The organism is Streptomyces sp. NPDC015144, from assembly GCF_043079735.1.
Classification (GTDB): domain Bacteria; phylum Actinomycetota; class Actinomycetes; order Streptomycetales; family Streptomycetaceae; genus Streptomyces.
Window position 1 is genome coordinate 1 of sequence record NZ_JBIBUU010000007.1, and the last position, 57,671, is coordinate 57,671.

At 72.4% G+C, this 57,671-nt stretch carries 44 protein-coding genes and 1 other RNA gene; 28 read left to right on the forward strand and 17 right to left on the reverse strand.

Annotated elements, in window-relative coordinates; all coding sequences use genetic code 11:
• Positions 1-202: 202 nt before the first annotated feature.
• A complete protein-coding gene (locus tag ACF08W_RS14180; RefSeq protein WP_392279370.1) occupies positions 203-1,393 on the reverse strand; it encodes a hypothetical protein in 1,191 nt (396 codons plus the stop codon).
• Positions 1,394-1,535: 142 nt separating this feature from the next.
• On the opposite strand from ACF08W_RS14180, the gene mtnA reads away from it, so the two are divergent.
• The 7 genes from mtnA (at position 1,536) to ACF08W_RS14215 (ending at position 10,033) form a co-directional block, all read left to right on the forward strand.
• The gene (mtnA, locus tag ACF08W_RS14185; protein WP_392279371.1) at positions 1,536-2,684 is read left to right on the forward strand and encodes an S-methyl-5-thioribose-1-phosphate isomerase; all 1,149 of its coding nucleotides are present in this window, start codon (positions 1,536-1,538) and stop codon (positions 2,682-2,684) included.
• 4 nt (positions 2,685-2,688) lie between these two features.
• On the forward strand, positions 2,689-3,378 hold the full coding sequence (mtrA, locus tag ACF08W_RS14190) for a two-component system response regulator MtrA (protein WP_007448372.1): 690 nt from the start codon (positions 2,689-2,691) through the stop codon (positions 3,376-3,378).
• A gap of 1 nt (position 3,379) precedes the next feature.
• A complete protein-coding gene (mtrB, locus tag ACF08W_RS14195; protein WP_392279372.1) occupies positions 3,380-5,383 on the forward strand; it encodes an MtrAB system histidine kinase MtrB in 2,004 nt (667 codons plus the stop codon).
• An 85-nt stretch (positions 5,384-5,468) separates the two neighbouring features.
• Positions 5,469-7,238 (forward strand): LpqB family beta-propeller domain-containing protein, encoded by a 1,770-nt coding sequence (locus tag ACF08W_RS14200; protein ID WP_392279530.1) that lies wholly within the window; start codon positions 5,469-5,471, stop codon positions 7,236-7,238.
• A gap of 104 nt (positions 7,239-7,342) precedes the next feature.
• Entirely contained in the window at positions 7,343-8,095 is a 753-nt protein-coding gene (locus ACF08W_RS14205) for a ComF family protein (protein WP_392279373.1), read from the forward strand.
• Positions 8,096-8,413: 318 nt separating this feature from the next.
• Complete coding sequence (gene hpf / locus ACF08W_RS14210) at positions 8,414-9,103, forward strand: ribosome hibernation-promoting factor, HPF/YfiA family (RefSeq protein WP_352273636.1); 690 nt, start codon at positions 8,414-8,416, stop codon at positions 9,101-9,103.
• A 186-nt stretch (positions 9,104-9,289) separates the two neighbouring features.
• Positions 9,290-10,033 carry a response regulator transcription factor gene (locus ACF08W_RS14215; RefSeq protein WP_352273637.1) on the forward strand — a complete coding sequence of 248 codons (744 nt, stop codon included), beginning with the start codon at positions 9,290-9,292 and terminating at the stop codon, positions 10,031-10,033.
• Between the two features lie 28 nt (positions 10,034-10,061).
• Here the strand turns inward: ACF08W_RS14215 and ACF08W_RS14220 are convergent, their stop codons facing one another.
• Positions 10,062-11,237 carry a winged helix-turn-helix domain-containing protein gene (locus ACF08W_RS14220; RefSeq protein ID WP_392279374.1) on the reverse strand — a complete coding sequence of 392 codons (1,176 nt, stop codon included), beginning with the start codon at positions 11,235-11,237 and terminating at the stop codon, positions 10,062-10,064.
• Between the two features lie 282 nt (positions 11,238-11,519).
• Between ACF08W_RS14220 and secA the strand changes: the two genes are divergently transcribed.
• Together secA and ACF08W_RS14230 are read left to right on the forward strand one after the other, a co-directional pair.
• Complete coding sequence (gene secA, locus ACF08W_RS14225) at positions 11,520-14,333, forward strand: preprotein translocase subunit SecA (protein WP_392279375.1); 2,814 nt, start codon at positions 11,520-11,522, stop codon at positions 14,331-14,333.
• A gap of 4 nt (positions 14,334-14,337) precedes the next feature.
• Entirely contained in the window at positions 14,338-14,532 is a 195-nt protein-coding gene (locus ACF08W_RS14230) for a hypothetical protein (protein ID WP_392279376.1), read from the forward strand.
• A gap of 260 nt (positions 14,533-14,792) precedes the next feature.
• On the opposite strand, the gene ACF08W_RS14235 is transcribed toward ACF08W_RS14230, so the two are convergent.
• Entirely contained in the window at positions 14,793-15,221 is a 429-nt protein-coding gene (locus tag ACF08W_RS14235) for an Rv3235 family protein (RefSeq protein ID WP_352273640.1), read from the reverse strand.
• 288 nt (positions 15,222-15,509) lie between these two features.
• On the opposite strand from ACF08W_RS14235, the gene ACF08W_RS14240 reads away from it, so the two are divergent.
• On the forward strand, positions 15,510-16,016 hold the full coding sequence (locus ACF08W_RS14240; protein WP_385209653.1) for a DUF6912 family protein: 507 nt from the start codon (positions 15,510-15,512) through the stop codon (positions 16,014-16,016).
• A 160-nt stretch (positions 16,017-16,176) separates the two neighbouring features.
• The gene (locus ACF08W_RS14245) at positions 16,177-16,848 is read left to right on the forward strand and encodes an HAD family hydrolase (protein ID WP_352273642.1); all 672 of its coding nucleotides are present in this window, start codon (positions 16,177-16,179) and stop codon (positions 16,846-16,848) included.
• A 38-nt stretch (positions 16,849-16,886) separates the two neighbouring features.
• Here ACF08W_RS14245 and ACF08W_RS14250 read toward each other — a convergent pair whose 3' ends face one another.
• Positions 16,887-17,456 (reverse strand): DJ-1/PfpI family protein, encoded by a 570-nt coding sequence (locus tag ACF08W_RS14250; RefSeq protein WP_352273643.1) that lies wholly within the window; start codon positions 17,454-17,456, stop codon positions 16,887-16,889.
• 421 nt (positions 17,457-17,877) lie between these two features.
• Here ACF08W_RS14250 and ACF08W_RS14255 point away from each other — a divergent pair, with 421 nt between their 5' ends.
• Positions 17,878-22,872, forward strand: a complete 4,995-nt coding sequence (locus ACF08W_RS14255; protein WP_392279377.1) for an NAD-glutamate dehydrogenase — start codon at positions 17,878-17,880, stop codon at positions 22,870-22,872.
• Positions 22,873-22,990: 118 nt separating this feature from the next.
• On the opposite strand, the gene ACF08W_RS14260 is transcribed toward ACF08W_RS14255, so the two are convergent.
• From ACF08W_RS14260 to ACF08W_RS14270, 3 genes are all read right to left on the reverse strand, one after another.
• Positions 22,991-23,941, reverse strand: coding sequence for a serine/threonine-protein kinase (locus tag ACF08W_RS14260; protein ID WP_392279378.1), 951 nt, complete (start codon positions 23,939-23,941; stop codon positions 22,991-22,993).
• A gap of 101 nt (positions 23,942-24,042) precedes the next feature.
• Positions 24,043-24,846, reverse strand: a complete 804-nt coding sequence (locus tag ACF08W_RS14265; protein WP_352273646.1) for an ABC transporter ATP-binding protein — start codon at positions 24,844-24,846, stop codon at positions 24,043-24,045.
• On the reverse strand, positions 24,839-25,783 hold the full coding sequence (locus tag ACF08W_RS14270) for an ABC transporter permease (RefSeq protein WP_392279379.1): 945 nt from the start codon (positions 25,781-25,783) through the stop codon (positions 24,839-24,841). The genes ACF08W_RS14265 and ACF08W_RS14270 overlap by 8 nt, the downstream gene beginning before the upstream one ends.
• Before the next feature lie 138 nt (positions 25,784-25,921).
• Here ACF08W_RS14270 and ACF08W_RS14275 point away from each other — a divergent pair, with 138 nt between their 5' ends.
• Both ACF08W_RS14275 and ACF08W_RS14280 read left to right on the forward strand, forming a co-directional pair.
• A complete protein-coding gene (locus ACF08W_RS14275) occupies positions 25,922-26,527 on the forward strand; it encodes a TetR/AcrR family transcriptional regulator (RefSeq protein ID WP_392279380.1) in 606 nt (201 codons plus the stop codon).
• A gap of 125 nt (positions 26,528-26,652) precedes the next feature.
• Positions 26,653-27,912: a prealbumin-like fold domain-containing protein gene (locus ACF08W_RS14280; protein WP_392279381.1), complete on the forward strand. Its 1,260-nt coding sequence runs from the start codon at positions 26,653-26,655 to the stop codon at positions 27,910-27,912.
• A gap of 50 nt (positions 27,913-27,962) precedes the next feature.
• Here ACF08W_RS14280 and ACF08W_RS14285 read toward each other — a convergent pair whose 3' ends face one another.
• The gene (locus ACF08W_RS14285; protein ID WP_392279382.1) at positions 27,963-31,460 is read right to left on the reverse strand and encodes a CDP-glycerol glycerophosphotransferase family protein; all 3,498 of its coding nucleotides are present in this window, start codon (positions 31,458-31,460) and stop codon (positions 27,963-27,965) included.
• A gap of 298 nt (positions 31,461-31,758) precedes the next feature.
• On the opposite strand from ACF08W_RS14285, the gene ACF08W_RS14290 reads away from it, so the two are divergent.
• The 4 genes from ACF08W_RS14290 to ACF08W_RS14305 all read left to right on the forward strand — a co-directional run bounded on the left by ACF08W_RS14290 (position 31,759) and on the right by ACF08W_RS14305 (position 37,261).
• The gene (locus ACF08W_RS14290; RefSeq protein WP_392279531.1) at positions 31,759-33,801 is read left to right on the forward strand and encodes a glycosyltransferase family 2 protein; all 2,043 of its coding nucleotides are present in this window, start codon (positions 31,759-31,761) and stop codon (positions 33,799-33,801) included.
• A gap of 190 nt (positions 33,802-33,991) precedes the next feature.
• Positions 33,992-35,233: a glycosyltransferase family 39 protein gene (locus ACF08W_RS14295; RefSeq protein ID WP_392279383.1), complete on the forward strand. Its 1,242-nt coding sequence runs from the start codon at positions 33,992-33,994 to the stop codon at positions 35,231-35,233.
• A gap of 50 nt (positions 35,234-35,283) precedes the next feature.
• The gene (locus ACF08W_RS14300; protein WP_392279384.1) at positions 35,284-36,801 is read left to right on the forward strand and encodes a methyltransferase domain-containing protein; all 1,518 of its coding nucleotides are present in this window, start codon (positions 35,284-35,286) and stop codon (positions 36,799-36,801) included.
• An 85-nt stretch (positions 36,802-36,886) separates the two neighbouring features.
• On the forward strand, positions 36,887-37,261 hold the full coding sequence (locus tag ACF08W_RS14305) for a hypothetical protein (protein WP_352273653.1): 375 nt from the start codon (positions 36,887-36,889) through the stop codon (positions 37,259-37,261).
• A gap of 105 nt (positions 37,262-37,366) precedes the next feature.
• Here ACF08W_RS14305 and ACF08W_RS14310 read toward each other — a convergent pair whose 3' ends face one another.
• From ACF08W_RS14310 to ACF08W_RS14325, 4 genes are all read right to left on the reverse strand, one after another.
• Entirely contained in the window at positions 37,367-38,290 is a 924-nt protein-coding gene (locus tag ACF08W_RS14310) for a carbohydrate ABC transporter permease (protein ID WP_392279385.1), read from the reverse strand.
• Positions 38,287-39,684: a carbohydrate ABC transporter permease gene (locus ACF08W_RS14315; protein WP_392279386.1), complete on the reverse strand. Its 1,398-nt coding sequence runs from the start codon at positions 39,682-39,684 to the stop codon at positions 38,287-38,289. The genes ACF08W_RS14310 and ACF08W_RS14315 overlap by 4 nt, the downstream gene beginning before the upstream one ends.
• Positions 39,685-39,688: 4 nt before the next feature.
• A complete protein-coding gene (locus ACF08W_RS14320) occupies positions 39,689-41,044 on the reverse strand; it encodes an ABC transporter substrate-binding protein (RefSeq protein WP_385209684.1) in 1,356 nt (451 codons plus the stop codon).
• A gap of 187 nt (positions 41,045-41,231) precedes the next feature.
• Complete coding sequence (locus ACF08W_RS14325; RefSeq protein ID WP_392279387.1) at positions 41,232-44,591, reverse strand: FHA domain-containing protein; 3,360 nt, start codon at positions 44,589-44,591, stop codon at positions 41,232-41,234.
• A gap of 553 nt (positions 44,592-45,144) precedes the next feature.
• Between ACF08W_RS14325 and ACF08W_RS14330 the strand changes: the two genes are divergently transcribed.
• The 4 genes from ACF08W_RS14330 to ACF08W_RS14345 all read left to right on the forward strand — a co-directional run bounded on the left by ACF08W_RS14330 (position 45,145) and on the right by ACF08W_RS14345 (position 50,700).
• Positions 45,145-46,794 (forward strand): serine/threonine-protein kinase, encoded by a 1,650-nt coding sequence (locus ACF08W_RS14330; protein ID WP_392279388.1) that lies wholly within the window; start codon positions 45,145-45,147, stop codon positions 46,792-46,794.
• A 231-nt stretch (positions 46,795-47,025) separates the two neighbouring features.
• Positions 47,026-48,264, forward strand: a complete 1,239-nt coding sequence (locus tag ACF08W_RS14335; RefSeq protein WP_385209693.1) for a serine/threonine-protein kinase — start codon at positions 47,026-47,028, stop codon at positions 48,262-48,264.
• Positions 48,265-48,365: 101 nt separating this feature from the next.
• The gene (prfB, locus tag ACF08W_RS14340; RefSeq protein ID WP_352273660.1) at positions 48,366-49,472 is read left to right on the forward strand and encodes a peptide chain release factor 2; all 1,107 of its coding nucleotides are present in this window, start codon (positions 48,366-48,368) and stop codon (positions 49,470-49,472) included.
• 364 nt (positions 49,473-49,836) lie between these two features.
• Positions 49,837-50,700: a hypothetical protein gene (locus tag ACF08W_RS14345; RefSeq protein ID WP_392279389.1), complete on the forward strand. Its 864-nt coding sequence runs from the start codon at positions 49,837-49,839 to the stop codon at positions 50,698-50,700.
• 113 nt (positions 50,701-50,813) lie between these two features.
• On the opposite strand, the gene ACF08W_RS14350 is transcribed toward ACF08W_RS14345, so the two are convergent.
• Positions 50,814-51,014 (reverse strand): hypothetical protein, encoded by a 201-nt coding sequence (locus tag ACF08W_RS14350; protein ID WP_352273662.1) that lies wholly within the window; start codon positions 51,012-51,014, stop codon positions 50,814-50,816.
• A gap of 270 nt (positions 51,015-51,284) precedes the next feature.
• On the opposite strand from ACF08W_RS14350, the gene ftsE reads away from it, so the two are divergent.
• From ftsE to ACF08W_RS14380, 6 genes are all read left to right on the forward strand, one after another.
• Positions 51,285-51,974 (forward strand): cell division ATP-binding protein FtsE, encoded by a 690-nt coding sequence (gene ftsE, locus ACF08W_RS14355; protein WP_148838248.1) that lies wholly within the window; start codon positions 51,285-51,287, stop codon positions 51,972-51,974.
• A 23-nt stretch (positions 51,975-51,997) separates the two neighbouring features.
• Positions 51,998-52,915: a permease-like cell division protein FtsX gene (gene ftsX, locus ACF08W_RS14360; RefSeq protein ID WP_352273663.1), complete on the forward strand. Its 918-nt coding sequence runs from the start codon at positions 51,998-52,000 to the stop codon at positions 52,913-52,915.
• 68 nt (positions 52,916-52,983) lie between these two features.
• Positions 52,984-54,168, forward strand: coding sequence for a S41 family peptidase (locus ACF08W_RS14365; RefSeq protein WP_385209701.1), 1,185 nt, complete (start codon positions 52,984-52,986; stop codon positions 54,166-54,168).
• Positions 54,169-54,186: 18 nt separating this feature from the next.
• Positions 54,187-54,675, forward strand: a complete 489-nt coding sequence (gene smpB, locus ACF08W_RS14370; RefSeq protein ID WP_352273665.1) for an SsrA-binding protein SmpB — start codon at positions 54,187-54,189, stop codon at positions 54,673-54,675.
• A gap of 132 nt (positions 54,676-54,807) precedes the next feature.
• Positions 54,808-55,177, forward strand: a transfer-messenger RNA (tmRNA) gene (gene ssrA / locus ACF08W_RS14375).
• A 182-nt stretch (positions 55,178-55,359) separates the two neighbouring features.
• Positions 55,360-56,133 (forward strand): glycosyltransferase family 2 protein, encoded by a 774-nt coding sequence (locus ACF08W_RS14380; RefSeq protein ID WP_366296410.1) that lies wholly within the window; start codon positions 55,360-55,362, stop codon positions 56,131-56,133.
• 80 nt (positions 56,134-56,213) lie between these two features.
• On the opposite strand, the gene ACF08W_RS14385 is transcribed toward ACF08W_RS14380, so the two are convergent.
• The 4 genes from ACF08W_RS14385 to ACF08W_RS14400 all read right to left on the reverse strand — a co-directional run bounded on the left by ACF08W_RS14385 (position 56,214) and on the right by ACF08W_RS14400 (position 57,501).
• On the reverse strand, positions 56,214-56,576 hold the full coding sequence (locus tag ACF08W_RS14385; protein WP_392279532.1) for a GNAT family N-acetyltransferase: 363 nt from the start codon (positions 56,574-56,576) through the stop codon (positions 56,214-56,216).
• A 3-nt stretch (positions 56,577-56,579) separates the two neighbouring features.
• Positions 56,580-56,846: a hypothetical protein gene (locus tag ACF08W_RS14390; RefSeq protein ID WP_392279390.1), complete on the reverse strand. Its 267-nt coding sequence runs from the start codon at positions 56,844-56,846 to the stop codon at positions 56,580-56,582.
• Between the two features lie 116 nt (positions 56,847-56,962).
• Positions 56,963-57,307, reverse strand: a complete 345-nt coding sequence (locus ACF08W_RS14395) for a DUF6415 family natural product biosynthesis protein (RefSeq protein WP_392279391.1) — start codon at positions 57,305-57,307, stop codon at positions 56,963-56,965.
• Positions 57,304-57,501, reverse strand: coding sequence for a hypothetical protein (locus ACF08W_RS14400; protein WP_392279392.1), 198 nt, complete (start codon positions 57,499-57,501; stop codon positions 57,304-57,306). Before ACF08W_RS14400 ends, ACF08W_RS14395 begins: the two co-directional genes overlap by 4 nt.
• Between the last annotated feature and the right edge of the window lie 170 nt (positions 57,502-57,671).

The window sequence follows — 57,671 nt, forward strand, 5'->3', positions numbered from 1 at the left end:
GCCTTTCAGCGCCGATGGTACTGCAGGGGGGACCCTGTGGGAGAGTAGGACGCCGCCGAACTTCTTTTACGGGAAAGCCCCGTGTCCTTTGTGGATACGGGGCTTTTCTGCGTTTACCCCCATTTTCCCCCGGGTGGTTCACGGAGCCTTCGTCCGCTGCCGCTGGGAACAGCGGCAGCGGACGAAGAGAATCGGCTGGCGATCAGTCGTCGGTGCCGTATCCGGGGAGGCCCGCGGCCCGGCCGAGTTCGAGGTCGAGCGCTTCGCGGCGGATGCGCTGATCGACGTAGAGCAGGACCACGACGCCGGCGAGGAGGGCGTATGTGACCGTCGAGATGATCACGCCGCCGATGCCGGAGACGATCAGGAAGGGCCAACCGAGGTCCGAGGCGCCGCTCGTGAGGGCGGGGTCGGTGGCGCCGCCCTCCGAGATGACGGTGATGACACCGAGCGGAACGCTGATGAACAGCGCCACGACCAGGGCCACGAGGAGCGTCACCAGCACGGTCAGCGCCAGGGCGCCGAACGTCCGCCACCAGGCGTCCTTGACGAGCTTCGCGGACCGGCGCATCGCGGCGGCGATCGACTGCCGCTCCAGGATCAGGGCCGGGAAGGCGAGCGAGAAGCGGACCAGCAGCCAGATGGAGGCGGCGTACCCGGCCAGGACGCCGAGGAGGGCCAGCCCCGCACCGGCGGCGTTCCCGACGAGCAGGCCCGGCAGCAGACCCACGGCCAGAGCGGCGGTGCTGAGCAGGAGCAGCAGCAGGGCCAAACCCAGCAGCCGGGGAAGCCTGCCCCGGGCCTCGGCCCACGCTTCGGAGAGCGTCACGGGACGGCCCAGGACCGAGCGGCTGACCACCACGGCCAGCATGGCGGTGCTGATCAGGACGGCGACCAGGCTGATGGCCAGGGACGGCAGGTAGCCGAAGGCCTGCGCCTGGGCGGAGTCGGCGGCCTGCCGCAGGATCTCCATCCCGGAGGCGTCCGGGTCGATCGGCTCGGGGGCCGGCAGCAGAAAGCGTTCGACCAGGATCGTCGCGACCTGGGCGGGCACGGCCACCGTGAGGCCGATGCCGACAACGGTGCGCCACCGCGTACGCATCGCGGCGAACGCCCCGCCGAGGATCTCACCGACGCCGAGCGGGCGCAGCGGGATCGTGCCCGGTTTGGCCGCGGCGGGCGGTTGCCCCCAGCCAGGTCCCTGCTGCCCGCCCCACCCCGCGGAAGGCGGGGGCGCGGTCGGGGGGAACCACTGTCCGGCGGGTGGCTGCGCGGAGGGTCCGTTGCTCGTCGGGACGTTGCCGTCGACGGGTTCCGAGGGGCGGGGGACGTCGGCGCCCTGGCCCTCGGAGGGGGCGGATCCGGGCGAGGCCCGGCCCGGAGTGTCGTTCATGCTCGCTCCTTCACGGTCCCGCCCGTAGATCGGGGCGGCAAGGTGGCAGCCATGGTGTCATGCGGGGTTTCGGCGAGGTCGGGGCGCTTGTTTGTCTCTCCATTCCTTCAGATGCGGGCGGCTCAGCGGGCAGACTGGGCGGATGGCTGATCAGAACGTGCGACCGTCGGCGGGTGGAGTACCTCCCGCGCTTTCCGTGCTCCGCTGGGCCGAACCTCCGGAGGGGCCCGCGGTGGTACTCCTCGACCAGACGCGGCTGCCCGCCGAGGAGGTCGAACTGGTGTGTGCCGATGTGCCCGCCCTCGTCCGGGCGATCCGGACGCTGGCGGTGCGGGGCGCTCCGCTGCTGGGCATCGCCGGGGCCTACGGGGTCGCCCTCGCGGCCGCCCGGGGCGACGACGTGGCAATGGCCGCGGAGCTGCTGGACCGGGCGCGGCCCACTGCGGTGAACCTGGGGTACGGGGTACGGCGCGCCGTACGGGCGTACCAGGAGGCCGTCGGGAAGGGAGCGGACGCGGGGCCGGCAGCGGCGGCGGTGCTGGCCGAGGCCAGGGCCCTGCACCGGGAGGACGCCGAGGCCAGCGGGCGGATGGCGCGCCACGGCCTCGCCCTGCTGGAGGAGCTGCTGCCCGGCGGGGACGGCCACCGGCTGCTGACCCACTGCAACACGGGGGCGCTCGTCTCCGGCGGCGAGGGCACCGCCTTCGCCGTGGCGCTGGGGGCGCACCGGGAGGGGCGGCTGCGACGGCTGTGGGTGGACGAGACCCGTCCGCTGCTTCAGGGCGCCCGGCTGACGGCGTACGAGGCGACGCGCAACGGGATGCCGTACAGCCTGCTCACGGACAACGCGGCCGGCTCGCTGTTCGCGGCGGGGGAGGTGGATGCCGTGCTCATCGGGGCGGACCGCATCGCCGCCGACGGATCGGTGGCGAACAAGGTGGGGAGCTACCCGCTGGCGGTGCTCGCGAAGTACCACCACGTACCGTTCATCGTGGTCGCGCCGACCACGACCGTGGACCCGGGCACTTTGGACGGGGCGTCGATCGTTGTGGAACAGCGACCGGCCGCCGAGGTGACGGAGTTCATGTCGCCGGGGGCCGGGGCGGTGGGTCAGGAAGGCGGGGGACTGCCCGTGGCGCCGGAAGGGACGGCCGCGTACAACCCCGCGTTCGACGTCACACCGCCGGAGCTGGTCACGGCGATCGTCACGGAGGAAGGGGCGGTTTCACCGGTCACGGGGGCCGGACTGGCAGCACTGTGTGCCAGGTCATCGCAGGTAACGATTAGCTAATGGGATGATGTCGATTATGAAGGGACGCGTCCTTGTCGTCGACGACGACACCGCACTGGCCGAGATGCTCGGGATTGTGCTGCGTGGTGAAGGGTTCGAGCCGTCGTTCGTTGCGGACGGCGACAAGGCACTAGCTGCATTTCGTGAGGCCAAGCCGGACCTGGTTCTGCTTGATCTCATGCTGCCCGGAAGGGACGGAATCGAGGTCTGCAGGCTGATCAGGGCCGAGTCGGGTGTGCCGATCGTCATGCTCACCGCCAAGAGCGACACGGTCGATGTGGTGGTGGGCCTGGAATCCGGGGCCGACGACTACATCGTCAAGCCGTTCAAGCCGAAGGAACTGGTCGCCCGCATCCGGGCTCGCCTGCGCAGGTCCGAGGAGCCGGCGCCCGAGCAGCTGACCATCGGTGACCTGGTCATCGACGTGGCCGGGCACTCGGTGAAGCGGGAGGGGCAGTCGATCGCCCTCACCCCGCTGGAGTTCGACCTGCTGGTCGCGCTCGCCCGTAAGCCGTGGCAGGTGTTCACCCGGGAGGTACTGCTCGAACAGGTGTGGGGTTATCGGCATGCTGCCGACACCCGGCTGGTGAACGTGCATGTCCAGCGGCTGCGCTCCAAGGTCGAGAAGGACCCGGAGCGTCCGGAGATCGTGGTGACCGTCCGAGGCGTCGGTTACAAGGCCGGACCGAGCTGACATGCCCCCGAGTAGCGCTGCTCCGCAGCCCGGGGAGCCGGGAGCCCGTGCGGAGCGGGCTGCCGGCCCAGGAGGCAGGGCGCCCAGGATCGGGCGCCTTCTGCAGGGCGGCCGGTTGTTCCACGACCGGGCGCCCGGCGGCCCCGTGCCGCGCCTGCTGATGCGCTGGGTGCGGCGGCCGCTGCTGCCCGCCGTACGGCTCTGGCGGCGCAACCTCCAGCTCCGGGTCGTCGCGGGCACGCTGCTCATGTCGCTCGGGGTGGTGCTGCTCCTCGGACTGGTCGTGATCGGGCAGGTACGCAACGGCCTGCTCGACGCCAAGGGCAAGGCCGCCCAGACCCAGGCGGCGGGCGGTTTCGCCGCCGCCCAGGAGAAGGCGAACGCCCCGCTCACCCCCGGCGGGCAGCGCGGTGACCCGGCGGACGGCGCCACCGCCAACAACTCCTGGCGTACCGAGCTGGTCGACCAGCTCGCCAGTGGCGGGAAGAACGCCTTCAACGTGGTGGCGCTCAGCGCCGACGAGGGCACGCGCGCACCGCGCGGCTCGGGCAGCGTGGAGGCGGTGAGCATCCCGCAGAGCCTGCGGGACGCGGTCAACAAGGGGCCGGGGGCGTACCAGACGTACTCCGAGATCCAGTACGCCAACGGGCAGCCGCCGCAGCCCGGACTGGTGGTCGGCAAGCGGCTCTACGACATCGACCACAATCCGTACCAGCTCTACTACCTCTTCCCGCTGACGCAGGAGGAGAAGTCGCTGACTCTGGTCAGGACCACGCTGGCGACGGCGGGGCTCTTCCTGGTCGTGCTCCTCGGGGCCATCGCCTGGTTCGTGGTGCGGCAAGTCGTCACGCCCGTGCGGATGGCGGCGGGCATCGCCGAGCGGCTCTCCGCCGGCCGGCTCCAGGAGCGGATGAAGGTCACCGGCGAGGACGACATCGCCCGCCTCGGCGAGGCGTTCAACAAGATGGCGCAGAACCTCCAGCTGAAGATCCAGCAGCTGGAGGAGCTCTCCCGGATGCAGCGGCGTTTCGTCTCCGACGTCTCGCACGAGCTGCGGACGCCGCTGACGACCGTACGGATGGCCGCCGACGTCATCCACGAGGCGCGCGGCGACTTCGACCCCGTGACGGCGCGCTCCGCCGAGCTGCTCGGGGACCAGCTGGACCGGTTCGAGTCGCTCCTCGCCGACCTGCTGGAGATCAGCCGGTTCGACGCGGGCGCCGCGGCGCTGGAGGCGGAGCCGATAGATCTGCGGCAGGTCGTACGGCGGGTCATCGGCGGGGCCGAGCCGCTGGCCGAGCGCAAGGGCACCCGGATCCGGGTGGTCGGCGACGAGCAGCCGGTGATAGCCGAGGCCGACGCCCGGCGCGTCGAGCGTGTCCTGCGCAACCTCGTGGTCAACGCGGTCGAGCACGGCGAGGGCCGCGATGTCGTGGTGCGGATGGGGGCGGCCGGCGGCGCGGTCGCCGTGGCCGTCCGGGACTACGGCGTGGGGCTCAAGCCGGGCGAGGCCACGCGGGTGTTCAACCGCTTCTGGCGGGCGGACCCGGCCCGCGCCCGGACGACCGGGGGCACCGGCCTCGGGCTCTCCATCGCCGTGGAGGACGCCCGGCTGCACGGCGGGTGGCTGCAGGCCTGGGGCGAGCCCGGCGGCGGTTCGCAGTTCCGCCTGACCCTGCCGCGTACGGCGGACGAGCCGCTGCGCGGTTCGCCGATACCGCTGGAGCCCGAGGACTCGCGGGGCAACCGGGATCGCCGCGAGCGGCCCGCCCTGCCGAGGACCGGGAGCGAGCACCGGCTGGCGTCGGTGCCGAGCCAGCCCGGCGGCCAGGACAGGTCCGCCCTGCCCGTGCCGCCCCGGACGGCGCCCGCCTCGGTGCATCCGGCGGCCCTGCCCGGGAGCGGGGCCCGGGTGGTCGCACGGCCCGCGGAGGACCGGCCGGGCGACGAGTCGGACACGGTGGAGCGGGATCCGGAGCGGGGAGGGACGAATCGTGGGCGCTGACCTTCGCGAGGGCGGCCGGGGGCGGGTGCTGGGGCTGTCCGCCCTGATCGGGTGCGGTGCGGTGCTGCTGTCCGCCTGCGGCTCGATGCCGGTCACCGGGGACGTGAAGGCGGTCGACGCCTCCCAGCCCGGCGACTCCCAGGTGCAGGTGTACGCCGTCGCCCCGCGTGCCAACGCCATGCCCAACGAGATCGTCGACGGCTTCCTGGAATCCATGACCAGCGACGACCCGCGCTTCCGGACGACCCGCCAGTACCTGACGAAGGAGGCCGCGGCCTCCTGGCGGCCGAACGCCCTCACCACGGTGCTCACCAAGGCACCGACCAGGAAGGACCGCCCGCTGCGCGACGGCGCCCGCAACGTCACCGAGATCGCCTACACGCTGACCGGCGAGAAGGTGGCGACGGTCGACGACCAGAACGCCTACCAGCCGCTGGCGCCCACCGAGTACGAACAGACCCTGCACCTGGTCAAGGAGGCCGGGCCGGACGGCAAGGAGTGGCGGATCGACCACGTGCCGGACGGCCTGCTGCTCGGGCAGTCGGACTTCCGGCGCCTGTACCGGTCCGTGAACAAGTACTACTTCGCGGCGGGGCAGCCCGAGGGGCAGCCGACGCTGGTCGCCGATCCCGTGTACCTCCGCAGCCGGGTGGACCCGGTCACCGGGATGGACACCGTGACGCAGTCCGTCCGCAGCCTGCTCGCCGGGCCGACCGACTGGCTGCGGCCCGCGGTGACGTCCCGGTTCCCGGCCGGTACGGCGCTGCGGAAGGGTGTGACGTCGCTGGCGCCCGACGACCGCAACGTGCTGAAGGTGCCGCTCGACAAGAAGGCGGACGGCGTCGGGCAGCGCTCCTGCCGCATGATGGCCTCGCAGGTCCTCTACACGCTGAAGGACCTGACGTCCGCCCGGGTCGAGCAGGTCGAGCTCCAGCGCTCCGACGGTTCCCCGCTCTGCGTGCTCGGTACCGACCAGGCCGAGGAGTTCGCCCCCGACGGATCGTCGAGCGGGCCGGACAGCCAGTACTTCGTCGACGAGAAGGGGCACGTGGAGCGAATACCCGGCAGCACCAGGGGCAGCGGGACACCGGAACCGGTGTCCGGCCCGTTCGGTGACGGGCCGGTGCGGATGAGCGCGGTCGGCGTGGCCCGGGACGAGCAGTCCGCGGCGGCGGTCTCGCACGACGGAACGTCTCTCTACGTGTCGTCCATCGTCTCGGACGACGGCCTCCCCGAGGCGTCGGTGATCAGCCACGCCCGCAGGGCCAAGGACCGGCTCTCGGCTCCGAGCTGGGACGCCCGCGGTGATCTGTGGGTGGCCGACCGGGACCCCGGCAACCCGAGGCTGCTGCGGCTGCCCGGAGGGACCGGTGAGCCGCAGGAGGTCGAGGTGCCCGAGCTGGGCACCGGCCGGATAGAGGCGGTACGGATGTCCGCCGACGGGGTGCGGGTCGCGCTGCTGGTGAACGAGGACAAGCGCAACACGCTGAAGATCGGCCGGATCGAGCGGCGCGGACCGGCGTCGGCGCAGAAGATCTCGGTGGTGGACCTGCGCCAGGCGGCGCCCCAGCTCACGGACGTGACGGCGATGTCCTGGTCGGGCCGGAGCCGGCTGGTGGTGGTCGGCAAGGAGCAGGACGGCGTGCAGCAGGTGCGCTACGTGCAGGTGGACGGCTCGACGTCGGCGTCGGGGGTGCTGCCGGGGGTGAACCAGGCGCTGTCGGTGGCGGCGGCGGACGACGAACAGCTTCCGCTGATGGCGGCCACGTCCGGTGACGGGATCGTCAAGCTGTCGCCCGGTGACAACTGGCAGACCGTGGTCAAGGGCGGTTTCTCGCTGGTCTACCCGGGCTGAGGCCTGGTCCACCCGGGCTGAGGGCGGTCCCGGGGCGCCACCGCGTCCGTTCCCCGTTTTCCACAGGGGTGGCCGGTTTGCCGCGGGAGGCGCACAGTGGGTTCATGCGGGGGTGGTGGCGGGAGATCTCCGGTCTGGTGCTGCCGGTGTCCTGCGGCGGTTGCGGCGAGCCGCGCGTGGAGCTGTGCACGGAGTGCCGCGCGGAGCTGTACGGCGGGGCTCCGCGCCGGGTGAGGCCCGCCCCGGAGCCGCCCGGACTACCGGTGGTCCATGCGGCCGCGGCGTACGAGGACGCGGTGCGGGAGGTGCTTCTGGGGCACAAGGAGCGCGGTGAGCTGGGGCTGGCCGGTCCGCTCGGTACGGCGCTGGCGGGTGCGGTGCGTGCCGGCGCGGTGTCCGCGGAGGCGGCGGGCGGTCCGCTGCTCCTGGTGCCGGTGCCGTCGGCGCGGCGCGCGGTGGCGGCGCGGGGCCACGATCCGATGCGGCGGATCGCGCGGGCGGCGGCGCGGGAATTGCGGCGCGGCGGTCTCCCGGCCCAGGTGGTGCCCGTACTGCGGCAGCGGCGGGCGGTGGCCGACCAGGCGGGGCTGGACGCCCGGAGCCGGCACGCGAATCTGGCCGGGGCGCTGGCGGTCGTGGCCGGGGGCGAGCGGCTGCTCGCGGCGGGCCGGGTGGTGCTGGTGGACGACGTTCTGACGACCGGGGCGTCGCTGGCCGAATCGGCACGGGCGCTCAGGGAGGCGCAGGGCGTACGGACGGCGCACGGGCACACCGGATCCGCTCGGGGCGGCGTCGGGCAGGCGGCCGTTGTCGCAGTATCTCCCGCGGCCTTCGAAATAAACCGGAACTCTCGGTGAACTCCCTGCGTTGCAGGTAATGAGTAGGAAAAACAGCCCGATCGGAGGTACGTGCGAGTAGCGGGTGCCGATATCCGGCCAGGCAGGCTATGTTCGGTTGTGAGGAATGGTGAACGCCAAACCTCGCTGAATGCACCGCCAGGTTTCGGGCAGGCGACACACCGGTAGTCCAGACGCTGGAATTCGGTGGGGCCGAGGCTCCGCCGATGGGGGAGGAGGTGGAGGTCACCGAGTCCGTGGCTCCGGTCATCACCGGAGCCTGGTGCAAGAGGGAGATGCTCCGCCGCTGAGCGGAGCGATCCGGGAACGGAGTTCTGCGTGGACATCGTCGTCAAGGGCCGCAAGACCGAGGTGCCCGAGCGGTTCCGCAAGCACGTGGCCGAGAAACTGAAGCTGGACAAGATCCAGAAGTTCGACGGCAAGGTGATCAGCCTCGACGTCGAGGTGTCCAAGGAGCCGAATCCCCGTCAGGCCGACCGTTCCGACCGGGTGGAGATCACGCTCCGCTCGCGCGGCCCGGTCATTCGGGCGGAGGCGGCCGCGGGTGACCCGTACGCGGCGCTGGACCTGGCCACCGGCAAGCTGGAGGCGCGGCTGCGCAAGCAGCACGACAAGCGCTACAGCCGCCGGGGGAGTGGCCGGATTCCCGCTGCCGAGGTCGCCGAGATCGTGCCGGGGGCGGCGTCGTTCAACGGTGACGGCGAGCTGGTCTCCGACGAGGCGGCCGATTCCGTGCCCACCACCAGGATCGGCTCGCTGGAGGTCCAGGGCGAGGGTCCGCTGGTGATGCGCGAGAAGACGCACGTCGCCGCGCCGATGTCGCTCGATCAGGCGCTCTACGAGATGGAGTTGGTCGGGCACGACTTCTATCTGTTCGTCGACTCCGAGAGCAAGGAACCCAGTGTCGTCTACCGGCGGCATGCCTACGACTACGGCGTCATCCACCTGAGGACCGACCCGCTGGCCGCCGACGAGGCGGGCGGCGCGGGCGGCGCGCTCGGCGGCTGACATCGTCCTTCCGCGGGTGCCCCTGGTGTGCCTGTGCGCCCCCGGGGGCATCCGCGTGCGACCACGGGAACACCGTTCCGGCGTCCAGGCATGGAATCATGGCGCCCCAGGCCAACCGGGGTTCTGTGAACTGACGTTGGCGGACAGTGTGTGGACTTCAGGCCATGGCCTTCAGGGGGAGGAACGATGGCGGACACCTTCGGGCCCGTGCGTGACGCGAATGACGCCGACGAGATCGCCGGTGCCGGCGCGAACGGCGGTTTCCGCAGGGAGCCGATCAGAGTTCTCGTGGTGGACGACCACGCGCTCTTCCGTAGAGGGCTGGAGATCGTTCTCGCCCAGGAGGAGGACATCCAGGTCGTCGGTGAGGCGGGGGACGGTTCGGAGGCGGTCGACCAGGCGGCCGACCTGCTCCCCGACATCGTGCTGATGGACGTACGGATGCCCAAGCGCGGCGGCATCGAAGCCTGTACGGCCATCAAGGAGGTGGCTCCCAGCGCGAAGATCATCATGTTGACGATCAGCGACGAGGAGGCCGATCTCTACGACGCCATCAAGGCCGGGGCCACCGGATATCTCCTCAAGGAGATCTCCACGGACGAGGTGGCGACGGCCATTCGCGCGGTCGCCGACGGGCAGTCCCAGATCAGCCCCTCCATGGCGTCCAAACTGCTCACCGAGTTCAAATCGATGATCCAGCGGACCGACGAACGCAGACTGGTTCCCGCGCCGCGCCTCACCGACCGGGAACTCGAAGTCCTCAAGCTCGTCGCCACGGGCATGAACAATCGCGATATCGCGAAGGAACTGTTCATCTCCGAGAACACCGTGAAGAATCACGTCCGCAACATTCTGGAGAAGTTGCAGCTGCACTCCAGGATGGAGGCGGTGGTCTATGCCATGAGGGAGAAGATCCTGGAAATCAGGTGACCCCCGCCCGGCGGCGGGGAGCGGCCGGTCAGGCCAGGGCGCGGGCGATCTCCTGGTCGAGCGGGCCGCGCAGCTCCGGCGCGTCGACCCGCTCCAGCCGGACGCCGGTGCAGCCGACCCAGGAGGCGGCCTCCACCAGCGCCTCCGCCATCGGCGCCACGGCCTTGCGGCCGGCCAGCGACACCTGCCGGGCGACCAGGGTGGTGCCCTCGCGCGCCGGGTCGACCCGGCCGAGCAGCTTCCCGCCCGCCAGCAGGGGCATCGCGAAGTATCCGTGGACCCGCTTCTGTTTGGGGACGTAGGCCTCCAGCCGGTGGGTGAAGCCGAAGATCCGCTCGGTGCGCGCCCGCTCCCAGACCAGCGAGTCGAACGGCGACAGCAGGGTCGTACGGTGCCGCCCGCGCGGCTCCGAGGCCAGCGCCGCGGGGTCCGCCCAGGCGGGCTTCGCCCAGCCCTGGACCGTCACCGGCACCAGCCCGGAGTCGGCCACCACCGCGTCGAACTGCTCGGCCTTCAGCCGGTGGTAGTCCGCGATGTCCGCCCGGGTGCCGACGCCCAGGGACTGCCCGGCGAGCGCGACCAGCCGCCGCAGGCACTCCGCGTCGTCCAGATCGTCGTGCAGCACGGCGTCGGGCAGGGCGCGCTCGGCGAGGTCGTACACCCGCTTCCAGCCACGGCGCTCGGTGCACACCACCTCGCCGTACATCAGGGCGCGCTCGACGGCGACCTTCGAGGCCGACCAGTCCCACCACTCCCCGCCGTTCTTCGCGCCGCCCAGCTCCGTCGCCGTCAGCGGCCCCTCGGCGCGCAGTTGCTCGATCACCTTGCCGTACGCGCCGTCGGGCAGCTCGTGGCCCCAGTGCGGGCGGGCGCGGTAGGCGCGGCGGCGGAAGGCGAAATGCGGCCACTCCTCGACCGGCAGTACGCACGCCGCGTGCGACCAGTACTCGAAGGCCCGCCCGCCCGACCAGTACGCCTTCTCCACGGCGCGCCGGCCGACCGCGCCGAGGCGCGCGTACGGGATCAGCTCGTGCGACCGGGCGAGCACCGAGATCGTGTCGAGCTGCACGGCGCCGAGGTGCCGCAGCACGCCCGGGACCCCGGAGCGGCGGTCCGGGGCGCCGAGGAAGCCCTGGGCGCGCAGCGCGATCCGGCGGACCTGGTCGGCGGAGAGTTCAAGGGCGGGCGGCGGCACGGACGTCATGCCCCGCACCCTAGAGGCAGCCACTGACAACCGTCCCGGGGGCGGCGGAGTCCGCCGGACAGCGATGCGGCGGGGCGAACACTTTTCGGGACTTCCCGGCACCTTCGGAGCGTCCCGGCCGTTGATCCGGGGGGACGGCGGGGCCAACGCGGCGGCGGCCCTCCCGGCGCGGCGGGGTCCTCGCTTACGATGGCCGTTGCGGTGGGGTCCACCTGCCGTGCCCGCGCCAGAGTCCATCCAACGACCCAGTGCCAGGCCCGACCGGCAAGGAGACCAGCCTCAGTGTCCGTCTTCAACAAGCTCATGCGTGCAGGCGAAGGCAAGATCCTGCGCAAACTGCACCGCATCGCGGACCAGGTCAGCTCCATCGAAGAGGACTTCGTCAACCTCTCCGACGCCGAGCTGCGGGCGCTCACCGACGAGTACAAGGAACGGTACGCGGACGGCGAGAGCCTGGACGACCTGCTTCCCGAGGCGTTCGCGACCGTCCGTGAGGCGGCCAAGCGGGTCCTCGGACAGCGCCACTACGACGTACAGATGATGGGTGGTGCCGCCCTCCACCTCGGCTACGTGGCCGAGATGAAGACCGGCGAGGGCAAGACCCTGGTCGGCACCCTGCCGGCGTACCTCAACGCGCTCTCCGGCAAGGGCGTGCACCTGATCACGGTCAACGACTACCTGGCCGAACGCGACTCGGAGCTGACGGGCCGGGTCCACAAGTTCCTCGGTCTGACGGTCGGCTGCATCCTCGCCAACATGACCCCGGCCCAGCGCCGCGAGCAGTACGCCTGCGACATCACGTACGGCACGAACAACGAGTTCGGCTTCGACTACCTCCGCGACAACATGGCGTGGTCCGCGGACGAACTCGTCCAGCGGGGCCACAACTTCGCGGTGGTCGACGAGGTCGACTCCATCCTCGTCGACGAGGCCCGTACGCCGCTGATCATCTCCGGCCCGGCCGACCAGGCGACCAAGTGGTACGGCGACTTCGCCAAGCTCGTCACGCGGCTGACCAAGGGCGAGGCCGGCAACCCGCTCAAGGGCATCGAGGAGACCGGCGACTACGAGGTCGACGAGAAGAAGCGCACCGTCGCCATCCACGAGCCCGGTGTCTCCAAGGTCGAGGACTGGCTCGGCATCGAGAACCTCTACGAGTCGGTGAACACCCCGCTCGTCGGGTACCTCAACAACGCCATCAAGGCCAAGGAACTCTTCAAGAAGGACAAGGACTACGTCGTCATCGACGGCGAAGTCATGATCGTCGACGAGCACACCGGCCGTATCCTCGCCGGCCGCCGCTACAACGAGGGCATGCACCAGGCGATCGAGGCGAAGGAAGGGGTGGACATCAAGGACGAGAACCAGACGCTCGCCACGATCACCCTGCAGAACTTCTTCCGCCTCTACGACAAGCTCTCCGGCATGACCGGTACGGCGATGACCGAGGCCGCCGAGTTCCACCAGATCTACAAGCTCGGCGTGGTGCCGATCCCGACCAACCGGCCGCTGGTCCGCGCCGACCAGTCGGACCTGATCTACCGCACCGAGGTCGCGAAGTTCGCCGCCGTCGTCGACGACATCGCCGAGAAGCACGAGAAGGGCCAGCCGATCCTGGTCGGCACCACCTCGGTCGAGAAGTCCGAGTACCTCTCGCAGCAGCTCTCCAAGCGCGGCGTCCAGCATGAGGTCCTCAACGCCAAGCAGCACGACCGCGAGGCGACCATCGTCGCCCAGGCCGGCCGCAAGGGCGCGGTCACGGTCGCGACGAACATGGCCGGCCGAGGCACCGACATCAAGCTCGGCGGCAACCCCGACGACCTCGCCGAGGCGGAGCTGCGCCAGCGCGGTCTCGACCCGGTCGAGCACGTCGAGGAGTGGGCGGCGGCGCTGCCCGCCGCGCTGGAGAAGGCCGAGCAGGCCGTGAAGGCGGAGTTCGAGGAGGTCAAGGCGCTCGGCGGCCTGTACGTCCTGGGCACCGAGCGCCACGAGTCCCGCCGGATCGACAACCAGCTGCGCGGTCGTTCCGGCCGCCAGGGCGACCCGGGCGAGTCCCGCTTCTACCTGTCGCTCGGCGACGACCTGATGCGGCTCTTCAAGGCGCAGATGGTCGAGCGCGTCATGTCGATGGCCAATGTGCCCGACGACGTGCCGATCGAGAACAAGATGGTGACCCGGGCGATCGCCTCGGCGCAGTCGCAGGTCGAGCAGCAGAACTTCGAGACGCGTAAGAACGTCCTGAAGTACGACGAGGTGCTCAACCGGCAGCGCGAGGTCATCTACGGGGAGCGCCGCCGGGTCCTGGAGGGCGAGGATCTGCAGGACCAGATCCGCCACTTCATGGACGACACGATCGACGACTACATCCGTCAGGAGACCGCCGAGGGCTTCGCGGAGGAGTGGGACCTCGACCGGCTGTGGGGCGCGTTCAAGCAGCTCTACCCGGTGAAGGTCACCGTCGAGGAGCTGGAGGAAGCGGCCGGTGACCGTGCCGGGATCACGGCCGAGTTCATCGGTGAGTCCGTCAAGGACGACATCCACGAGCAGTACGACGCCCGGGAGAAGCAGCTCGGCTCGGAGATCATGCGCGAGCTGGAGCGACGCGTGGTGCTCTCCGTCCTGGACCGCAAGTGGCGTGAGCACCTCTACGAGATGGACTACCTCCAGGAGGGCATCGGCCTCCGTGCCATGGCGCAGAAGGACCCGCTGGTCGAGTACCAGCGCGAGGGCTTCGACATGTTCAACGCCATGATGGAGGGCATCAAGGAGGAGTCCGTCGGCTACCTGTTCAACCTGGAGGTCCAGGTCGAGCAGCAGGTCGAGGAAGTGCCGGTGGAGGACGCGGCCGAGCCGACCTCGCTGGCCAAGGAGGACGCCGTTCCGGCGGCGCGTCCGGAGATCCGCGCCAAGGGGCTCGACGCCCCGCAGCGCCCCGACCGGCTGCACTTCTCCGCCCCCACGGTGGACGGGGAGGGCGGGGTCGTCGAGGGCGACTTCTCCAACGGCGGCGGTGCGGCCGGGTCCGAGTCCGACGGACTGACCCGGGCGGAGCGGCGCAAGGCGCAGAAGAGCGGCGGACGGCGCCGCAAGAAGTGATGCGGTGAACGGTCGCCCGCCCCGCGCCGAGGAGGCGGTGGTGGCGGGCGACCGGATCGGGGCCGGGGCCGGACGCGTGCGGAACGCGTCCGGCCCCGGCTTCGTCGCGTTCCCGGGGCGGAGCCGGAAGGGACTCCGCCCCGGCGGGGCCGGGGGCCGGGGTGGGCCCCGGAAGGGTGTCCCGGTCGCCGGGGCCTGAGGGGCCTCAGGGGGCTCAAGGGGCGGGCGCGGGCCCTGAGGACCCGGGTGCGGACCCGAGGGACCGAGCGCCCGCCGGTCGGCTCTTGAGGTACGGCGATGCATCCGGGGCCCGGGGCGGGTCCTCAGGGCCCCGGGCCGGAGGTGGGTTCCATGGTGACCTCCTGCCTCTCCCGGGGTCCTGAACCCCGGGAGAGAGCCGCTCAGGCCCCGCGTACGCCTCCCTGGGCCCGGAGACGGCCGTACAACCCCGGCAGGCGGTCAGCGGGGTGGTGCGGGGGCCGGGAGGCGTTCGCCGCCCAGTTCCACCGCCGCGCAGCGCCAGCGGAGATCGCTGCCCTGCTCCAGGCGGAAGGCCATGGCCCGTACCTGCTCGCCCGCGGCGATGCTGGCGCACGCCTCCACCACCCCGGGGGCCGGCTGGGCGCCGTGGCACATGCGGACGACGGGGCGCGCCCCGCGGGCGCGGAGCGGGGTGTGCGGGGCCAGCTCGGCCAGCTGGTCGTACGCCTCGCCGATGGTGTGCCCGAGCATCCAGTGCACCGGGCGCCGGCCGCTGAGGACCGCCAGAAGGCGCTCGGCGAACCAGTCGTGCGGGCGTAAACGCCGGGTCGGCCGGGTCCGCTGCGGCGGTACGACGGGCCTGCGCTGGTCGTGGCGGCCGCCGGGCCGGGTCCTGTTCGTGCTCATGATGATCGCCCCCGTGCTTCGGAGCCCGGATCGATACCGGGCGGTAACTTCTGCTGGGGACCTTGTATGGCGACGGCGGGCCGGTCACAAGCCGCGTCGGCGTACCGGGGCCGCCCGGGAGGGATCACCTATCCGGGTGATGCGCTCGGGCCGGGCGGAGCGCGGGGCGGGTGCGGGAAGGGTGAGGGGCGGTCGCCGGGTGGACGGGGCGACCGTGGTGCGGGTGACTCCGAAGGGGGACGTCGCACGTATCCTGAGGGCGTTTCCGACTACGAAAGCGGCCCGGCCATGCGCGTGTACGTCCCCCTGACCCTGTCCGGTCTCGCAGCGGCGCACGGGGCGGGCGAGATCGGCCCCGGCCCGCTCACCGCCTACGCGGTGACCCCCGCACTGCGCGAGTGGTACGTCTCGGACGACATCGAGGAACTGGAATACGCGGCGCTCAACCGGGCCGCCTCCGCCTCGCTGCGCATGATCGCGCAGCACCCGGACGCGGTCCGCAGGCGCGTCGTCGTGGCCGTCGAGGTGCCGGACGGCTCGGCCGTCGCCGACCCGGACCACGCCTTCGACCCGTCCTCGCTCGGCGAGGTGCGGATCGCCGCGCCCGTGGCGCTCGCCCGGGCCGCCGCGGTGCACGTCGACGCGGACGACGCGACGAAGGACGTCACGGCGGCAGCCGCGGCGCTGGGCGCGGCGGACCTCGGGGACGACGACGCGCAGTTCGTCGTGGACGGCGCCGAGGACCACGAGCTGCTGTGGTTCGGCATCCAGGAGATCCCGAACCTGATCGGCTGAGCATCCGGCCGGGCCGACGGGTCCGGAGTGCCCGAGGAGCGGCGGGACCGCCCCGGGGGCGCGGCCCTATGCCCCGGCCCCGTCCCCGTCGCACGCCCGTGGGGCGGTGGTTCGGCCGACCCTCGAACGGATGTCGTACCCGACGGGTATTTTTCTCCCTATGGGGACGCACGGGAATCACCGCACGCATCTGGTCTGGGACTGGAACGGCACGCTGTTCGACGACAACGTCGCGGTCGTCGGCGCGACGAACGCCGCGTTCGGTGAGGTCGGGCTGGAGCCGATCACGCTGGAGCAGTACCGCGAGATGTACTGCATACCGATCCCGCGCTTCTACGAGCGGCTGATGGGCCGGATGCCCACGGACGCCGAGTGGGAGCGGATGGACGTGATCTTCCACCGGTACTACACCGAGCAGCGGGGCGCCTGCGGGCTGACCGAGGGGGCCGAGGAGCTGCTCGCGCAGTGGCGGCTGGCCGGGCGCAGCCAGTCCCTCCTGAGCATGTACACGCACGATGACCTGGTTCCCGTGGTGCGGGGGTACGGCATCGAGAGCCACTTCCTGCGGGTCGACGGGCGCACCGGCCCGTCCGGCGGCAGCAAGGCCCGCCACATGGAGCGGCACATCGCCGCGCTGGACGGGATATCCCCCGAGCGCACGGTGGTCATCGGCGACGCCGTGGACGACGCCGTGGCTGCCGCCCACGTCGGGGCCAGGGCCGTCCTGTACACGGGCGGGTCGCACAGCAGGGCCAGCCTGGAGGCGGCCGGGGTGCCGGTGGTGGACAGTCTGGCCGAGGCCGCGCGGCTGGCCCAGGAGCTGGCCGGGTAGGGCCGGGCGGGGCCCGACCCGCCCGGACGCCGGGGGACTCAGTCGGTGACCGGGGCCTTGGTGCGCAGCACCTTCAGGAACTCGCGCATCCACGCCGAGTGGTCAGGCCAGGCCCGGGAGGAGACCAGCGTGCCGTCGACGACCGCCTCGTGGTCCTCGAAGGCGGCGCCCGCCGTCTGCATGTCGGGTTCCAGCGCCGGATAGGCGGTGACCCGCCGCCCGGCCAGCGCGCCGACCGCGGCCGTCATCAGCGGGCCGTGGCAGATCTGGGCCACCGGCCGGTCCGAGTCGAAGAACGCCTTGACGATCTTGCGGAGCTCCCCGTCGTTGCGCAGGTACTCCGGCGCCCGGCCGCCCGGCACGACCAGCGCCACGTACTCCCCGGGGTCCACCTCGGAGAAGGCCAGGTCGGCGGGCCAGGTGTAGCCGGGCTTCTCGGTGTACGTGTCGAACCCGGGCTCGAAGTCGTGGACCACGAACCGGAGGGTCTTGCGGGCCGGGGCGGCGATGTGGACGTCGTACCCCTCCTCGCGCAGCCGCTGGTAGGGGTAGAGGACTTCCAGCGACTCGGCGGCGTCGCCGGTGACGATCAGGATCTTCGGTGCCATGACGGGGCTCCTGCGGTTCGTCGGCCTGGTGCGCGTACCCATGCGTACCCGCAGAGGTACCTACGTGTACCCAGAGTGCGGTACCGCGCCTCCGCGCGCTGTCCAGAGTGTCAAAGTTCCGCCGCATCTTTTTACACAAACGGCTCGTGACGGTCACCGGGGCAGGCGATATAGCCTGGACCCGTGATCAGCGCGATATGCCTCGGGGGCATCGAAGCCCCCGGCCTGCGCCCGGAGTGCCACCGCACCCGGGCCGTCGCTGATTCCCGCCACACGGACCGACTGTCAAAAATGGCCAATATGGTCCCGGGCGTCTCTCATAGCGACATAGCGTCGATCCCGAACGGATACCCCGTGTCGTGGCGGTACGTCGCTTTTCTCACCTACGTCACGCAACGGCGCGCGACAGGAGTCAGAGGACATGCAGACCAAGCTGGACGAAGCCAAGGCCGAGCTGCTCGAACGGGCCGCCAAGGTAGCTGACAACAGTCCGGGTGGTGGTGTCGGCGGGCCGGGCGGAAGTTCCCCGGTCCGTGTCGCGGGCACCGGGGACGCGCAGGACCGCCCCGGGCGGGACGTGCTCCTCTCCTACCTCCAGCGCTACTACCTGCACACCGCTCCCGAGGACATCACGGGCCGTGACCCGGTGGACGTCTTCGGTGCCGCCTCGTCCCACTACCGCCTCGCCGAGACGCGCCCGCAGGGCACGGCGAACGTCCGGGCCCACACCCCGACGGTGGAGGAGAACGGCTGGACGTGCAGCCACACGGTCGTCGAGGTCGTCACCGACGACATGCCGTTCCTGGTCGACTCCGTCACCAACGAGCTGTCCCGGCAGGGGCGCGGCATCCACGTCGTGATCCACCCGCAGGTCGTCGTCCGCCGTGACGTCACCGGCAAGCTCATCGAGGTCCTCACCGAGGGCGAGGGCGTCACCGCGAGCCGTATGGGCGCCAAGGACGCGAAGGCCCGGCTGCCGCACGACGCGCTCGTCGAGTCCTGGATCCACGTCGAGATCGACCGCGAGACCGACCGCGCCGACCTCCAGCAGATCGCCGCCGACCTGCTCCGCGTCCTGTCCGACGTACGGGAGACCGTCGAGGACTGGGAGAAGATGCGCGAGGCCGCGCTGCGCATCGCCGACGACCTGCCCGGCGAGCCGCTCGACGGTCTCGGCGACGACGAGGTCAACGAGGCCCGCGAGCTGCTGCGCTGGCTCGCCGCCGACCACTTCACCTTCCTCGGCTACCGCGAGTACGAGCTGAAGGACACCGACGCGCTGGCCGCCGTCCCCGGCACCGGTCTCGGCATCCTGCGCTCCGACCCGCACCACAGCGTCGACGAGGCCCACCCGGTCAGCCCCTCCTTCGACCGGCTGCCCGCCGACGCCCGCGCCAAGGCCCGCGAGCGCAAGCTGCTCGTCCTCACCAAGGCCAACAGCCGCTCCACCGTCCACCGCCCCAGCTACCTCGACTACGTCGGGGTGAAGAAGTTCGACGCCGAGGGCAACGTCGTCGGCGAGCGCCGCTTCCTCGGGCTGTTCTCCTCCGCCGCCTACACCGAGTCCGTGCGCCGGGTGCCCGTCATCCGCCGCAAGGTCGCCGAGGTGCTGGAGGGCGCGGGCTTCTCGCCCAACAGCCACGACGGCCGCGACCTGCTCCAGATCCTGGAGACCTACCCCCGCGACGAGCTCTTCCAGACCCCCGTCGACCAGCTGCGCTCCGTCGTCACCTCGGTGCTCTACCTCCAGGAGCGCCGCCGGCTGCGGCTCTACCTGCGCCAGGACGAGTACGGCCGCTACTACTCCGCGATCGTCTACCTGCCGCGCGACCGGTACACCACCGGCGTGCGCCTGCGCCTGATCGACATCCTGAAGGAGGAGCTCGGCGGCACCAGCGTCGACTTCACCGCCTGGAACACCGAATCGATTCTCTCCCGGCTGCACTTCGTCGTCCGGGTCGCCCCCGGCACCGAGCTGCCCGACCTCACCGACGCCGAGGCCGACCGCATCGAGGCCCGGCTCGTCGAGGCCGCCCGCTCCTGGGCCGACGGCTTCCAGGAGGCGCTGGGCGCCGAGTGCGGCGAGGAGCGCGCCGCCGAGCTGCTCCGCCAGTACGGCCACTCCTTCTCCGAGGGCTACAAGGCCGACCACTCCCCGCGCGCAGCCGTCGCCGACCTGGTCCACCTCGAAGCGCTCAAGAAGGACGGGAAGGACTTCGCCCTCAGCCTGTACGAGCCGGTCGGCGCGGGCCCCGGCGAGCGCCGCTTCAAGATCTACCGGACCGGCGAGCAGGTCTCCCTCTCCGCCGTGCTCCCGGCCCTCCAGCGGCTCGGCGTCGAGGTCGTCGACGAGCGCCCGTACGAGCTGCGCTGCGCGGACCGCACGCACGCCTGGATCTACGACTTCGGGCTGCGGATGCCGCAGGCCGTCGGCAACGGCAGCTACCTGGCCGACGACGCCCGCGACCGCTTCCAGGACGCCTTCGCCGCCGTATGGACCGGCGAGGCCGAGAACGACGGCTTCAACACGCTGGTGCTCGGCGCCGGGCTGACCTGGCGCCAGGCGATGGTGCTGCGCGCCTACGCGAAGTACCTGCGCCAGGCCGGCTCCACGTTCAGCCAGGACTACATGGAGAGCACGCTCCGCAACAACGTGCACACCACCCGGCTGCTGGTCTCGCTCTTCGAGGCCCGGATGTCCCCGGAACGGCAGAGCGCCGGCACCGAGCTGACCGACGGCCTCCTGGAGGAGCTGGACGGCGCGCTGGACCAGGTCGCCTCGCTCGACGAGGACCGCATCCTGCGCTCCTTCCTCACCGTCATCAAGGCCACCCTGCGCACCAACTTCTTCCAGCTGGGCGAGGACGGCACGCCGCACGGCTACGTCTCGATGAAGTTCGACCCGCAGTCCATCCCGGACCTCCCGGCGCCCCGCCCGGCCTTCGAGATCTGGGTCTACTCGCCGCGCGTCGAGGGCGTCCACCTGCGCTTCGGCAAGGTCGCCCGAGGCGGTCTGCGCTGGTCCGACCGGCGCGAGGACTTCCGTACCGAGATCCTCGGCCTGGTCAAGGCGCAGATGGTGAAGAACACCGTCATCGTGCCGGTCGGCGCCAAGGGCGGCTTCGTCGCCAAGCAGCTCCCGGACCCGGCCGTCGACCGCGACGCCTGGATGGCCGAGGGCATCGCCTCGTACCGCACCTTCATCTCGGCGCTCCTCGACATCACCGACAACATGGTGGCCGGCGAGGTCGTCCCGCCCAAGGACGTCGTCCGGCACGACGAGGACGACACCTACCTGGTCGTCGCCGCCGACAAGGGCACCGCGAAGTTCTCCGACATCGCCAACGAGGTCGCCGTCGGCTACGGCTTCTGGCTCGGCGACGCCTTCGCCTCCGGCGGCTCCGCCGGCTACGACCACAAGGGCATGGGCATCACCGCCCGGGGCGCCTGGGAGTCCGTCAAGCGGCACTTCCGCGAGCTGGGCCACGACACCCAGACCGAGGACTTCACCGTCGTCGGCGTCGGCGACATGTCCGGTGACGTGTTCGGCAACGGCATGCTGCTCTCCGAGCACATCCGCCTGGTCGCCGCCTTCGACCACCGGCACATCTTCCTCGACCCCACCCCGGACGCCGCCACCTCCTACGCCGAACGGCGCCGCCTCTTCGAGCTGCCCCGCAGCTCCTGGGCCGACTACGACAAGGACCTGCTCTCCGCGGGCGGCGGCATCCACCCGCGTACCGCCAAGTCGATCCCGGTCAACGCCCACATCCGCGAGGCGCTCGGCATCGAGCCGGGAGTCACCAAGATGACCCCCGCCGACCTGATGCAGACCATCCTCAAGGCCCCCGTGGACCTGCTGTGGAACGGTGGCATCGGTACGTACATCAAGTCCTCCGCCGAGTCCAACGCCGACGTCGGCGACAAGGGCAACGACGCGATCCGCGTCAACGGCGAGGACCTGCGGGCCAAGGTCGTCGGCGAGGGCGGCAACCTCGGCGCCACCCAGCTCGGCCGGATCGAGTTCGCCCGCGGCGGCGGCCGGATCAACACCGACGCGATCGACAACAGCGCCGGCGTGGACACCTCCGACCACGAGGTGAACATCAAGATCCTGCTCAACGGCCTGGTCCGGGACGGCGACATGACCGTCAAGCAGCGCAACAAGCTGCTCGCCGACATGACCGACGAGATCGGCCGCCTGGTGCTGCGCAACAACTACGCGCAGAACGTGGCGCTCGCCAACGGCACCTTCGAGTCCTCCTCGCTGCTCCACGCCCACCAGCGCTTCATGCGCCGCCTGGGCCGGGACGGCGACCTCGACCGCGGCCTGGAGTTCCTGCCCAACGACCGGCAGATCCGCGAGCTGCTCAACGGCGGCAAGGGGCTCAGCCAGCCCGAGCTGGCCGTGCTCCTCGCCTACACGAAGATCACCGTGGCCCGCGACCTGATCCGGACCAGCCTGCCGGACGACCCGCGCCTCCAGCAGCTGCTGCACGCCTACTTCCCGGCACAACTGCGCGAGCAGTTCCCCGAGGCGGTCGACGGGCACGCGCTGCGCCGCGAGATCATCACCACCGTCCTGGTCAACGACACGGTGAACAGCGGCGGTTCGACCTTCCTGCACCGGCTGCGGGAGGAGACCGGCGCCTCGATCGAGGAGATCGTCCGGGCGCAGTTCGCGGCCCGCGAGATCTTCGGCCTCGGCCGGGTCTGGGACGCCGTCGAGGCGCTCGACAACAAGGTCGCCGCCGACGTCCAGACCCGCATCCGGCTGCACTCCCGCCGGCTCGTCGAGCGCGGTACGCGCTGGCTGCTCGGCAACCGGCCGCAGCCGCTGGAGATCGCCGAGACGGTCGACTTCTTCCGGGCGGGCGTCGAACAGGTCTGGGGCGAGCTGCCCAAGATGCTGAAGGGCGCCGACCTGGACTGGTACCAGTCGATCCTGGAGGAGCTCGGCGAGGCGGGCGTCCCGGACGAGCTGGCCCAGCGGGTCGCCGGATTCTCCTCCGCCTTCCCGGCGCTGGACGTCGTGGCGATCGCGGACCGTACGGGGAAGGACCCGCTGGCCGTCGCCGAGGTGTACTACGACCTCGCGGACCGGCTGGGCATCACCCAGCTGATGGACCGGATCATCGAGCTGCCGCGGTCCGACCGCTGGCAGTCCATGGCCCGCGCCTCCATCCGTGAGGACCTGTACGCCGCGCACGCCGCGCTCACCGCGGACGTGCTGTCGGTCGGCAACGGCACCTCGACGCCCGAGGAGCGGTTCGAGGACTGGGAGGAGAAGAACGCGGCGATCCTGACCCGGTCGCGCTCCACCCTGGAGGAGATCCGCAGCTCGGACGCGTTCGACCTGGCGAACCTGTCGGTCGCGATGCGGACGATGCGCACGCTGCTCCGTACGCACGCCTGATCCCGTGCGGAGGGGCGGTCACCGGTCTCCGGTGGCCGCCCCTCCGGCGTTCCCGGGCGGGGCCGGCGCGAACGGTGCGAGCCCGGCCGTCGGATCAGCTCCGTGGAGAGGGATCTCCTCATGCCCGGCGGTACGTCGGGGTGTACCCGGACGCGTGCGGCCGGGTCGCCGCCTCGATCCGGCCCACGGCGGCCGCCACCGGATCCGGCAGCCACCCGGTGAACTCCCGCAGGCCGGGCCCGCCGAGCCCCTCCCGGCACACCTCCGCCACCTCCCGGGCGGACGGGCGGTCCTCGGGCCGGGCGGCCAGGCAGCCCACCAGCAGCTCCCGCAACGGCGAGGGGTGGTGGCCCAGCTCCGGGGGCTCGAGGTCGGTGCCCGCGATCCGGATGGCGAGGGCGAGGCCCTGGCCCCGCCCGTACGGATGGAGCCCGGTGGCGGCCTCGGCGGCCAGCAGCCCGAGGGCGAACACGTCGGACGCGGGCGTGAGCGACTGCCCCAGGGCGTGTTCGGGCGACATGTGGGAGGGGCTGCCGACCAGCCGTCCCGCCGTGGTGAGGGTCGGGTTGTCGGTCGCCCGCGCGATCCCGAAGTCGAGGAGCCAGGGGCCGCTCGCGGCGAGCAGCAGGTTGCCGGGCTTGACGTCCCGGTGGATGACCCCGGCGGCGTGGACGGCGTCCAGCGCGGTGGCGAGGCAGCCGGTCAGTCTCAGGACCGCGGCCGTGGGCAGCGGGCCGTGCGCGGCCAGCACCGCGTTGAGCGGGAGGCCGGGGACGTAGTGGGTGGCCAGCCAGGGGCGTTCGCCGTCCGCGTCGTGGTCGACCACCGCCACCAGGTGGTGGCCGGAGACCCGGCGGGAGGCGGCCACCTCGCGGGCGAACCGGGTCCGGAAGTCCGTTTGGCGCGCGTGGTCCCGCCGGATCACCTTCAGGGCGACGGGGTGGCCGCCCCGGGTGTGCGAGAGGTAGACGGTTCCCATGCCGCCCTCGCCCACCCGGCCCCGCAGGACGTAGCCCGCGACCTCCCGGGGGTCGTCCGCCCGCAGCGGCCCGGGTATCCCGTCCTGCATCTCTTCCCCCGAACTCCTCGGCCGCGCGGCCCCGTCCGTCCGGCGCCGGGTTCCGCCGCCGAACTCGGCTTGTGTGCGGGGCCGTTGCGCGGCAGCGGAGTCTACCGTTTGGCCCGGCTCTTCTTCGTGCCCGAGGTGAACCGCTCGTACGCCGCGACGACCTCGTCCGCCGGGCCGTCCATCCGCAGGGTGCCCGCCTCCAGCCAGATCGCCCGGTCGCAGGTCTCGGTGATCGACTTGTTGCTGTGGCTGACGAGGAAGACCGTGCCGGCCTCCTCGCGGAGTTCGGCGATCCGTTCCTTGCTGCGCCGCTGGAAGCGGGCGTCGCCGGTGGAGAGCGCCTCGTCGATCAGCAGGACGTCGTGGCTCTTGGCGGCGGCGATGGAGAACCGCAGCCGGGCGCCCATGCCGGAGGAGTACGTGCGCATCGGCAGGGTGATGAAGTCGCCCTTCTCGTTGATGCCGGAGAACTCGACGATGCCCTGGTAGCGCTCCTGGACCTGGGCCCTGGTCATGCCCATCGCGAGGCCGCCGAGCACCACGTTGCGTTCGCCGGTCAGGTCGCTCATCAGCGCCGCGTTGACCCCGAGCAGCGAGGGCTGGCCCTGGGTGTGGACCCGGCCCCGGGTCGCGGGCAGCAGTCCGGCGATGGCCTTGAGCAGGGTCGACTTGCCCGAGCCGTTGGAGCCGATCAGCCCGATGGCCTCGCCCCGGTACGCGGCGAAGCTGACGCCCTTCACGGCGTGCACCTCGCGCACCCCCGGGACCTGGCGGCGCGAGACGATCCGGCTGAGCGCGGAGGTCGCGCTGCCCCGCCCGGTCCGGGCGCCGTTGACCCGGTACGTGATGTGGACGTCGTCCACCACGACGGTGGGGATCCGGGGGTCGTTCGTCGTCTCAGCCACGTCCGTACCGCTCCTCCGCCTGCCAGAAGTACACGAATCCGCCGATGCCGCAGACCAGCGCCCAGCCGGTGGCGACCGCCCAGACGTGCGGCGGGAGATGGCTCGCGTCGAAGCTGTCGATGAGCGCGAACCGCATCAGGTCGATGAAGACGGCGGCCGGATTGCACTCCAGGGCCATCACCACGGCGTGCGGGACGCGGTCCCCCCGGAGCATCCCGTCCACGCTCCACATGACGCCCGAGGCGTACATCCAGGTCCGCAGGACGAACGGCATGAGCTGCGCGATGTCCGGGGTCCGGGCGGCCAGCCGCGCCACCACCATGGAGACCCCGGTGTTGAACAGCGCCTGGAGGAACAGCGCCGGAACGGCGAGCAGCCAGGACGGCCGGGGGAACTGCCCGAAGCCGATCAGGATCGCCACCAGCGCGGCGAGCGAGAACAGCAGTTGCTGGAGCTGTTGCAGGGCCAGCGCGATCGGCAGCGAGGCGCGCGGGAAGTGCAGCGCCCGTACGAGGCCCAGGTTGCCGCTGATCGCCCGGGTGCCCGCGGTGATGGAGCTGCTGGTGAAGGTCCAGATGAAGACGCCGGTGACCAGGAACGGCACGAAGTCCTCGACGTCGCGCTTGGTGTTCATCAGCACGCCGAAGATGAAGTAGTAGACCGTCGCGTTGAGCAGCGGGGTCATGATCTGCCAGATCTGGCCGAGCTTCGCCTGGCTGTACTGGGCGGTCAGCTTGGCGGTGGCGAACGCCGTGATGAAGTGCCGGCGCCCCCACAACTGCCGTACGTACACGGGCAGTGAGGGGCGGGCGCCGCTCGTCGTGAGGCCGTGCCGGGCGGCGAGCGCGGCCAGCTCGCCGGGCGCGTACACCGGAGGCGGGGTCGGTACGGGGCTGTCGGCGGGCGGGGCCGCCGGGGCTGCTGTCTGGCTCACCACGATCGCTTCCGAGGAAAGGGGTGGGGTGGGGGAGGGAGGCGCTTCGACGGGACGGGACCGTATCGTCGTAACGCCGAGGGTAGGACGTGGTTACGTCGCAACGCAACCGTTCCGTCGTCACGGACTATGATTTCCGGCATGACCACCGACCCGCGCCCCCGCCGCCGCGCCCCCGCCGGAGCCGCCGTCCTGCGCGAGGACGTCACCGACGCGATCCGCCGAGCCGTCTTCGAGGAGCTGGCCGCGGTGGGGTTCGCCCGGATGTCGATGGAGGGGATCGCCCGGCGCGCGGGCGTCGGCAAGACCGCCGTGTACCGCCGCTGGAAGTCCAAGCTGGCGCTCGTCCTCGACCTGGTCTCGGCCGTCGCCGTCCAGGGCATGCCCGCCCCGGCGACCGGCTCGCTCCACGGGGACGTCCGGGCCGTGCTCGAACTCGCCGCGTACGCCCTGCGCCACCCGGTCGCCTCGCAGGTCATCCCGGACCTGCTGGTCGAGGCGGCCCGCAATCCGGAGATCGCCGACACCATCAAGGCCGCCCTGCTCGACCCGCAGCAGGGCATCGCCGCCGTGGTCGTCCGGGACGCCGTGGCCCGGGGCGAGCTGCCCGAGGGCAGCGACCCCGACCGGGCGCTGGACCTGATCGTCGGCCCGCTCTACTGGCGGCTCGCCGTCGTCCGCACCCCGCTCCCCGCGGGCTACCTCGACGAACTGGCCACCGCCGCCGTCGCCGCCCTGCGGAGCTGACCGCCCCGCTCCACCGGGCCTTCGGTGAGGCAGACCGGTGAAGGAACGCGGCCGTTCAGGTCGTGCCGCCGTGCCGTCACCGCCGCCTCGCCCGGATGCGGGCGCGCCGTGCCTACGTTGCGATCATGACACTTCCCCGTACACGCCTCGCGGGCGCGGCGCTGGCGGTCTCCGCCGCGCTGTTCCTCACGCCCTCGGCCCCTGCCTTCGCGACCGACCCGGCGACCGCACGACAGGCCGGGTCGCGGACCTTCGTCTTCACCGGAGCCCCGGAGTCGTTCACCGTCCCCGCGGACGTCTGCTCGCTGTCCGTCACCGCGTACGGAGCGGCCGGCGGGACCGGCCAGTACAACGTGCCGGGCGGCGGCGGTGCCGAGGTGGCCGCCACCCTGGACGTGACGCCGGGGCAGGTGCTCACCGTCGACGTCGGGGGCGCGGGCCACGGCGGGGACGACCCCCTGGCACCCACCCTGGGGGGCTATGGCGGTGGCGGCACGGGTGGCGCCTACCGGGTGGACGGCGAGATCAGAGGGATCGCCGCCGGTGGCGGGGGCGGCCGCACGGTCATCAGCAGCGGGGCGGTCCCGCTGATCGTGGCGGGCGGCGGAGGCGGTGGAGGCGGGTCCTTCTTCTCCTCGGCCATCGGCGGCGGAAGCGGCGGCAGGACCGGTCAGCCCGGCACCGGACTGCCCGGGGACGACGAGGGCAAGCCCGGCCGGTCCGGCGGCGAGGGCGGCCAGGGCGGCATCAACGTCCCGACGCCCGACCCGAACGGCCAGAACGGCTCGCCGGCCGTGGGGCCGGTCGGCGGACGCGGCGGCGACAACACCGGCGACCCGCACGGCGGCGTCGGCGGCGGAGGCGGCGGCGGGGCGACCGGAGGGGGCGGCGGAGCCGCGTCCCCGACCGACCACAACAGCGGGGCCGGCGGCGGCGGAGGGTCCAGCACCGGGCCCGCGAACGCCACCTTCGTCACCGGGGCCCGCCGGGGCGACGGCGAGGCCGTCCTCCAGTGGCAGCCCTGCCCCGTCCCGCCCGGCCGGCTGACCGTCACGAAGACCGACGAGGAGACCGGGAAGCGGCTGCCGGGCGCGGTCTTCCAGCTGTGGCGGGAGACCAACGGCATCGACGGGCTCCAGACCACGGGCCCCGACCCCGACACCCGGACCGGCGGCGCCTGCGCCACCGACGCACAGGGCCGGTGCACCTTCGGCGACCTGGAACCGGGGACGTTCTACCTGCAGGAGACCGCCGTCCCCGAGGGGTACGAGCTGCCCCGGAACCCCGTCACCGGCCCCCTGGAGCTGACCGCGACCCACCCCGAGCTCGCCACCACCGTCACCAACACCCGGCCCGAACCCTGTGAGGGCAAGAGCTGCAAGTGACCCCGGTCCGGCCCGGGAGGCGCCCGCCTCCCGGGCCGTCGGACCGCCGTCTACTCGGCCAGCAGCCGGTCCGCCACCCGGGCCGCCGCCGAACCGTCGTCCAGATCGCAGAAGTCCCGGCGGAAACTCCCATACGCCGCCGCGTGGCGCGCCGCCGACGCCTCCAGCGCGCCCCGGTCCCGCAGCAGCGCGGCGATCTCCGCCGCACCGGCGAGCAGCGGGCCCGGCGCCCGCTCCTCGAAGTCCAGGCAGAAACCGCGCACCGTGTCGCGGTAGTGCGCCAGATCGCTGGTGTGGAAGACCATCGGGCGGCCGGTGAGCGCGAAGTCGAAGACCAGGCCCGAGTAGTCCGTGATCAGCACGTCGGCGATCAGCAGCAGCTCCGCGGTGTCCGGGTGCGCCGACACGTCGAGGACGTCCGGCCGCTCGGGCACGCTCCCGACCACCCGGGGGTGGCGGCGCACCAGCACCGTGTGGACGCCGCCGACGTGGCGCGCCAGCACGGCCGGGTCCAGCGCCGGGGCCCAGCGGTAGTGGGGCCGCCCGCCCGGCCCCGGACCGGGGTGGATCAGATGGTCGCGGTAGGTCGGCGCGTACAGCACCACCCGGCGGCCGTCCGGGATGCCCAGCCTGCGCCGCACCCGCTTCGCGATCCGGTCGCGGTCGGCCGAGAAGAGCAGGTCGTTGGCGGGGGAACCGGCCTCCAGCACCTCGCCCCGGTAGCCGAGCGCGTGCCGCAGCAGCCCGGTGGCATGGCTGCTGGGGGAGACCAGGACCGACCACTGGGCCGAGCGGTGCGCCAGGGTGGCGAGCTCCAGATGGTCGGCGTACGGGGTGCCGGCCAGATCCGTGCCGAAGCGGCCGAGCGGGGCGCCGTGCCAGGTCTGCACCACGGTCTGGCCCGGCCGCCGCTCGAACCACTCGGGCAGCTGGTCGGCGGTGACGATGCGGCGGCACCGCGCCAGCGCCTCGTACCAGGCGGTGCTGTGCTCGACGACGGGGACGGCGGTCGGCGGGACGTTTCTGTGCACGCCGTCGGTGACCCAGAGCTGTTCCGAGGCCACGCCCCGGCGCAGCAGCTCGGCGTGGACGGCGCGCGGGGAGTCACCGCCCGTGTACAGCACCGCGTCCCGCATCGGCATCGCGCGCCGCGACGGGTAGTGGCGCCCGCGCAGCTCCGCCCCCCGGTACGCGCCCCGGTCGCCCGGTGCCAGCACCGGCCCGGCCCGCACCGCGAGCCGGTCGCCCGCACACCGGTCCAGGGCGAACTCCCGCCCCGGCACCAGCGCCCCCGCCACCGGCCCGCTCCGGCGCAGCGGCAGCCGGGCGGCGAGCGAGGTCAGCACCCGCACCGGCCGCCCGCCCAGCGCCGCCTCCCAGTGCCCCTCGCGCAGCCCGGCCGCGACCGAGGGCGCGAGGAACGCGGTGAACCGGCGCCCGCCACCGCCCCCGTCCCGCGCCTCGCCGTGGGTGACCGGCACCGACACCGTCTCCCGCAGCACCGCGTGCCGCAGGACCAGCCGGTCCGGCCCCTCCTCCTGACGTAATCCGGTCCCGGCACCGGTCACGCCCTCCACCCGCAGCGCCCCGTCCGGCGTCCACACCGCGGCGTCCACGAACGGCTGCCCGCTCAGGTCCAGCACCAGCTCGCCCACCGCGTCCGCCACCACCGGCGGCGCCGACTCCGGGGCCGCCGCGAGCGGCACCCGCGCCCCGTCGGCCAGCACCAGCCGGGCCCGCCACCGCCCGAAGGGCTCCGGCTCCACCTCGCGCGGCGCCCGGTGCGGGGCCGGGGGCACGGCCGCCATCCCGGCCAGATCGGCGAGCGGGACGCGCACCGTGAAACGGCCGTCCGGGCGGCACTCCACCGGGTGGCCGAACTCCTGGTCCTCCACCCCCTCGCAGCTCAGCACCAGGGCCGTGGGCCGGTTGTCCCCGTACAGCCGGCCGGTCAGCTCCAGGTCGCGGCCGAAGCGGTGGTACTCGCACCGGGCGGGCAGCTGGGCCAGGGTCAGCCGGAGGCGCCCGTCCGGGTGGTCGAGGACCGCCCGCCGCCCGTCGCCCAGGTCGTGGACGAGCGGCAGGCCCGTCGCCGGCCCGGCCGCGCGCACCGCCACCCGGCGGGCCGTGCCCTGCGCGGCCACCATCATCCCCACCAGCCAGCCACCCGGCCGCAGCCGGCGCGGATCGACCGTCATCTCGAAGCCCGCGTGCTGGTAGCCGTGCACCTGCTGGCCCGAGTCGACGGTCGCCTCCGGGGCGGGCACCCCGCGCACCGGCACCGTCCGCAGCTGCTGCCCCCGGGTCGCCCGCACCATCCCCACCCGCATCGACTGGCGCGGCGAGGCGGCCGGCAGGTTGCGGATGTACGCGTAGCCGCGCAGCCGCAGCTTCCCGTCCTCGCTCCACCGCGCCTCCGACAGCCGCGCCACCGCCGGGAGGTCGGCCCGGGTCAGCCGGGCGGTGTCCGGGACGGCCGGGAAGACGGCCTGCCGCCGGCCCGGCACCCCGCCGACCGTGAACGTCCCGGCCCCGTTGCCCCGTTCGAAGGCGAGCAGCTCCAGCAGATCCGGCAGCCGCCGCTCCTTCACGAGCTGCCACTTGACCCTCAGCTCCACCGGGAGCTCGTGCGCCACGCTCCGGTCCGCGCGGCCCGCCCCGTCCATCCGCTCCATCCGGTCCAGGAACGCCCCGGCCCCCGCCATGAACGCCTGCCGGTACCCCGCCCCGCCCAGCGGCAGCTCCTCCAGGAGACAGGCGAAGTCGTCGCGCAGGCACGAGAGGTCGTAGCGGCGCCGGGCCGCCGCGTTCGCCACCCCGCCCCGGCCCGCCAGGAACGCGCTGACCTGCTCGCACGCCGCGATCCTGTCCCGTACGTCGGGCGCGTCGGTGCGCCGCCGCACCGTCCGGCCCTCCCGGAGCCGCCAGTAGTGGACGTGCTCGTGCAGCACGTCCACCGCACCGGCCAGATAGTGCGCCGGAATGATCACCGGGGGGTCCTCGTGGGTCCGGCCCTCCGGGAAGGCGAAGCCGTGCCGGTCCCAGAACGAGCGGCGGAACACCTTGTTCCAGGACGGGCGGTCGGCGAGCAGCCGCGGCTCCCGCCCGATGTGGGTCCGGGCCCGGCTGTCGGTCATCCAGCGGTACGGGCGGGCCTGCCGGCGCCCCTGCTCGGTCAGCCACCACACGTTGCCGGTCGCCAGGTCGGAGCCGGTCGACTCCAGCGAGGCCAGCATCCGCGCGTAGGCGTCGTGCACCACGATCCCGTCGCCCCCGGCGAACGCCAGGTACGGCACGCCCGGAGTGGTGAACCGCACCCCCGTGTTGCGGGCCGCGCCCGGACCGCCGCCGGGATGGCAGATCCGGCGGAAGCGCCGGTCACGGGCGGCGAACCCCTCGGCGACCGCCGTGCCGCGCTCCGTCGCGCCGTCGTCCACCACGACCACCTCGATGTCCGTGACCGACTGCTCGGCCACCGAACGCAGGCAGTCCTCCAGATGGTCCGCGTGGTGGTGGACCGGGACGACGACACTGAGGCGCGGTTTCATGTACGGACAACACGGGCGAACGCCCCGGGTCACCGGCACTGACCCGAACGGGTGACGGCGCGAAAGGCGCGAGGTTGCCGCGCGACCGCGCCCGGCCGATGCGCCCCGATGCGTCGAGGGCCACGTCACCCGTGCGCCATGGCGGTGGTGGGGGCGCACGGAGCCGGTCCGGGACGGCAACCGGGGCGCCACCGGTTCACCCGTTCGGGAAAGACCGCCACCCCTCGGTGGTGACCCCCGGGCCGCCGCGAGGTTGAGAGGTACGGACCCCAGGCCCCGAGGAACGGACGTGCCCGCCATGCCGCCACGGCTCAGTGTCGTCGTACCCGTCCACAACGTCGCGCCCTGGCTGACGGAGTGTCTGCGGTCCCTCGCGGAGCAGACCCTGGCCGATCTGGAGGTGGTCGTCGTCGATGACGGATCCACCGACGACAGCGCCGCCCTGGCCGCCGCCTTCGCCGCCCGGGACGGCCGGTTCCGGCTGGTCGGCCAGGGCAACGGCGGCCCCGGACACGCCCGCAACACCGGCGTGCGCCACTGCGACCCCGGCGCCCGCCACCTCGCCTTCGCCGACGGCGACGACGTCCTGCCGCCCCACGCGTACGAACTCCTCACCGCCACCCTGGACCGGACCGGCTCCGACCTCGCCACCGGCCAGGTCCTGCGGCTGACGGCCGACGGCACGCTCGGCCCCGCACCCGGCCCCCGCCGCGCCCCGGCCACCACCCGGCTGCGCACCCACATCTCCCGCCACTGGGAGCTGGCCGCCGACCGGACCGTCTGCAACAAGGTCTTCCGCCGCTCCTTCTGGGACGAGCACGCCTTCGCCTTCCCGTCCGGCACCCGCTCCGAGGACCTCCCCGTCGTGCTGCCCGCCCACTTCCTGGCCCGCGCCGTCGACGTACGGGGCGAACCCGTCCACCACTGGCGCGAGCGGGACACCGCCGCCGGCACCACCGGCCCGCCCGCCGACGTACGCGGCCTCCAGGACCGGATCACCCAGCTCCTGGCCGTCTCCGCCTTCCTCGACGAGCACCGCGGCCCCGACGACAAACGGCGCTACGAGACCCATGCGCTCAGCCACGAGCTGGCCCCCTTCATGGCGGCGCTCCCCGAGGGCGACGAGGCATACCGGCGCGCCTTCCTCACCTACGCCAACGAGTTCACCGACCAGGTCGACCCGGCCGTCCTCGGCGCCCTGCCGCTGCCCGCCCGGCTGCTGTGGCACCTGGTGCGCGAACGGCGGACCGGCGAGCTGCTGGCCCTGATCGCCGACGAGCGGGCCGAGCCGGGCGCGTTCACCGTCCGGGGCACGGTCCGCCGCACCGCCCACTACCCGGCCCTCGTCCGGCCGGTCCCCGGCCCCCTGCTGCGGCTCGGCGCGCGGGACCTGCCGTTCACCGCCCGGCTGCGCGCGGCCCACTGGCGGGACGGCCGGCTCCACCTCACGGGGGACACCCACCTCCCCGGCGGACCGGGGCCCGGCGGACCGGGGCCCGGCGGCGTCCGGACCGGCTGGCTCCGCGCCGCCCACCACGCACCGGTGCCGCTGCGGCTGCGCACGGACCGGACGCCCGGCCGGAACCCGTACGGCCGGGACCGCGCGGCCTTCGAGGCCGTCGTCGACCCCGCCCGGATCCGCCCCCGCCCCGGCGGCCGCGAACGGACCTCCTGGTACCCGGAGATCGGCCTCGCCGGCCCCGGGCTGCTGCGCCGCGCCGCCCTCACGGCGGACCGCCCGACGCCACCGCCGCCCGTCCACCGCCCCGACGGCGACCACCGGATCGTGCCCGCCTTCGACGACGACGGCGCGCTGGTGCTGCACGCCGAGCGGATCGGCGCCCGCTTCGAGACGCACCGCGCGGGCACCGCTGCCGACTCCACCGCCACCGTGGTCATCGACGGAATGGTCCGCGACGGCGTCGGCCCCGGCCCCCTTCGCCTCACCCTCACCCACCACCCCTCCGGCACCGTCCTCGACCGCCCCGTGACGGTGCACGACGGAGCCGTCCCCTCGGCGGCGGGCTGGCGGCGCTTCACCACGGACCTCCCGCTCGCCGCCCTCGCCGCCGCCCGGCCCGCCCCCGCGCCCGGGACCGACCGCGCCCGGATCCGGTACCGGCTGAGGCTCGTCGGGCCGGACGGCCGCCGCACCCCGCTCGACGTCCCCGGACCGGTCCTCCCCGGCGACTACCCGCTGGCGGGGGACGACGACGGGCCGCGCGCCCTCGGCCTGGCCGCCGGGGACCGGGGCGATCTGCTGATCGACGACCACGCGGCACGGCCGCACCGAGCCGGATTCCACGGGCCGCCCGATTCCCGCGCCACGAAGGCACCGTAAGGAATTCATAAGGACGCCCCAAGGGATTTACGAGGGACGGACCCGGGACGGCTTTCCGTGCCGCGCTGAACCATTCGGGTGACACTCCACCGCGCGAAATGCGGATGTCCGGTGCATTCACGTAATGGTCCGCACAAGTGCGGCCTTCGATACGTCGCTCAGCGTCCTCGGGTTGCTACGTTCTGCTTTCATGGGTATCCGAACGCGGTACGAGACCTGGAACGTGCCCCGCGCGAGAGCGGCGGTACTCGTCGCCGCTGCCGCCGGTCTCCTCATCCGCATGCTGATCGCGGCGAATATGCGCGGGCCGGCCGATGTGCACATCTTCCGCGGATTCGCGCGGGCCATCGTCCAGTACGGTCCCCTTCGGATCTACGAACAGCCGCTTCCCGGACTGCCCGTCTACAACCACCCGCCGCTGGCCGGATGGATGCTGCTCGGCCTCAATGAACTCTCCGAAAGGGGCATCCCCTTCGGAACGTTGATCAGGGCCCCCGCCTCGATCGCCGACTTCTTCTGCGTACTCGTCGTGTTCGAGATCGTGCGCCGCCGCGCCTCCCTCGGCACCGCCGTCGCCTGCGGGATCGGCGTGGCCGCCAGCCCCCTGCTGATCGCCACCTCCGGCTACCACGGCAACACCGACGAGGTCGCCATCACCTTCGCCCTGCTCGCCGGCCATCTGCTGGTGGACCGGAAGGCGCCGCTGCTCGCCGGGGTGGCCGCGGCGCTCGCGATCAGCGTCAAGTTCGTCCCCGTGGTGGTGGTCCCGGCGCTGTTCGTCGTCGCGCTGCGGGCGGGCCGGCCGGCGCTCCTCCGCTTCACCGCGGGCTTCACCGCGCTGTTCGCCCTGGTCTGGGGGCCGGTCCTGGCGACCGTGCCGGAGAACCTCAAGGAGAACGTGCTGGAGTACGCCGGCGGCGGCTTCCGGCTCTGGGGGCTGGTGCGGTTCGCCGACCTCTTCGGGCTGCCGGACTCCTTCATCACCTTCATCGAGGGCGACGGCCACTTCCTCTTCGTCCTGGCCTGCATGGCGGCCGGGGTCTGGCTGGCCTGGCTGCGCCCCGCCCAGGCGCCCGTCGTCGTCGGCGTCGTCATGGGCCTGCTGCTCCTGCTCTCCACCGCCTCCGCGCTCCAGTACCTGACCTGGCCGGCCGCCGGGCTGTTCGTCGTCGGCTTCTGGCCGGGCGCCGCGTACAGCTGCGCGCTCGGGGTGACCGCCGTCCTCGGCTACCGGGGCCGCTCCGCCGTGCGCTGGAACGAAACGGTGCTGCACTTCGCCGAGTTCGGCTGGCTGGTGCTGGCCGCCGCCCTGGCCGTCGGCGTACGCACGGTCCTCGCCGCCCGCCCGGACCGGCCCGGCGAACCGCCCGCCGGGAAGAGCCGCCTCGCCGCCCCGCGCACCTCCCACCCCACCGGCTCCACCGTCAACTGAACCTCCCCCACGCATCCCCCCACGCACCCCGAGCGACTGGAGAACGCCCCGTGACGGAAAGCCCGAGCCCCAGGATCGGCATCCTGGTGGTCGCGTACAACGCCGAGACGACACTGGAGCGGACCCTCGACCGCATTCCGGCGGATTTCCGGTCCAAAATCGCCGAGATCCTCATCCTCGACGACGCGAGCCACGACGCGACCTTCACCGCGGGCTGCCGCTGGTCGCAGACCGAGGGAATGCCGCGGACCTACGTCATGCGGCACACCAAGAACCTCGGATACGGCGGCAACCAGAAAGCCGGATACGCCCTGGCCGCCGAGCACGGGCTCGACATCGTCGTCCTGCTCCACGGCGACGGACAGTACGCCCCGGAATTCCTCCCCGACATGGTCGCGCCGATCGAACGCGGCGAATGCGAGGCCGTCTTCGGTTCACGGATGATGAAATCCGGGTCCGCCCTCAAGGGCGGCATGCCGATGTACAAATGGCTCGGGAACCGCATTCTCACCCGGGTGGAGAACACCCTGCTCGGCTCCCGGCTCACCGAATTCCACTCCGGCTACCGCGCCTACAGCGTCGCCGCGCTCAGGAAACTGCCGATCCACCGCAACACCGACGCCTTCGACTTCGACACCCAGATCATCGTCCAACTGCTCGACGCCGGGATGCGGATCAAGGAGATCCCCGTCCCCACCTACTACGGCGACGAGATCTGCTACGTCAACGGCATGAAGTACGCGAGGGACGTCGTCAAGGACGTCCTCGAATACCGGCTCGCCGTCAAGGGGTTCGGCACCTGCGGCTGGATCCCCAAGCCCGTCGAGTACGCCTTCAAGGAGGGCGACGGCTCCTCGCACGCCGTCATCCTGGAGCGGATGCGCTCGCTGCCGCCCGGCCGGGTCCTCGACCTCGGCTGCTCCGGCGGCCTGTTCGCCCGGCGCCTGGAAGCCCTCGGCCACGAGGTGACCGGCGTCGACTACGTCGAGGTCCCCGGCGTGCGCGAGAACTGCACCCACTTCCACCTCGCCGACCTGGAGGAGGGGCTGCCGGCCGGACTCGGCACCGACTACGACTACGTGGTCGCCGGAGACGTCATCGAGCACCTCTCCCGGCCCGACCGGGTGCTCACCGGGATCGCCGACGTGCTGCGGCCCGGCGGCCGGGTCCTGCTCTCCGTGCCGAACTTCAGCCACTGGTACTCCCGGATGCGGGTCGCCCTCGGCGCCTTCGGCTACGACCGGCGCGGCATCCTCGACGAAACGCATCTGCGCTTCTTCACCCGGGCCAGCCTGCGCCGCACGGTCCGGGACGCGGGCTACGACGTCCTCGAACTCACCTCGACCGGGGCGCCCTTCTGGTCACTGCTCGGCGGCGGTCCGCTCGCCGGGGCGCTGGGCGGCGCGTCCAAGCTGCTCACCCGGATCAGGCCGACGCTGTTCGGCTATCAGCACGTCGCACTGCTCACCCCGCACGCGGCCGAGACGATCATCGCTGGAGAGCACGTCGATGTTCAGGACATCCTCAACCGACAGTACGTCCCGGCCGCCGACCGGGTCGGTGTCTGAGCCCGCCGTACCCCGTCCCACCCCCGCGCCCCGGGCGCCGGAGCCGGAGCGGCGGCCGCCGGGCCCCGCAGTCAGGAGCAGGACCTTGACCCTTCCCAGTCTGACGCTGCTGCTGTTCGCCGTGTTCTCCTCGGCGGGCGGCCAGATCATGCTCAAGCACGGGATGAAGACCGCCGCGGCCGCCGCGGACCACGGCGGCGGTTCCGTCGCGATGCGGGCGGCGACCAGCCCCTGGGTCGTCCTCGGGCTGCTGGTCTTCGGGGTGTCCGCGCTGGCCTGGATGGCGACCTTGGCGAAGGTGCCGCTCTCCATCGCCTATCCGTTCAACGCCCTCGGCTATCTGCTGATCGTGCTGGCCGGGGCGACCGTGCTGCACGAGCGGACCTCGATGTGGACCTGGGGCGGCTCGCTGCTGGTGATCGTCGGCCTGATCACGGTGATGGCCGGACAGCAGCGCTGACGGCCAGGGTCTTCCGTTTGGATCAGGCCGGACGAGGGCCGTACGGGCCCGGGACGTCCCCGGACCCGTACGGCCCCCGCCGCGCCGACCGCTCGGCCGGTCCCGCTACTTGACCGCGCCCGCCATCACTCCGGAGACGAAGTGGCGCTGGAAGGCGAAGAAGACCGCAAGCGGGATCACCATCGACACGAAGGCGCCCGGCGCCAGCACGTCGATGTTGTTGCCGAACTGCCGTACCTGCTGCTGGAGGGCGACCGTGATCGGCGGTGAGCCCGAGTCCGCGAAGATCAGCGCGACCAGCATGTCGTTCCACACCCAGAGGAACTGGAAGATCCCGAGCGAGGCGATCGCCGGACCGCCGAGCGGCATCACGACCCGGGTGAAGAGCCGGATCTCGCCCGCCCCGTCCAGCCGGGCCGCCTCCAGCAGCTCCCGGGGGATCTCCGCGAAGAAGTTCCGCAGCAGGAACGTCGCGAACGGCAGGCCGAAGGCCGTGTGGAAGAGGACCACGCCGAACGTCGTCTCGAAGATCCCGACCGCCCCGAACAGCTTGGAGACCGGGACCAGCGCGACCTGCACCGGCACCACCAGCAACCCCACGACCAGCAGGAACCACCAGTCGCGGCCGGGGAAGTCCAGCCAGGCGAAGGCGTATCCGGCCAGCGAGCCGATCACCACCACCAGCACCGTCGCCGGCACCGTGATCATGATCGTGTTGAGGAGCGAGCCGGTGATGGTGGAGTTCTCCAGCAGCCGGGCGTAGTTGTCGAAGGTGAGCTGGGTGGGGGCCGTGAAGACCTTCCACCAGCCGCTCGACGCGATGTCGTCCGCGCCGCGCAGCGAGGACAGCAGCAGCCCCACCGTCGGCATCAGCCAGAACAGGGCCACCAGGACCAGGAAGACCCGCACCGCGCCGCCGCCCACCCGGGCGGCGAGCCGGGCGCCGAGCGACCGCCCGGCCTTCGTCGGGGCGTCCCCGGCGGTCGTGCGGGTGGCCGTGGACGCTGCCGTGGTCGACGGTGTCGTCATCGGCGCCCCTCCTTCCGGATCCGGCGGATGTTCACGTACATCACCGGGAGTACCAGCAGCAGCAGGAGTACGGCGATGGCGCTGCCGATCCCCAGATCCGCGTCCGTGCCGAACGACGAGCGGTAGAGCTGGAGCGCCAGCACGTTCGCGTCGGCCTGCGAGGAGCCCGGCGCGATGATGAAGACCAGGTCGAAGACCTTCAGGACGTTGATCATCAGCGTGACCAGCACCACCGTCAGCACCGGTGCCAGCATCGGCACGGTGATCCGGCGGAACACCTGCCACTCGTTCGCCCCGTCGACCCGGGCCGCTTCGAGGAGTTCACGCGGCAGCCCGGCGAGCCCCGCCGCGATCAGCACCATCGCGAACCCGGCCCACATCCAGACGTACGAGCCGATGATCCCGGGCGTGACGAGCGCCGGGCCCAGCCACTCCACCCCGTTGTACGGCTCCGCGAAGTTCGAGGCGGGCAGCCGGAGCAGGGCGCCGTCCGCCGCCGCGGGGAGGGCGAACGTGCCGTCCGCGGCCGCCGTCGCCGAGGCGACGACCTTCCCGTCCTTCACCGCCTCGACCTTCAGCCCCTTGAGGCCCAGCTCCTTGGCGTCGATGACGTCGGGCCGCCCGCCACCGCCCCGGGTGAAGTCCAGCCAGGCGGTGCCGGAGACCGCGCCGCCGCCCGCCGCGGCCTCCTTCGCGGGCTTCGCGTCCTTCGGCATGTCCGCCGGGGCCACACCCACCAGCGGCAGATGGACCGGCCGCCCGGCCCGTACCGGCTCCTTGGTGACGAAGGAACCGCCCCCGCCCGCCTTGACCGGGTGGACGGGCAGCGGGTGCGCCTTCGGGAAGCTCGACGACTCGTTGAACGTGTCGTGCACCCCCACCCAGACGGCGTTGGCCACCCCGCGCTCCGGGGCGGCGTCGTACACCAGCCGGAAGATGATCCCCGCGGCGAGCATGGAGATCGCCATCGGCATGAACACGACGAGCTTGAACGCGGTGCCCCAGCGGATGCGCTCGGTGAGCACCGCGAAGATCAGCCCGAGGGCGGTGGAGACCGTGGGTGCCATTACCACCCAGATCGCGTTGTTCTTGATCGCCGTACGGATGGTGTCGTCCGTGAACAGCGCCTTGTAGTTGTCGAGTCCGGCGAAGCCCGTACCCGCCTGGTCGAGGAACGACCGGTAGACGGAGTACACGATCGGATAGACCACCAGCGCGCCCAGCAGCACCAGCGCGGGCGCCAGGAAGAGCGCCGCGACCAGCCGACGGGTCCCGGTCACGCTCCGGCCGCGCGGCCGGCGGCCGGAGGACCGGTCGTCGGGCGTCGGATCTTCGGACATGTGCGTGTCGGCGGGGGGCACCGCTCCGGCGCCCCCCGCTGCGGCTGTCGTCATCGCGTCAGCTCTTGTACGCCTTGGCCGCGGCGGACTCCAGCGCGGCCTGGGTCCCCGCGACGTCCTTCGGGTTCTTCAGGAAGTCCTGGAGGATCTTCCACTCGCCCTTGCCGGGCGTCCCGCCGAACGACTGCGGGGCCTGGTCGGACATGTCGAACCGGACCGCGTCACCGGCGCCGATCAGCGCCTTCGCCATCGTGCGCTGCACCTCGTTCGGGTACGCGGCGTCGTCCAGGCCCTTGTTCGGCGAGATGAACCCGCCCTGCTCGGCCATGATCTTCGCGGCGTCCGCCGAGGCCAGCCAGGTCAGCAGCGCCTGGGCGCCCTTGCCGTCCTTCAGGGCCACCGCCGCGTCGCCCCCGGTCACCACCGGCGCCTCGGCACCGACCGACGGGAACGGGAACACCTTGGCGTCGGTCCCGATCTTCGCCTTCGTCTGCGCGATGTTGACGGCCACGAAGTCGCCCTCGTAGACCATGGCGGCCTTGGGCTGGTCGCCCCCGGTGAAGGTCTGGGTGACCGAGGCCGGGAACTCCGTCTGGAGCGCACCGTCGGCACCGCCCGCGATCAGCGACGGCTTGCCGAAGAGCTCGGCCAGCGTGGTCAGCGCGTCCTTGACGGACGGGTCCGTCCACTTGATCTTGTGCTGGGCCAGCTGGTCGTACTTCTCCGGACCGGCCTGGGAGAGGTAGACGTTCTCGAACCAGTCGGTGAGCGTCCAGCCGTCCGCGCCGCCGACCGAGACCGGGGTGACGCCGGAGGCGGAGACCGTCTCGGCGGTCTTCAGGAAGTCCTTCCAGGTCTTCGGCTCGCTCGCGCCCGCGTTCTCGAACGCCTTGGCGTTGTACCAGATCAGGGACTTGTTGGCGGCCTTGAAGTAGACGCCGTACTGGGTGCCGTCCACCGTGCCGAGGTCCTGCCAGACCTGGGAGTAGTTCTTGGCCAGCTGGGCCTTGGCCTCGGGGCCGACCGGCTTCGCCCACTTCTTCTGCGCGGCCTGCTGGACCGCGCCGACCTGCGGGATCATCGCGACGTCCGGCGGCTGACCGCCCGCGATCTTCGTACCGAGGAAGTTGACGATCGGGTCCTGCGCCGGGACGAAGGTGACCTCCGCGCCCGTGCGGCTCTCGAACTCCTTGAGCACCTTGACGAAGTTGGCCTGCTCGGTGCCGGTCCAGACCGCCGCGACCGAGAGCTTCTGGCCGTTCAGCTTGGGCAGCGAGACGCTCGACGAGCCGCCCTTGCCGCTGTCCGTTCTCGGTGTGCTGGGCTTCTCCTCGTTGCTGCACCCGGTGAGGGCGAGGGCGCCGGCGGCGGTGACCACCGCGACGGCCCTGCTGATCCGAAGGGTTGTGCGCATTGCTTCCCCGTCTCTCACATCGTCGTGTGCGCACAGTCCTACGCCGGGCGCCGGGGGCCCGCAATACCGACCTCCGACTCAACTCCCTTATCGTGATGGGCTCGTGACGTGAGGTCAGAGCATTGTCGGGGCATGTCCGGACCCGGCCCGGACGGACGCGTCCGGCGGGGTGCCGGGTGCGACGCGGTCAGGAGGGGACGGGACCGAGCGGCGCTATCGGATCGGCGTCGACCGAGCGGGCCGCCCACTCCAGCGCACTGGCCAGCAGGGCCAGATCGGTCGGCCCGTTGCCCAGCTCGCGGACCGGGCGCCGGGTCGGCGGATCGCCCATCCGCTCCCACTCCAGCGGTACGACGGTGGGGCGCAGCGTGGCCGTGCGCGGGATGCGGCCCGTCACCCGGCCGCCCTGGAAGGGGGTGACCCGCCCGTCCGGATGGCCGAGCCGGCCCCGCCCGGGCGCCGGGTCCTCCGGCGCGCGCGGCACCGCCGGGGCGTCCAGCACGATCCGCAGCCGGGCCCCGTGGGCCAGGTCCGTGTCCTCCGTGCGGTCGGGCCGGGCGGACGCCGCGACCAGGTGGACGCCCAGCCGCCCGCCCTCCCGGGCCACCGCCTCCAGGGCCCGCACCACCGAACCGGCGGCGGGGCGCCCCGGGCTGCCGAGCGCCGGGGCGACCAGCGCGTCGAAGTCGTCCGCAAGCACCACGAGCCGGGGCAGCGGGGAGGGACCGGGCGCGGCGGGCCGGGGCGTGGAACGGAGCCGGAGCGTCCCGCTCGCCGGGGCGTCCACATCACCGCGCTGCTCCGCGGCCGACGCCGGACGCTGGCCGACCAGCCGCCGCGCCACCTCCTGCCGGTGGTGCCACTCGGCGAAGTCGTACGGGCCGATCAGCTCGGCCCGGCGCTTCAGCTCGCCGCTCAGCTCCTGGGCGAACTCCCGCATCCGCACCGGGTCGGAGGCCACCAGATGGGAGAAGGCGTGCGGCAGCTCCATGCAGGGGCCGAGGCCCTCGCCCCGGTCCCCGCCCGCGCCGTCGACCAGCATCAGACCCAGTTGGTCGGGGCGGGCGGCCGCGGCGAGCGAGGCCGCGACGGCCCGCAGCAGCTCCGTACGCCCACTGCCGGCCGGCCCCTCGATCAGCAGGTGCGGGCCCTCCTCGGACAGGTCGACGCCGACCGGGCCCCGGGGCCCGGCCCCGAGCACCACCATGGGCCGCCCGACCGTCACGGACCCCTCGGACCCGGCGGAGCCGTCGACGGAGGCCGGGGCGGCGGCCGCGGGCGCCGTGGAGATCCGGGGGGCGTCCATGCCGCGCTCCCCGCTCACCCGGCGCGAGGACCCGGGCCCGGAAGCGGCGGCACGCGGACCACCGGACCCGGCGACGGTACGCCCGGAGCCGGGCGCGTCCAGCCCGTCCCCGGGAAGCAGTACATGACCGGGGGCGCCGACATGGGTGGCGTGCTCGCTGCCCGGGAACGGGGCACCGCCCACCCGCTGCGCCCCCACGCGGGGTCCCGCCGCGCGCGGGTGCTCCGTACGGTCCGGGTCGCGGCCCTCCGGGGCGGGGCCGCCGTCCGGCCGGCGGCCCGCACCGCGCACCGGGGCGCCGGGCTGCTCGTCGGCGGTGGAGGCCCAGCGGGCCATCAGGGACGCCGGGGTGGCGCGCGCCAGCCCCAGCTCGTCCAGGAGCCGGGCGGTCGTCGGCAGCGCGGCCGCCGGCCGGCCGTGCGCCGGGGCCGCCCCCTCCGCGCGCAGCGGCGCCAGGGCCCGGCCGAACCGCTCCGCCCAGTGCGCCGACACCGCGTCCACCGCGGCGACCGTGCCGCGCCCGGCGGCCTGCCCGTCCGCCGTCCGCAGCAGCCGCAGCGCCGTCGCCACGTCGCCACTGAGCATCGCCACCGCTCCGCACTCGCGGAAGGGGATCGAGGCGTGGCAGGCGGCCTCGTACGTCGCCGCGACCGGTGAGGTGGGGGTGGCGGCCGGGGTCTCGGCCAGACAGATCAGGTGGATGCCCGCCGCGGCACCGGCGGCGGCCAGCCGGGCGGCGTTCTCCCGCAGCGCGGCCGAGCCCGGGTCGCCGTCGAGGACCACCACCGTGTACGGACCCGCGTACCGCGCCGCGGCCTCGGCGACCGTGGCCCGGTCCTGGCTGGCCCAGCCGGGCCCGAGCGGGCCGTCGTCCAGCCGGCGGGCCAGCTCGGCGACCCGGGCGGTGGCCTGGTCGCGGTCGTGGGCGAGGAGCAGGCGGCAGTCCTGGCCGTGCGCCGGGCGCAGATGGGGCAGCCAGCCGAGCCAGGCCCACTCGCGTCTGCGCTCCTCCGCGCCGCGCGCCCGGTCCACGCTGATCAGCACGATCTCCAGGTCGGCCGGGGAGTGCAGCGCGGCGAGCTGCGCCACCACGGACCGGGCGAGCCCGGCCAGCCTCGTCCGCGGCCCGGCCAGCCCGAGCGAACCGGCCTCCCGCAGCCCCACCGTCACCGGCACCGAGGGCAGCTCCGCCCGGTCGGTCGTGCCGAGCCGCACCACGAGCGCCTCGGGGTGGCCGGCGGCGCGCTCCCAGAGCCGGGGCCCCGGGCCGAGCGCGGTCAGCAGCACCTCCGCCGGATCGGGCCAGGCGCTCCGCTCCGCGCCGCCCGGCGGGACCGGGGCGGGGCCGGACGCGGCGGGGCCCGGACCTCCCTGGCCCTCGGCGGACTGGGCGGCCTCGCCCCGGCCGCCCGCGAGGCGGCGGGCCCAGGCGCCGATCCCGCCCCGGCGGGGCGCCCCGCCGTCCGGCGCGGCCGGTCCGGCCGCACCGGCCTGTGCCACGTCGTCGTACGCCGGACCCGGGTCGGGGGAGCCGGGGGCTCTGAGGGAGGGGTCGTCGGTGGGCGCGACATGGTCCGGGCCGGTGCGGTCGGCGGTGCCGGAGACCCGGAGGTGGCCCTCGCCGTCGGGGGCGGTGGGCAGGGCGGGGGTCGGCGCGCCGGACGTCAGCCGGAGCGTGGACTCGCCGAGCCGCAGCAGCGCGCCGGGCTTCAGCCGGACCGGGCGGTCGTGGACCGCCGCGCCGTCGAGCAGGGTGCCGTTGGTGGAGCCGAGATCGGCCACCGAGACCGTGCCGTCGCCCAGGACCGTCACCGCGCAGTGCAGCCGGGACACGTCGGGGTCGTCGAGCGGTACGTCGGCGTCGGCGGAGCGGCCGATGCGGATCCGGCCGCCGTGCAGCAGATGGACCCCGCCCGCGTCCGGCCCCGCGACCACGTGCAGCCGCGCCGGGACGGCGTCGTCCACCGCCTCGTCCTCGCTGGGGACCTGGAGCGAGAGCACCGCGCCGTCCACCAGCGGCGGCTCGCCCAGCGCGGAGCGCTGCCCGTCGAGCCGCTCGCGCCCGGCGTACAGCACCACCGCGCCGCCGCCGAGCTGGCCCTCGGGACCGAGGACGGCCGTCGCGAGCTGGGAGGCCACGGTGGCCAGGGCCGTCCCGGGCGGGGCGGTGACCAGCACGTCGCACGCGCGCGCCGGGGTCTGGCCGCTGCGCGGCGCGAGGACGGTCAGCCGGATCTGCATCGCCGTTCAGCGGTCCCTTCTGCGCGCCGCGCCGAGCAGGGGAAACGCCCTGTGACTCCCCCCGCCCGCCGCGGACGCGTCGTCCGGTACGGGTTCGTCACGCACCGAGGGGCCCGACCCCACAGTCCGTGCTGGAGGCATCCTCGCACTTGCCACTGACATCGTGCCCGCGGGTCACCGCTTAACGATCTTGAAACGTCGGCTGTGCGCCCATAAGTGCCTGCTTGGAGCGGCGCTTGCGGGGACGGAGCCGTTCCGGAAGTGTCTGCGGAGCGACATCTCGAACGCGAGTGCGGCAACCATCGGCCCGGAAAGGGCGTCTTGTTCCGGGAACGTCCCTGTCCTCCCGAGAGGGGCCGCCAGGGCGTACGGGCTGATGGGAGGCCCCGGGGCCGTCCCGGGGATCTGTCCGGAAACCGTCGTCCCATGACCGACGGTGACAGTTTGACGAGAGGCCAAAGGGTGTCCACCGGGCACCCCTTAGAGTTAGCCGGAACTCCCGGGCGGAAGCCGGGAACACCGTAAGCACCACGATCTGCAGGGAGCGCATGACGTGCGGCCGGTAGGCAGCAAGTACCTCCTGGAGGAGCCGCTGGGACGCGGCGCCACGGGCACCGTCTGGCGGGCCCGCCAGCGGGAGACCGCGGGCGCCGAGGCGGCCGTCGCCGGTGAGCCCGGCGAGACCGTGGCGATCAAGGTCCTGAAGGAGGAGCTGGCCAACGACGCCGATGTCGTGATGCGCTTCCTCCGTGAGCGCTCCGTGCTGCTCCGGCTCACCCACGAGAACATCGTGCGCACCCGCGACCTGGTCGTCGAGGGTGATCTCCTCGCCCTGGTCATGGACCTGATCGACGGCCCCGATCTGCACCGCTACCTGCGCGAGAACGGCCCGCTCACCCCGGTCGCCGCCGCCCTGCTCACCGCGCAGATCGCCGACGCGCTCGCCGCCAGCCACGCCGACGGCGTCGTCCACCGCGACCTGAAGCCCGCCAACGTCCTGCTGGACGAGAGCGGCGGCGGGATGCGCCCGATGCTCACCGACTTCGGCATCGCCCGGCTCGCCGACTCCCCGGGGCTCACCCGCACCCACGAGTTCGTCGGCACCCCCGCCTACGTGGCGCCCGAGTCCGCCGAGGGCCGCCCGCAGACCTCCGCCGTCGACATCTACGGCGCGGGCATCCTGCTGTACGAGCTGGTCACCGGCCGCCCGCCGTTCGCCGGCGGCACCGCCCTCGAAGTCCTGCAGCGGCACCTCAGCGAGGACCCGGTCCGCCCCGGCAACGTCCCCGCCCCGCTGTGGACGGTGATAGACCGCTGCCTGAGCAAGGACCCCGACCGGCGGCCCAGCGCCGAGAACCTCGCCCGCGCCCTGCGCGTCGTCGCCGAGGGCATCGGCGTGCACGCCACCTCCGCCCAGATCGCCGCGGCCGACGGCGTGGGCGCCCTGCTCGCCCCCGACCCGGCCCCCGCGGCCGTCCCGGGGACCCCGGGCGCGGCGGACCCGACCCAGGTGCTGCCGAGCAACGCGGGCTCGTACGACCCGGCCGCCGCCACCAGCGTCCTGCCGCAGACCGGGCCGGGCGCGGGCGGACACGCCGACCCGACCTCGGTGCTGCCCCCCGTGCCCCCGCGCCCGGACGGACCTCCGCAGCCCGAGGAGCCGCACCCCTGGCAGTCCCAGCTCCGGGCCGCCCGCGACCGCAACGAGCAGACCCAGCTCCAGTACCTCGACCCGAGCGAGGACCCGCTCCGTCGCCGCCCCCAGCGCCCCCAGCCGCAGCAGCAGCCCCAGCAGAGGCGCCAGCCGCCGCCGCAGCAGCAGTACCAGCAGCAACAGCACTACCCCCAGCAGCAGTACCAACCGCAGCCCCAGCCCCAGCAGCAGTACCAGCCGCAGCAGCAGCGCCAGCAGTACGCGCCCCCGCAGCAGCCGGCGCCCCAGCAGCCGCAGCCGCCTGCCCCGCGTCCGCCCCGCGAACCGAGGCAGCGCAGCGCCAACCCGATGCGCATCCCCGGTCTGGGCTGCCTCAAGGGCTGCCTGTTCACGCTGGTCCTGCTCTTCGTCGCCGGCTGGCTCATCTGGGAACTGACCCCGCTCCAGGACTGGATCGGCCAGGGCAAGAGCTACTGGAAGGCGATCAGCGACACGGTCTCCACCATCGGCGACTGGATCTCCAAGCTGGGCGGCGACGGAAACCCCTGAGCGACCACCGCACGCGGCGGCCCCGAACGGCCGCCGCACCGGCGGCCGATGCGGCCGCGACCCCATCAACTCTGTAGCTATGTCGACTTCCGTGGGCCAGTTTCCATCGCATATCGCCCGCGGAAGTGAGGTCTGGCGCCATCCCGGGCACTCAACCCCCCGGCCGACGCGTAACTTTGTCGACCGGGGGTCATGAGCGACGGTTCATCGCCAGCCGCTGAGGGAGCAGTCTTGGCACGGAATATCGGCAGCCGGTACACCGCACACCAGATCCTGGGGCGCGGCAGCGCGGGCACGGTCTGGCTCGGCGAGGGGCCCGACGGCCCGGTGGCCATCAAGCTGCTCCGCGAGGACCTCGCGTCCGACCAGGAGCTCGTCGGCCGCTTCGTCCAGGAGCGCACCGCCCTGCTCGGTCTCGACCACCCGCACGTCGTCGCCGTCCGCGACCTCGTGGTCGACGGCAACGACCTGGCCCTGGTCATGGACCTGGTGCGCGGCACCGACCTGCGCACCCGCCTGGACCGCGAACGACGGCTGGCCCCCGAGGCGGCCGTGGCGATCATCGCGGACGTCGCGGACGGCCTCGCCGCCGCGCACGCCGCCGGGGTGGTTCACCGCGACGTCAAGCCGGAGAACATCCTGCTCGACATGGAGGGCCCGCTCGGCCCCGGCGGCGCGCACCCGGCGCTGCTCACCGACTTCGGCGTGGCCAAGCTGATCGACACTCCGAGACGCACCAAGTCCAGCAAGATCATCGGTACGCCGGACTACCTGGCGCCCGAGATAGTCGAGGGGCTGCCGCCGCGCGCCGCCGTCGACATCTACGCCCTCGCCACGGTCCTGTACGAACTGCTCGCCGGTTTCACGCCCTTCGGCGGCGGACACCCCGGCGCGGTCCTGCGGCGGCACGTGACGGAGACGGTCGTCCCGCTCCCCGGCATCCCCGAGGAACTCTGGCAGCTCCTGGTCCAGTGCCTGGCCAAGGCCCCCGCGTCCCGGCTGCGCGCCTCCGAGCTCGCGGCCCGGCTGCGCGAGCAGCTCCCGCAGCTGGCCGGCATCCCGCCGCTCGACGTGGACGAGCCGGACGCCGAGCCGGAGGCCGGTGCCTACGACGAGCGGGAGTACGCCCCCGCCGCCGAGGAGCCCCGCCGTCGCGGCGCGGTGCCGCTGGTCCCCGGTTCGTCCGCCGACTCCAACCGGGACACCCACACGAGCATGCGCGTTCCGGCCCCCGACGAGCTCTCCGGCGGCCCCCGGGGCACCGCGCGGGCCCCCCGCTCCCCGGGCGCCCCCCGCCCCGGCTCGGCCCGGAACAAGTCCGCCGCGGTCCGCAAGCGCCGCATCGTGCTGGGCGCCGCGGCCCTGGTGCTGCTGGCCGCGCTCGGTCTGGGCGGCGCGCTGGCGCTGGGCGGCGACGACGCGGACGCCCCCGACGGGAAGCCGGGAACCTCGGCGCCGGAGGCGCCCTGACCCGGTTCCCGGGCGGGCCTCGGGGCGTCCGGCGCGGCTGATTGCGGGAGGAAACGGACGGCCCGAGGAATGTCCGCGCCGACAGCCGTTACGCTGGACCCGTGGCAGTCGTCGATATTTCCGAAGAGCTGAAGTCCCTCTCCTCGACCATGGGGTCGATCGAGGCCGTCCTGGACCTGGATGCGCTGAGGGCGGACATCGCCGTGCTTGAGGAGCAGGCGGCCGCGCCCTCCCTCTGGGACGATCCCGAGGCGGCGCAGAAGATCACCAGCAAGCTTTCCCACCTCCAGGCCGAGGTCCGCAAGACGGAGGCGCTCCGCGGCCGGATCGACGACCTCGGAGTCCTCTTCGAGCTCGCCGAGGACGAGGGCGACGCCGACGCGCTGGCCGAGGCCGAGGCGGAGCTGGAGGCGGTCCGCAAGGCGCTGGACGAGATGGAGGTCCGTACCCTCCTGTCCGGCGAGTACGACGCCCGCGAGGCCCTGGTCAACATCCGCGCCGAGGCCGGTGGCGTGGACGCGGCCGACTTCGCCGAGAAGCTCCAGCGCATGTACATCCGCTGGGCCGAGCGGCACGGCTACAAGACCGAGGTCTACGAGACGTCGTACGCGGAGGAGGCCGGCATCAAGTCGACCACCTTCGCCGTCCAGGTGCCGTACGCCTACGGCACGCTCTCCGTCGAGCAGGGCACCCACCGGCTCGTCCGGATCTCCCCCTTCGACAACCAGGGCCGCCGCCAGACGTCCTTCGCGGGCGTCGAGGTGCTGCCGGTGGTCGAGCAGACCGACCACATCGAGATCGACGAGTCCGAGCTGCGCGTGGACGTGTACCGCTCCTCGGGCCCCGGCGGCCAGGGCGTCAACACCACGGACTCCGCGGTCCGGCTGACCCACCTGCCGACCGGCATCGTGGTCTCCTGCCAGAACGAGCGCTCGCAGATCCAGAACAAGGCGTCCGCGATGAACGTCCTCCAGGCGAAGCTGCTCGAACGCCGCCGCCAGGAGGAGCAGGCCAAGATGGACGCCCTCAAGGGCGACGGCGGCAACTCCTGGGGCAACCAGATGCGGTCGTACGTCCTGCACCCGTACCAGATGGTCAAGGACCTGCGTACGGAGTTCGAGATGGGCAACCCGGAAGCGGTCTTCAACGGCGAGATCGACGGCTTCCTGGAAGCCGGTATCCGCTGGCGCAAGCAGCGCGAGAAGTAGTCGGCGCACAGCCTTCCCGGCGGTGCCGGAGACCCGAGCGGTCTCCGGCACCGCCGTTTTCCGTTGCCTGTGGGGGAGTTGGTGCCACCGCTCGTGCGGGCGCCGTGGGGAGTGCGTCACAGTCCTGCCTCTGTCTGGTGACCAACTGCGACCAAACCGGCGCATAGCGCACGGAACGGCCTTGACGTAGTCCTTAACCGTGGCCAAGGTGCTAGGGCAGCATGCGTATGTCTGGGACAGGTGTGAACGGGGGCGGGCGGCATGACCATGACTCTGTGGGGCGCCGTTCGGAGCGAACTCCGGAGAACCGGGGCCCGCATATGGCTGCTCCACTGACGAGATCAGCTACTGGGGGTAGCAGCACATGACGAAGAAGACGCGCGTTCGCGTCGCGCGGATCGCCGCGGGTGCGGTCATCGCAGCGGGTGCCTCGCTCACCGCCGCCGGCGTCGCCTCGGCGGTCGGCGTCGATGTCAACGTCGCCGGACTGTCGGCCAAGGCCGAGGTCACCGGCGGCGGCGAGGACGGCGACGGCGAGTGCAGCCCGATCGACCCGCGCTGCAACGAGACCGGCGGTAACGAGACCGGCGGTAACGAGACCGGTGGCAACGAGACCGGTGGCAACGAGACCGGCGGTAACGAGACCGGCGGTAACGAGACCGGTGGCAACGAGACCGGCGGTAACGAGACCGGTGGCAATGAGACCGGCGGTAACGAGACCGGCGGTAACGAGACCGGTGGCAACGAGACCGGCGGCAACGAGACCGGCGGCAACGGCAACCAGGGTGGCAACGGCAACCAGGGCGGCAACTCGTCCAACGGTGGCAACGGCAACCAGGGTGGCAACTCCTCCACCGGCGGCTCCGGCAACCACGGCGGCACCTCCGGCAACGGCGGTAGCTCCTCCAACGGTGGCAGCTCCTCCACCGGCGGCAACGGTGGCACCGAGGGCGGCTCCACCGGCAACGGCGGCGCCACCGGCGGCTCCGTGACCGGCGGGGGCGACGACTCCTGCACCGTCGACCTCGACGGCGCCAAGTGCGCGGACAACACCACCCCCGACTCGGCCGGCAACCAGCCGGTCGAGCAGGGCAAGGGCAAGGACGAGCTCGCCGAGACCGGCGCCGCCGAGACCACCTTCCTGGTGGTCGGTGCCGCGACGATGATCGCCGGAGGCATCGGCTTCCGCATCCTGCCGCGCCTGATGAGCGGCCGCGCGGCCGTCTAAGGATCGCCGTCCGCGCCGGGCAGTGCCCGGCGCACAGGCACAGAGGGGCCCGGGACGCCATTCGGCATCCCGGGCCCCTCGACGTACGTACCGTGCCCGGAAGGGGTGAGGGCCTACGCGCCCTGGTGCGCCAGCAGTGCCAGGGCGCCCACCAGCACCACCAGCAGGGCCACCAGCATCACCGGACTCAGCCCGGCGAACATCCCCTGCCCCTGCTCCCGCTGAAGCCGCTCACGGCTCGCCCGGCACACGGGACACCGGCCCTCGCTGACGGGCGCCGCGCAGTTCGCGCACACCAGTCGGTCGTAGGTCATGCGCCTTCCTCCTCCCGCGCGGCGGAGCCGCGACCCGCTGGACGCTCCGCACAACGCTCGTGGAAACGCAACCGTTCCCCTCCCACTGTGCCAGCTCGCGCGGGTTTCGGCGCGGCCCGCCGGAGATCACCTGTTCCGTCATACTTACGTCCTGCGTCCGGGCGGCCCCGTTCCGACACAAATCGCCCATCCCCGGACGTGCGCCTGCACGCCTGAGTCCGGTTCGCGTATGGTCACGCACACCTACTCCCGGCCGACCGTGGTGCATCCGTGATCCGATTCGACAACGTCTCCAAGACATACCCGAAGCAGAGCCGCCCCGCTCTGCGGGATGTGTCCCTCGATATCGAGAAGGGCGAGTTCGTCTTCCTGGTGGGCTCCTCCGGCTCCGGCAAGTCCACCTTCATGCGACTCATCCTCCGTGAGGAACGCGCCAGCCAGGGCGCGGTCCATGTCCTGGGCAAGGACCTCTCCCGCCTGTCCAACTGGAAGGTGCCGCACATGCGCCGCCAGTTGGGCACGGTGTTCCAGGACTTCAGGCTCCTGCCCAACAAGACCGTCGCGGAGAACGTGGCGTTCGCGCAGGAGGTCATCGGCAAGCCGCGCGGCGAGATCCGCAAGGCGGTGCCCCAGGTCCTCGACCTGGTCGGCCTCGGTGGCAAGGAGGACCGGATGCCCGGCGAGCTCTCCGGTGGTGAGCAGCAGCGCGTGGCGATCGCGCGGGCCTTCGTCAACCGTCCCATGCTGCTGATCGCGGACGAGCCGACCGGCAACCTCGACCCGCAGACCTCCGTCGGCATCATGAAGCTGCTGGACCGGATCAACCGGACCGGCACCACCGTGATCATGGCGACCCACGACCAGAACATCGTCGATCAGATGCGCAAGCGCGTCATCGAGCTGGAGAAGGGCCGTCTCGTACGCGACCAGGCGCGCGGCGTCTACGGCTACCAGCACTGAGCACCGAGCACTGAAAGGACGCCATGCGCGCCCAGTTCGTCCTGTCGGAGATCGGCGTCGGCCTCCGTCGCAACCTCACGATGACCTTCGCCGTCGTCGTCTCCGTCGCCCTCTCGCTCGCCCTGTTCGGCGGCGCGCTGCTCATGCGCGAGCAGGTCAGCACGATGAAGGACTACTGGTACGACAAGGTCAACGTCTCGATCTTCCTCTGCAGCAAGGCCGATGTGACCTCGACGCCGAAGTGCGCCAAGGGTGCGGTCACCACCGAGCAGAAGCAGCAGATCAAGAGTGACCTCGAGAAGATGGACGTCGTCGACACGGTCAGCTACGAGTCCGCCGACCAGGCGTACAAGCGCTACCAGGACCAGTTCGGCGACTCGCCCATGGCGAGCAACATCACGCCCGACCAGATGCAGGAGTCGTACCGGGTCAAGCTCCACGACCCGAAGAAGTACAAGGTCGTCGCCACCGCCTTCGCGGGCCGTGACGGGGTGCAGTCCGTACAGGACCAGAGAAGCATCCTGGACAATCTCTTCGGTCTGATGAACGGCATGAACGTGGCCGCCCTCTTCGTGATGGCGCTGATGCTCGTCATCGCGTTGATGCTGATCGTGAACACCGTCCGGGTGTCCGCGTTCAGCCGACGGCGCGAGACCGGGATCATGCGGCTCGTCGGGGCCTCCGGCTTCTACATCCAGATGCCGTTCATCATGGAGGCCGCGTTCGCCGGACTCATCGGCGGCGTGCTGGCCTGCGTGATGCTGCTGGCCGGCCGGTACTTCCTGATCGACGGCGGCCTGGCCCTCCAGAGCAAGCTGAACCTGATCGAGTTCATCGGCTGGGACGCGGTCTTCACCAAGCTGCCCCTGGTCCTGGCGATCGGCCTGCTGATGCCCGCCGTCGCCGCGCTCTTCGCGCTCCGCAAGTACCTCAAGGTGTGACATGCGCCCCCGGGGGCGCGCGGCCAACAAGCCGTGCGCCCCGGGGGCGTTGTCCTAGACTCGGCGACATGTCGGGCCCCACACAGTGTCTCGGGCCCCGCGGCATGCGCCGCGGGGCTGCCCTGACCTTGGTGTTCGCGGGTGTACTGACGGCCGGTGCGGCCACCGGCGTACTGCCCCGGGACGCTCACACCCCCGCCGCGCTCGCCACCCGCTCCGTCGCCTCCACCGTCAAGGGCGAGGACGTGACCGCCGCCGCCGCGCGCGCCATCGCCGACGGCAAGTCCGGCAAGGAGGCGGCCGAAGAGGTCGTCAGCCGCAGCGGGGACCGCTGGGGCGCGGTGTACGACGAGCGCCAGTACGCGGAGTTCGAGCAGGCGCTGGACGGTACGTACACCGGCGTCGGGATCTCCGCACGGCGCACCGAGGACGGGCGGGTCGAGGTGGCCCGGGTGCAGCCCGGCAGCCCCGCCGCCCGGGCGGGCATCGAGCCGGGCGACCTGCTGCGCTCCGTGGACGGCCACCGGGTCGACCGCCGCCCCGTCGCCGAGGTCGTCGCCCTGCTGCGCGGCGACGGTGCGGAGGCCGCCGAGGGCAGCACGGTGACCCTGGGCGTCGAAGGGGCCGGCGGCGCCCGGACCGAGACGCTGCGCCGGGCCAGGCTGGCCACCGAGGCCGTGACCATACGGCGGATCGGCGCCGGTCGCCCCGGGCCCGAGGCCGTACTGATCGAGGTCGACTCCTTCACCAAGGGCTCGGGCACCAAGGTCCGCGACGCGGTCCGGACAGCCCCCGCCGACGCCGGGGTCCTCCTCGACCTCCGGGGCAACTCCGGCGGGCTGGTCACCGAGGCCGTCACCGCCGCCTCCGCCTTCCTGGACGGCGGCCTGGTCGCCACGTACGACGTGCACGGCGAGCAGCGCGCCCTCTACGCGCAGCCCGGCGGCGACACCTCCCGCCCGCTCGTCGTCCTCGTCGACGGCGGCACGATGAGCGCCGCCGAGCTGCTCACCGGCGCGCTCCAGGACCGGGGCCGTGCCGTCACCGTGGGCTCACGGACCTTCGGCAAGGGCTCGATCCAGATGCCCAGCAGGCTCCCGGGCGGCGGGGTGGCCGAGCTGACCGTCGGCCACTACCGCACCCCGGCGGGGCGCGGCGTCGACGGCCGGGGCATCACCCCGGACCTCGCGGTCGGCTCCCGGGCCGAGCAGCGGGCGGAGACAGTATTGAGTGGCCTCGGGGGCGGTTCGTAGTGCGAAAATGGCCGCACTATGGCTAAGGAAAAAGACACCGGTCGCAAGATGATCGCGCAGAACAAGAAGGCGCGGCACGATTACCACATTCTCGACACCTACGAGTGCGGTCTCGTCCTCATGGGCACCGAGGTCAAGTCGCTCCGGCTCGGCCGGGCCTCCCTGGTGGACGGCTTCGTCCAGATCGACGGCGGCGAGGCCTGGCTGCACAACATCCACGTGCCCGAGTACGTGCAGGGCACCTGGACCAACCACTCGGCGAAGCGGAAGCGCAAGCTGCTGATGCACCGGGCCGAGATCGACAAGCTGGAGTCGAAGTCCGGCGAGACGGGCCACACGATCGTCCCGCTCGCGCTGTACTTCAAGGACGGCCGGGTCAAGGTCGAGATCGCCCTCGCCAAGGGCAAGAAGGAGTACGACAAGCGGCAGACCCTGCGCGAGAAGCAGGACCTCCGCGAGACCAACCGCGCGATCTCCGCCGCCCGCCGTCGCCAGCGCAGCGCCTGAGACCCGCGCTCGCGGTCCGCCTCCGGTCGGCCAGTCGGCCGTCCGTCAGGAATAGGCTGGCATCGTCGCACGTTGGTCACGTACGATGGCAACGCACTCCACAGCGGGTGCGCGCATTTGAAAAAACAACATGGGGATGATCGGTTTCGACAGCGGATGTCGAAGCAGGGGAAGCGTGTCGAGGAAGCGGCAATGATCTCGTAAACCATATGTCGCAACCAATAATCGCCAACTCCAAGCGCGATTCCTTCGCCCTCGCTGCCTAAGTAGCGACTTGCGAAGTGTCAGCCCGGGGGTGATCCCGACCCGGATCCTGGCATCATCAAGGGATCTAAACTTCTAGACCCGGTCACGGGGCCTAGAAGGAAATCAAACAGTGACTGAGCCCGTCGGAGACTTGTCCGCGTGATCTCCGGGGCCGAGAAAATCGCAGCGGACTGCACACGGAGAAGCCCTGGTTCTGCACCGTTGGACGCGGGTTCGATTCCCGCCATCTCCACAATTCCCATGTGAGCCTCCGCCCCGCGAGATTTTTCGCGGGGCGGAGGCTTTTTCATGCCTGCCCGCAGGGCGGGGGCGGCTCGCACCGGACGGCGGACGGGGGGCGGCGGCCCGCGTGGTCCGCCCCTGTTCGATTGCAGTGCTTGAATGGGTTGACGTTCCTGGCGAGCAAGGAGAAGCGCAGTGCCCCTGGTATCCGTCGTGATGCCCGTGTACAACTCGGCGGCCACTCTCGGTGCGGCGGTGCGGTCGGTGCTCACGCAGACCCACAGCGACCTGGAGTTGCTGATCACCGACGACAAGTCGACCGACGACTCCATGGACATGCTCATGGAGTTCGCCCGGCAGGACGAGCGCGTACGGCCGGAGTCGGCGCCCGAGCAGGGCGGTGCCGGTCGGGCGCGCAATCTCGCCATCGAGCGGGCCCGGGGCGACTACATCGCCTTCCTCGACAGCGACGACATGTGGCTTCCGGAGAAGGCCGAACGACAGCTCGCGTTCGCCGCGGAGGGCGATGCGCCGCTGACGTTCACCTCGTACTACAAGATGGACGCCGATTACGCGGGAGAAAGCGTCGATTTCGTCCCGAACGGGCGCATCATTCGGGCACGAGGACATGTGGACTACCGGGCGATGCTGGTCCGGGACTACATCGGCGCCCTGACCGCGATGTACGACCGCAACGTCCTCGGCACGCGGCTGATGCCGGAGATGCGGAAGCGCCAGGACTACGCCCTGTGGCTGTCGATCATGCGCGACGGCGCCGACGCCCGGGGGCTGACCGAGCCGCTGGCGGTGTACCGGGCCCACCAGGCGGGTTCGCTGTCCTCCAACAAGCTGTCACTCGTCCAGTACAACTGGGCGCTGTACCGCGAGCACGAGGGTCTGTCGGTGCCCCGGGCGACCCGGGCGCTGACCGGCGCGGTGTGGCAGTCGCTGCGGAACTCGCGGATCTGAGCCGTTCCGCCTCCGCCCCGCGAGATGATTCGCGGGGCGGAGGCTTTTCCCGTACCGGTGGGGAGGGCCGTGCGCCGGGCTCATGGAGCGAAGAGCTTCTTCACGGCGGACGGGCCGTCGAATTCCGGTGCGATCGCGTCCATGACGATCTCGTCGCAGACCTCCCCGAGCCAGTACCCGGCCCGACGCAGCGTCCCGACCTCGCGGAAGCCCGCCCCGGTGTAGGCCCGGACCGCCGCGACGTTCGGCGCGAGGACCTTGAGCCACACCATGCGCAGGTTCGTCACGTGGAAGGCGTAGTCGAGCGTGAGCCGGGTGGCCGCACGGCCCAGCCCGTGTCCGCGTGCCTCGGGAGCGAGCATGATCACGAACTCGGCCGTCCTCACGCCGTGGTCCGGGAGCAGGGTGCTCACGCCGACCGGTACCGCGCTGTCGCCCGTCAGGTCCTACACCGTGAAGCGGATGTTCCCGCCACGCAGCTGGTGCCCCATGCCCTCGGTCCGGGCCTCCAGCGATTCGGGCCCCTGCCGCCCGTAACCGACCAGGAGCGCGGGGTCCTGTTCCCACCGCCAGTAGGTCTCGACGAGATCGGACCGGTAGGGGCCGAGGGCGCAGCTGTCGGTGCTGATCCAGAGGATCGGGTCAGGGCTGGTGATGGGGGCCTCCGATCGTGATGGCGGGGGTGCATGCCTGCGTCGATTCGTTGGCGACATCCTCCTCCGTGCCACCTCTTTCCAGGACGAGGCGGCGGTCTTTCCCTCTTCCGGCTTCCGGGGAAGGTGATCGGACGGAGTCCGTCGCTGCCGTGAGGCGTCGGCGGAGGAGCCGATCACGCCCGCTGCCCGTGTCGCCGGGTGTGGGAGGCGTACCGCATCAGGTGGTCGACGGCCTTGGCGAGCAGTCGGAGCATGGCGGCGGGGTCGCCGTCCCGGTCGCGGAGCAGGCCGCGGGCGTGGGCCACGGTGGCGACGGCGATGTCCCGGGCCCGGGAGTCGGCCAGGCCCTTCGCGTACTCCTCGGCCGGGTCGGTGAGGAGCCCGAGGTGGGAGCGGAGCCGCTTGCGGACCTCGCCGGCCACCGGTCCCGTCGGCCGGCTCCGGGCGAGTGCGAGGGCCAGGTCCACGTCCCGGGCCATGTCGGTCGCGGTCGGGAGCGTGTCGGGCGCGGCACTCACCGCTCGGCGCTCTCGTGGTCGTACCGGCCGTGCTCGATGTCCTCGCCCGGCAGCGGCCCGGTGCGGGCGAGGAAGGTGTCCCAGCCGTGCTGGGCCCGGGCGAGCAGTTCGGCGGACGGGTGGCTGCCGGGCAGGTTCGAGTCGGGGGTGTGGACCGGGAGCGGGGGCTCTGAACGGGCGGACTGGGGTTCCATGCCGATCTCCGTGTTCTGCGGGCTCCTCCGACCGTTTTCGGCGGGGTCGGAGGGCGATGCCTGATACTGACACTCAGTGAACGCGCGACGACGCCCCGGAACTGGCACACGTTGTGACAGTCCGGGGCGTCGTGCGGCAGTCCTCTCGCAGGCGTTCCGGCGTAACGCCT

Bases quoted from the DNA above. Each gene is read 5' to 3' on its own strand.
- ACF08W_RS14180 (WP_392279370.1), bottom strand. From the start codon at position 1,393: ATGAACGACACTCCGGGCCGGGCCTCGCCCGGATCCGCCCCCTCCGAG.
- mtnA (WP_392279371.1), top strand. From the start codon at position 1,536: ATGGCTGATCAGAACGTGCGACCGTCGGCGGGTGGAGTACCTCCCGCG.
- mtrA (WP_007448372.1), top strand. From the start codon at position 2,689: ATGATGTCGATTATGAAGGGACGCGTCCTTGTCGTCGACGACGACACC.
- mtrB (WP_392279372.1), top strand. From the start codon at position 3,380: ATGCCCCCGAGTAGCGCTGCTCCGCAGCCCGGGGAGCCGGGAGCCCGT.
- ACF08W_RS14200 (WP_392279530.1), top strand. From the start codon at position 5,469: ATGCCGGTCACCGGGGACGTGAAGGCGGTCGACGCCTCCCAGCCCGGC.
- ACF08W_RS14205 (WP_392279373.1), top strand. From the start codon at position 7,343: ATGCGGGGGTGGTGGCGGGAGATCTCCGGTCTGGTGCTGCCGGTGTCC.
- ACF08W_RS14215 (WP_352273637.1), top strand. From the start codon at position 9,290: ATGGCGGACACCTTCGGGCCCGTGCGTGACGCGAATGACGCCGACGAG.
- ACF08W_RS14220 (WP_392279374.1), bottom strand. From the start codon at position 11,237: ATGACGTCCGTGCCGCCGCCCGCCCTTGAACTCTCCGCCGACCAGGTC.
- ACF08W_RS14235 (WP_352273640.1), bottom strand. From the start codon at position 15,221: ATGAGCACGAACAGGACCCGGCCCGGCGGCCGCCACGACCAGCGCAGG.
- ACF08W_RS14240 (WP_385209653.1), top strand. From the start codon at position 15,510: ATGCGCGTGTACGTCCCCCTGACCCTGTCCGGTCTCGCAGCGGCGCAC.
- ACF08W_RS14245 (WP_352273642.1), top strand. From the start codon at position 16,177: ATGGGGACGCACGGGAATCACCGCACGCATCTGGTCTGGGACTGGAAC.
- ACF08W_RS14250 (WP_352273643.1), bottom strand. From the start codon at position 17,456: ATGGCACCGAAGATCCTGATCGTCACCGGCGACGCCGCCGAGTCGCTG.
- ACF08W_RS14255 (WP_392279377.1), top strand. From the start codon at position 17,878: ATGCAGACCAAGCTGGACGAAGCCAAGGCCGAGCTGCTCGAACGGGCC.
- ACF08W_RS14260 (WP_392279378.1), bottom strand. From the start codon at position 23,941: ATGCAGGACGGGATACCCGGGCCGCTGCGGGCGGACGACCCCCGGGAG.
- ACF08W_RS14275 (WP_392279380.1), top strand. From the start codon at position 25,922: ATGACCACCGACCCGCGCCCCCGCCGCCGCGCCCCCGCCGGAGCCGCC.
- ACF08W_RS14280 (WP_392279381.1), top strand. From the start codon at position 26,653: ATGACACTTCCCCGTACACGCCTCGCGGGCGCGGCGCTGGCGGTCTCC.
- ACF08W_RS14285 (WP_392279382.1), bottom strand. From the start codon at position 31,460: ATGAAACCGCGCCTCAGTGTCGTCGTCCCGGTCCACCACCACGCGGAC.
- ACF08W_RS14290 (WP_392279531.1), top strand. From the start codon at position 31,759: ATGCCGCCACGGCTCAGTGTCGTCGTACCCGTCCACAACGTCGCGCCC.
- ACF08W_RS14295 (WP_392279383.1), top strand. From the start codon at position 33,992: ATGGGTATCCGAACGCGGTACGAGACCTGGAACGTGCCCCGCGCGAGA.
- ACF08W_RS14310 (WP_392279385.1), bottom strand. From the start codon at position 38,290: ATGACGACACCGTCGACCACGGCAGCGTCCACGGCCACCCGCACGACC.
- ACF08W_RS14315 (WP_392279386.1), bottom strand. From the start codon at position 39,684: ATGACGACAGCCGCAGCGGGGGGCGCCGGAGCGGTGCCCCCCGCCGAC.
- ACF08W_RS14320 (WP_385209684.1), bottom strand. From the start codon at position 41,044: ATGCGCACAACCCTTCGGATCAGCAGGGCCGTCGCGGTGGTCACCGCC.
- ACF08W_RS14325 (WP_392279387.1), bottom strand. From the start codon at position 44,591: ATGCAGATCCGGCTGACCGTCCTCGCGCCGCGCAGCGGCCAGACCCCG.
- ACF08W_RS14345 (WP_392279389.1), top strand. From the start codon at position 49,837: ATGACGAAGAAGACGCGCGTTCGCGTCGCGCGGATCGCCGCGGGTGCG.
- ACF08W_RS14350 (WP_352273662.1), bottom strand. From the start codon at position 51,014: ATGACCTACGACCGACTGGTGTGCGCGAACTGCGCGGCGCCCGTCAGC.
- ftsX (WP_352273663.1), top strand. From the start codon at position 51,998: ATGCGCGCCCAGTTCGTCCTGTCGGAGATCGGCGTCGGCCTCCGTCGC.
- ACF08W_RS14365 (WP_385209701.1), top strand. From the start codon at position 52,984: ATGTCGGGCCCCACACAGTGTCTCGGGCCCCGCGGCATGCGCCGCGGG.
- smpB (WP_352273665.1), top strand. From the start codon at position 54,187: ATGGCTAAGGAAAAAGACACCGGTCGCAAGATGATCGCGCAGAACAAG.
- ACF08W_RS14390 (WP_392279390.1), bottom strand. From the start codon at position 56,846: ATGTCGCCAACGAATCGACGCAGGCATGCACCCCCGCCATCACGATCG.
- ACF08W_RS14400 (WP_392279392.1), bottom strand. From the start codon at position 57,501: ATGGAACCCCAGTCCGCCCGTTCAGAGCCCCCGCTCCCGGTCCACACC.